This window comes from Thioalkalivibrio sulfidiphilus, from assembly GCF_000377945.1.
Classification (GTDB): Bacteria; Pseudomonadota; Gammaproteobacteria; order Ectothiorhodospirales; family Ectothiorhodospiraceae; genus Thioalkalivibrio_A; species Thioalkalivibrio_A sulfidiphilus_A.
The window spans coordinates 56,242-97,992 of record NZ_KB898931.1; the positions used below are offsets into that span (position 1 = coordinate 56,242).

The 41,751-nt window shown below is 66.5% G+C and carries 35 protein-coding genes, 1 tRNA gene and 1 pseudogene (1 of these 37 only partly in view); 16 read left to right on the plus strand and 21 right to left on the minus strand.

From position 1 onward, the window contains the following. The 4 genes from D580_RS0106115 to D580_RS0106130 form a co-directional block, all read left to right on the plus strand. Positions 1-753, plus strand: partial view of an alpha-E domain-containing protein gene (locus tag D580_RS0106115; RefSeq protein WP_018953543.1) — the 3' portion only. It extends 186 nt beyond the left edge of the window; only the last 753 of its 939 coding nucleotides appear in the window; its start codon lies off the left edge, out of view; the stop codon is at positions 751-753. Positions 754-981: 228 nt separating this feature from the next. Next, the gene (locus D580_RS0106120; protein ID WP_018953544.1) at positions 982-4,368 is read left to right on the plus strand and encodes a DUF2126 domain-containing protein; all 3,387 of its coding nucleotides are present in this window, start codon (positions 982-984) and stop codon (positions 4,366-4,368) included. Between the two features lie 255 nt (positions 4,369-4,623). Then, on the plus strand, positions 4,624-7,179 hold the full coding sequence (locus D580_RS16970) for a circularly permuted type 2 ATP-grasp protein (protein WP_018953545.1): 2,556 nt from the start codon (positions 4,624-4,626) through the stop codon (positions 7,177-7,179). 7 nt (positions 7,180-7,186) lie between these two features. Next, positions 7,187-8,068 (plus strand): transglutaminase family protein, encoded by an 882-nt coding sequence (locus D580_RS0106130; protein WP_018953546.1) that lies wholly within the window; start codon positions 7,187-7,189, stop codon positions 8,066-8,068. 63 nt (positions 8,069-8,131) lie between these two features. Here the strand turns inward: D580_RS0106130 and D580_RS0106135 are convergent, their stop codons facing one another. After that, a complete protein-coding gene (locus D580_RS0106135; protein ID WP_018953547.1) occupies positions 8,132-8,932 on the minus strand; it encodes a proteasome-type protease in 801 nt (266 codons plus the stop codon). A gap of 204 nt (positions 8,933-9,136) precedes the next feature. Between D580_RS0106135 and D580_RS0106140 the strand changes: the two genes are divergently transcribed. Together D580_RS0106140 and D580_RS0106145 are read left to right on the plus strand one after the other, a co-directional pair. Then, entirely contained in the window at positions 9,137-9,520 is a 384-nt protein-coding gene (locus tag D580_RS0106140; protein WP_018953548.1) for a DUF4382 domain-containing protein, read from the plus strand. After that, positions 9,480-9,707: a hypothetical protein gene (locus tag D580_RS0106145; RefSeq protein WP_018953549.1), complete on the plus strand. Its 228-nt coding sequence runs from the start codon at positions 9,480-9,482 to the stop codon at positions 9,705-9,707. The genes D580_RS0106140 and D580_RS0106145 overlap by 41 nt, the downstream gene beginning before the upstream one ends. A gap of 181 nt (positions 9,708-9,888) precedes the next feature. On the opposite strand, the gene acs is transcribed toward D580_RS0106145, so the two are convergent. Next, positions 9,889-11,832: an acetate--CoA ligase gene (gene acs, locus D580_RS0106150; RefSeq protein ID WP_018953550.1), complete on the minus strand. Its 1,944-nt coding sequence runs from the start codon at positions 11,830-11,832 to the stop codon at positions 9,889-9,891. Between the two features lie 255 nt (positions 11,833-12,087). Here acs and D580_RS0106155 point away from each other — a divergent pair, with 255 nt between their 5' ends. Further along, positions 12,088-12,801: a hypothetical protein gene (locus tag D580_RS0106155; RefSeq protein ID WP_018953551.1), complete on the plus strand. Its 714-nt coding sequence runs from the start codon at positions 12,088-12,090 to the stop codon at positions 12,799-12,801. A gap of 92 nt (positions 12,802-12,893) precedes the next feature. Here the strand turns inward: D580_RS0106155 and D580_RS0106160 are convergent, their stop codons facing one another. From D580_RS0106160 to D580_RS0106185, 6 genes are all read right to left on the minus strand, one after another. Continuing rightward, positions 12,894-13,253: a hypothetical protein gene (locus D580_RS0106160; RefSeq protein WP_018953552.1), complete on the minus strand. Its 360-nt coding sequence runs from the start codon at positions 13,251-13,253 to the stop codon at positions 12,894-12,896. 126 nt (positions 13,254-13,379) lie between these two features. Next, positions 13,380-15,224 carry a sodium:solute symporter family protein gene (locus tag D580_RS0106165; RefSeq protein WP_018953553.1) on the minus strand — a complete coding sequence of 615 codons (1,845 nt, stop codon included), beginning with the start codon at positions 15,222-15,224 and terminating at the stop codon, positions 13,380-13,382. A gap of 14 nt (positions 15,225-15,238) precedes the next feature. Next, entirely contained in the window at positions 15,239-15,502 is a 264-nt protein-coding gene (locus D580_RS0106170) for a DUF4212 domain-containing protein (RefSeq protein WP_018953554.1), read from the minus strand. 157 nt (positions 15,503-15,659) lie between these two features. After that, a complete protein-coding gene (locus D580_RS0106175; RefSeq protein ID WP_018953555.1) occupies positions 15,660-16,370 on the minus strand; it encodes a PolC-type DNA polymerase III in 711 nt (236 codons plus the stop codon). Next, positions 16,367-18,304 carry a DUF294 nucleotidyltransferase-like domain-containing protein gene (locus D580_RS0106180; RefSeq protein ID WP_026289757.1) on the minus strand — a complete coding sequence of 646 codons (1,938 nt, stop codon included), beginning with the start codon at positions 18,302-18,304 and terminating at the stop codon, positions 16,367-16,369. Before D580_RS0106180 ends, D580_RS0106175 begins: the two co-directional genes overlap by 4 nt. 227 nt (positions 18,305-18,531) lie before the next feature. Continuing rightward, positions 18,532-18,936 (minus strand): hypothetical protein, encoded by a 405-nt coding sequence (locus D580_RS0106185; protein WP_018953557.1) that lies wholly within the window; start codon positions 18,934-18,936, stop codon positions 18,532-18,534. Between the two features lie 135 nt (positions 18,937-19,071). Between D580_RS0106185 and D580_RS0106190 the strand changes: the two genes are divergently transcribed. Beyond that, on the plus strand, positions 19,072-19,329 hold the full coding sequence (locus tag D580_RS0106190) for a hypothetical protein (protein ID WP_018953558.1): 258 nt from the start codon (positions 19,072-19,074) through the stop codon (positions 19,327-19,329). Positions 19,330-19,355: 26 nt separating this feature from the next. Here D580_RS0106190 and D580_RS0106195 read toward each other — a convergent pair whose 3' ends face one another. From D580_RS0106195 to dksA, 5 genes are all read right to left on the minus strand, one after another. Beyond that, positions 19,356-20,675: a sigma-54-dependent transcriptional regulator gene (locus D580_RS0106195; RefSeq protein WP_018953559.1), complete on the minus strand. Its 1,320-nt coding sequence runs from the start codon at positions 20,673-20,675 to the stop codon at positions 19,356-19,358. A 32-nt stretch (positions 20,676-20,707) separates the two neighbouring features. Beyond that, entirely contained in the window at positions 20,708-23,680 is a 2,973-nt protein-coding gene (locus D580_RS0106200) for a sensor histidine kinase (RefSeq protein WP_018953560.1), read from the minus strand. Continuing rightward, complete coding sequence (locus tag D580_RS16690) at positions 23,670-23,831, minus strand: hypothetical protein (RefSeq protein ID WP_018953561.1); 162 nt, start codon at positions 23,829-23,831, stop codon at positions 23,670-23,672. Before D580_RS16690 ends, D580_RS0106200 begins: the two co-directional genes overlap by 11 nt. Positions 23,832-24,176: 345 nt before the next feature. After that, a complete protein-coding gene (gene gluQRS, locus D580_RS0106210) occupies positions 24,177-25,073 on the minus strand; it encodes a tRNA glutamyl-Q(34) synthetase GluQRS (protein ID WP_231363504.1) in 897 nt (298 codons plus the stop codon). A 103-nt stretch (positions 25,074-25,176) separates the two neighbouring features. Continuing rightward, positions 25,177-25,632 carry an RNA polymerase-binding protein DksA gene (gene dksA, locus D580_RS0106215; RefSeq protein WP_018953563.1) on the minus strand — a complete coding sequence of 152 codons (456 nt, stop codon included), beginning with the start codon at positions 25,630-25,632 and terminating at the stop codon, positions 25,177-25,179. A gap of 247 nt (positions 25,633-25,879) precedes the next feature. On the opposite strand from dksA, the gene D580_RS0106220 reads away from it, so the two are divergent. Beyond that, the gene (locus D580_RS0106220) at positions 25,880-26,635 is read left to right on the plus strand and encodes an HAD family hydrolase (RefSeq protein ID WP_026289759.1); all 756 of its coding nucleotides are present in this window, start codon (positions 25,880-25,882) and stop codon (positions 26,633-26,635) included. Between the two features lie 57 nt (positions 26,636-26,692). Here the strand turns inward: D580_RS0106220 and xseA are convergent, their stop codons facing one another. Further along, a complete protein-coding gene (xseA, locus tag D580_RS0106225) occupies positions 26,693-28,036 on the minus strand; it encodes an exodeoxyribonuclease VII large subunit (protein ID WP_018953565.1) in 1,344 nt (447 codons plus the stop codon). Between the two features lie 173 nt (positions 28,037-28,209). Here xseA and guaB point away from each other — a divergent pair, with 173 nt between their 5' ends. Beyond that, a complete protein-coding gene (gene guaB / locus D580_RS0106230) occupies positions 28,210-29,670 on the plus strand; it encodes an IMP dehydrogenase (protein ID WP_018953566.1) in 1,461 nt (486 codons plus the stop codon). Positions 29,671-29,769: 99 nt separating this feature from the next. Continuing rightward, entirely contained in the window at positions 29,770-31,341 is a 1,572-nt protein-coding gene (guaA, locus tag D580_RS0106235; RefSeq protein WP_018953567.1) for a glutamine-hydrolyzing GMP synthase, read from the plus strand. Positions 31,342-31,441: 100 nt separating this feature from the next. Here guaA and D580_RS0106240 read toward each other — a convergent pair whose 3' ends face one another. Continuing rightward, complete coding sequence (locus tag D580_RS0106240) at positions 31,442-32,263, minus strand: HDOD domain-containing protein (RefSeq protein ID WP_018953568.1); 822 nt, start codon at positions 32,261-32,263, stop codon at positions 31,442-31,444. A gap of 120 nt (positions 32,264-32,383) precedes the next feature. On the opposite strand from D580_RS0106240, the gene tadA reads away from it, so the two are divergent. Further along, complete coding sequence (gene tadA, locus D580_RS0106245; protein ID WP_018953569.1) at positions 32,384-32,872, plus strand: tRNA adenosine(34) deaminase TadA; 489 nt, start codon at positions 32,384-32,386, stop codon at positions 32,870-32,872. A 39-nt stretch (positions 32,873-32,911) separates the two neighbouring features. Here tadA and D580_RS0106250 read toward each other — a convergent pair whose 3' ends face one another. The 4 genes from D580_RS0106250 to D580_RS0106265 form a co-directional block, all read right to left on the minus strand. Continuing rightward, the gene (locus D580_RS0106250) at positions 32,912-34,552 is read right to left on the minus strand and encodes a diguanylate cyclase domain-containing protein (protein WP_018953570.1); all 1,641 of its coding nucleotides are present in this window, start codon (positions 34,550-34,552) and stop codon (positions 32,912-32,914) included. A gap of 290 nt (positions 34,553-34,842) precedes the next feature. Continuing rightward, positions 34,843-35,403 carry an NUDIX hydrolase gene (locus D580_RS0106255; protein ID WP_018953571.1) on the minus strand — a complete coding sequence of 187 codons (561 nt, stop codon included), beginning with the start codon at positions 35,401-35,403 and terminating at the stop codon, positions 34,843-34,845. 3 nt (positions 35,404-35,406) lie between these two features. Next, entirely contained in the window at positions 35,407-36,021 is a 615-nt protein-coding gene (locus D580_RS0106260) for a BMC domain-containing protein (protein WP_012637619.1), read from the minus strand. Between the two features lie 259 nt (positions 36,022-36,280). Further along, positions 36,281-36,370 (minus strand) — tRNA-Ser (locus D580_RS0106265). 305 nt (positions 36,371-36,675) lie between these two features. On the opposite strand from D580_RS0106265, the gene mltF reads away from it, so the two are divergent. Both mltF and D580_RS15245 read left to right on the plus strand, forming a co-directional pair. Further along, the gene (gene mltF, locus D580_RS0106275) at positions 36,676-38,124 is read left to right on the plus strand and encodes a membrane-bound lytic murein transglycosylase MltF (RefSeq protein ID WP_026289763.1); all 1,449 of its coding nucleotides are present in this window, start codon (positions 36,676-36,678) and stop codon (positions 38,122-38,124) included. A 16-nt stretch (positions 38,125-38,140) separates the two neighbouring features. Next, positions 38,141-39,178 carry an alpha/beta hydrolase gene (locus tag D580_RS15245; protein WP_018953574.1) on the plus strand — a complete coding sequence of 346 codons (1,038 nt, stop codon included), beginning with the start codon at positions 38,141-38,143 and terminating at the stop codon, positions 39,176-39,178. A gap of 287 nt (positions 39,179-39,465) precedes the next feature. Here the strand turns inward: D580_RS15245 and D580_RS0106285 are convergent, their stop codons facing one another. Then, positions 39,466-40,068, minus strand: a complete 603-nt coding sequence (locus D580_RS0106285) for a hypothetical protein (protein WP_018953575.1) — start codon at positions 40,066-40,068, stop codon at positions 39,466-39,468. An 81-nt stretch (positions 40,069-40,149) separates the two neighbouring features. Here D580_RS0106285 and D580_RS0106290 point away from each other — a divergent pair, with 81 nt between their 5' ends. After that, the gene (locus D580_RS0106290) at positions 40,150-40,782 is read left to right on the plus strand and encodes an MliC family protein (RefSeq protein ID WP_038043263.1); all 633 of its coding nucleotides are present in this window, start codon (positions 40,150-40,152) and stop codon (positions 40,780-40,782) included. Next, positions 40,779-41,426 (plus strand): DsbA family protein, encoded by a 648-nt coding sequence (locus D580_RS0106295; RefSeq protein WP_018953577.1) that lies wholly within the window; start codon positions 40,779-40,781, stop codon positions 41,424-41,426. Before D580_RS0106290 ends, D580_RS0106295 begins: the two co-directional genes overlap by 4 nt. A gap of 56 nt (positions 41,427-41,482) precedes the next feature. Here D580_RS0106295 and D580_RS0106300 read toward each other — a convergent pair. Next, a pseudogene (locus tag D580_RS0106300) lies at positions 41,483-41,751 on the minus strand (IS4 family transposase); the annotation flags it as partial.

Sequence of the window (41,751 nt, forward strand, 5' to 3'; positions counted from 1 at the left end):
CGGGATGATGAGCGCAATTGCGTCAAGTTCCTGCTCGCTGATCTGGACAATCCCGGCTCCATCATGAGTTCGCTCTCCGGGGCCCGGGAGAACGTGCGCACCACCCGGGACCTGGTGCCCTCCGAGGCCTGGGAATCGGTCAATGAGCTGTACCTGTTCGGCAAGGCCAACGCGGAGGCCGGCGTGGGCAAGCGCGGCCGCTATGCCTTCCTCTCGGAGATCATCAGCCGCTGCCAGCAGATCACCGGCCTGCTGGCAGGCACCATGAGCCATGACCATGCCTATGACTTCATCCGCGCCGGGCGCAACCTGGAGCGGGCCGACATGAGTTCGCGCCTGCTGGACGTGGCCGGCATCGGCCTGCTCAGCAAGGACGAGGACATGCAGCCCTTCGAGAACCTGCTGTGGATCAACATCCTGAAATCCGTGAGCGGTTTCCAGATGTACCGCCAGCACGTGCGCCGACGCGTCAACGGTGCCCTGGTGATCCAGTTCCTGCTCCAGGACAAGCAGTTCCCCCGCGCCATCGCCCACGCCCTGGGCGAGGTGGAGTCGAGCCTCGCCAACCTGCCGCGCAACGAACTGCCGCTGCGCTTCATCGCTCAGGTCAAGCGCCACGTGCTGGATGCCAAGGTGGAGACCCTGCTCAAGCCCGAGGAACTGCACCAGTTCCTGGACCAGATCCAGATGGAGATGGCCGAGACCCACGCCAGCATCGCGGACAACTGGTTCCGTCTGGACCGAGCGGCGTGAGACGGCGGTTTGGTCTTTGCTAAGGAACATCTGCCGCAGAGGCGCGGAGACGCAGAGAAAGAAGGGATCTGACAGGATTTACATGATTCACATGATGAATAAGCACGCTTGCACCGCTTTTCGATTAATCCTGTAAATCATGTCAATCCTGTCAAAATACATTCTCTGCGTCTCCGCGCCTCTGCGGCAGATGTCATCACTTCCGCGCCATAGAAAACCGGAGCACCCATGGCCATTCGAGTCGCGCTGAACCACCGCACGGTGTATCGCTTTGACCGGCGGGTGCGGATCTCGCCCCATGTGATCCGGCTGCGCCCGGCGGTGCACACGCGCACGCCGATCCTCAGCTATTCCCTGGACATCCAGCCGAAGGAACACTTCATCAACTGGCAGCAGGACCCCTTCGGCAACCTGCTGGCCCGGGTGGTGTTCCCGGAGGCCATGCGCGAGCTCTCGGTCACCGTGGACCTGGTGGCGGAGATGACCGTCATCAATCCCTTCGATTTCTTCGTGGAGAAATACGCGGAGACCTTCCCCTTCGAGTACGACGGTATCCTGGCCAAGGAGCTGATTCCCTACCTGGAGATCACCGATCGCGGTCCCTTGCTCATGGGGTGGCTCGAGCAGGTCAAGCGGGACGAGCGCGGCATCGTGGATTTCCTGGTGGATCTCAACCGCCGCCTGCACCAGGACATCGCCTACAGCGTGCGCATGGAACCCGGCGTGCAGAGCTGCGAGGAGACGCTCACGCGGCGCATCGGCTCCTGCCGGGATTCCGCCTGGCTGCTGGTGCAGATCCTGCGCCACCTGGGGCTGGCGGCCCGCTTCGTCTCCGGTTATCTCGTCCAGCTCACCGCCGACGAGAAGTCCCTGGATGGCCCCTCCGGGCCCGAGGCGGACTTCACCGACCTGCACGCCTGGACCGAGGTGTTTGTGCCGGGGGCCGGATGGATCGGGCTCGATCCCACCTCGGGGCTGTTCGCCGGGGAGGGGCACATCCCGCTGGCCTGCACGCCCAGCCCCCTGAGTGCCGCGCCCATCACCGGCTACACCGAGGTGTGCGAGGTTGCCTTCGAGCATGAGAACCGGGTCAGCCGCATCCACGAGGACCCCCGGGTCACCAAACCCTACAGCGATGACCAGTGGGCCGCCATCGACGCCCTGGGCCGCAAGGTGGACCAGGACCTGCTGGATGGGGACGTGCGCCTGACCATGGGCGGCGAGCCCACCTTCGTGTCCATCGACGACATGGAGGCCGCCGAGTGGAACACCCGGGCCGACGGCCCCCACAAGCGCCGGCTGGCCCGGGAACTGGCCGGGCGTCTGCTCAGACGCTTCGGCCCCGGCGGCATGTTCCACCACGGCCAGGGCAAGTGGTATCCCGGCGAGCCTCTGCCGCGCTGGTCCCTGGGCTGTTTCTGGCGCAAGGACGGCGAGCCGGTGTGGCGGGATCCCGCGTGGCTCGCGGACATCAGCCGGGACTACGGCCACGGCCGCGACCAGGCCCTGGCCTTCGCCCGGGAACTGGCGCACCACCTGGGCGTGCCTGAGAACTACCTGGTGCCCGGTTACGAGGACCCCCTCTACTATCTGTGGCGGGAAGGTAACGAGCCCGTTAACCGGGATCCACTCAAGGCGGATCTGAAGAGTCCCGCGGAACGCCGCCGCCTGGCCCGCATCCTCTCCCAGGGCCTGGACGAACCGGTGGGTTATGCCCTGCCGCTCACCTGGGACCACCAGTACGACCACTGGCGCAGCGGCGTCTGGGCGTTTCGCCGCGGCCGGTTGTTCCTGATCCCCGGGGATTCCCCCATGGGCCTGCGCCTGCCCCTGGACAGCCTGCCCTGGGTGGCGCCTGCCCAGCGAGACGAGCCCCAGGCTCCGAGCCTGTTCGAGGCGCGTCCGGAGCTGGGGGATTACTTTGGTGAGGTGACCCGGCGCTACAGCGAGCGGGTGGCCCCCGAGGATCCCCGGGCCGACACGGGCCTGCAGCCCCAGGCCCCGGGCGACGACCCGGACGACACCCGCTGGGCGGAGGTGCCCCACACCAGCCTGTGCGTGGAGGCCCGGGAAGGGCGCCTGCACGTGTTTCTGCCACCGCTCAATTTCCTGGAGCACTACCTGGACCTGGTCTCCGCCGTGGAGGCCACAGCCACGAAGCTCAAGCTGCCCGTGGTGCTGGAGGGCTACGAGCCGCCCCGGGACAACCGCCTGGAACGGCTGCTGGTGACCCCGGACCCGGGGGTGATCGAAGTGAACATCCATCCCGCCGCCAGCTGGGAAAGGCTTCGGGACAACACCCTGGCCCTCTACGAGGAGGCGCGCCAGTCGCGCCTGGGCACGGAGAAGTTCATGCTGGACGGCCGCCACACGGGCACCGGCGGCGGCAACCACGTGACCCTGGGGGCGGCCACCCCCGTGGACAGCCCGCTGCTGCGCCGGCCGGACCTGCTGGGCTCCCTGGTGAGCTTCTGGCAGCACCACCCGGGGCTCTCCTATCTGTTCTCCGGCATGTTCATCGGCCCCACCAGCCAGGCGCCGCGCATCGACGAGGCGCGCAACGAATCCCTCTACGAGCTGGAGATCGCCCTGTCGCAGTTGCCGCAGGGAGAGGAGCCCCGCCCCTGGCTGGTGGACCGGCTGTTTCGCAACCTGCTGGTGGACATCACCGGCAACACCCACCGGGCCGAGTTCTGCATCGACAAGCTCTACTCCCCGGACAGCCCCACGGGGCGCCTGGGCCTGCTGGAGCTGCGCGCCTTCGAGATGCCGCCCCACGCGCGCATGAGCCTGGTGCAGATGCTGCTGCTGCGCGCCCTGGTGGCCTGTTTCTGGCGCGAGCCCTACCGCCACCGGCTGGTGCGCTGGGGCACGGCCCTGCACGACCGCTTCATGCTGCCCCACTTCGTGGAACGGGACATGGCCCAGGTGGTGGAGCACCTGAACCGCGCCGGTTACCCCTTCCAGGCGGACTGGCTGACGCCGTTCTCCGAGTTCCGCTTCCCCCATTACGGCCGGGTCAACATCGGCGACATCCAGATCGAGCTGCGCATGGCGCTCGAGCCCTGGCACGTGCTGGGCGAGGAGGTGACGACGGCGGGCACGGCACGCTACGTGGACTCCTCCGTGGAGCGCCTGCAGGTGCGCGTGACGGGACTCACCGAGGGCCGCTACGTGCTGGCCTGCAACGGCCGGCGTGTGCCCCTGCAGTCCACCGGCACCCACGGCGAGTACGTGGCCGGGGTACGCTACCGGGCCTGGCAGCCGCCCTCGGCCCTGCACCCCAACATCGGCGTGCACGCGCCCCTGGTGTTCGACCTGATCGACACCTGGAACGGTCGCGCCATCGGCGGCTGCACCTACCACGTCTCCCACCCGGGCGGGCGCAACTACGACGTCTTCCCGGTCAACGCCTTCGAGGCCGAGGCCCGGCGCATCACCCGCTTCTGGGACCACGGCCACACCCCCGGCACCCTGCAGCCGCCCCCGGCCCTGCGCTCCCTGGCGCAGTTTCACCCCGAGGGTAGCCTTCCGGGTCCCATGGCCCCGCCCACCGAGCGGCCCGACCCGGAGTATCCCTGCACGCTGGATCTTCGCCGGCCGCCGTTGGCGTGAATCCAGGGCCATGCCGCAGAGGCGCGGAGACGCTGAGACAAGAAAGGATCTGACAGGATTTACATGATGAACATGATTTCAAACACGGGGTTTCCGAGGTCTCTGATTCAATCCTGTTAATCATGTAAATCCTGTCAATATTCTTTTCCCTCTGCGGCTCAGGGCCTCTGCGGCGAATCCTTTGATTTTCAGAGGCAGGATTCAATAGCAGGATGTGGTTTATCCTTGATCCTTGATCCTTCATCCTTGGATGCCATGTCCGCCAGCCCCGACGACAGCCAGTTGCTGCATGAGCGCTACGCGCCCCCCGGGGATGCGTACGACGAGCTGTGCCTGGCGCCGGGCACGCCCCGGCCCCACTGGGCGGGGGTGATGGAGTCCCTGGAGGCCCTGGGGCGCGACGGGCTGCTTGCCCGGGCCGCGGAGGCGCGGCGGCTGCTGCGGGACAACGGGGTCACCTACAACGTTTACTCCGACCCCCAGGGCATGGAACGGCCCTGGCCCCTGGACCCGTTGCCCATGCTCATGGACAGCGGCGAGTGGGCGGGCATCGAGACCGGCCTGATCCAGCGGGCGGAACTGCTCAACCTGGTGCTCCGGGATCTCTACGGTCCCCGCACCCTGATCCGCAAGGGCCTGCTGCCCCCCGAACTGGTGTTCGGCCAGCCGGGCTTCCTGCACGCCTGTGACAGCCTGCCCCTGCCGGAGCGGGCCCTGAGCCTCTATGCCTCGGACCTGGCCCGAGGTCCCGACGGCCAGCTCTGGGTGCTGGGGGACCGCACCCAGGTGCCCTCGGGGGCGGGCTACGCCCTGGAGAACCGGGTGGTGCTGTCCCGGGTGTTCCCGAGCCTGTACCGGGATGCGGGCGTGCACCGGCTCACGGGCTTCTTCCAGGCCCTGCGCGCCCGCCTGGCGGCGCTCTCGCCCCGGCGCGACGTGGAGCCCCGGGTGGTGCTGCTGTCCCCGGGGCCGCTCAACGAGACCTGGTTCGAGCACGTCTACCTGGCCGGCTACCTGGGCTACACCCTGGTGCAGGGCCAGGACCTGGTGGTCTCCGGGGGACGGGTCTGGCTGCGTTCCCTGGGCGGCCTGGAGCCGGTGGACGTGATCCTGCGCCGGGTGGACGATGCCTTCTGCGATCCCCTGGCCCTGAACCAGGACTCCCGGCTCGGGGTGGCCGGCCTGCTGGAGGCGGTGCGCCGGGGCCGGGTGGCGGTGGCCAATCCCCTGGGCTCGGGCCTGCTGGAATCCCCGGCCCTGGCCGCCTTCCTGCCCGCCATCGCGCGCCATTTCCTGGGACAGGAACCCCTGCTTCCCGGCGTGCCCACCTGGTGGTGCGGCGAGCGGCAGGGCAGGGCGCACGTGCTGGCCAACCTGGACCACCTGGTGGTGCGCTCCGTAGACCGCTCCGAGGCGGCTGGCCGGCCGGTGTTCGCGGCCTTGCTGTCCCGGGCCGAACGGGATGCCCTCAGGGCGCGCATCCAGGCCAGGCCTGAGCGTTACGTGGGCCAGGGCCAGGTCAGCCTCTCCACCGTGCCCGTGCTGGCGGAGGACGGCGGCCTGGAGGCCCGTCACGGAGCGGTGCGCGCCTTCCTGTGCGCCCGGGAGGACGATTACGTGGTCATGCCCGGGGGGCTCACCCGGGTGGCGGGCCGGGCCGGGGACATGGTGGTCTCCAACCAGGAAGGGGGGCTCAGCAAGGACACCTGGGTGCTGGCCTCGGAGCCGGAACCCGTGGCCGGCCCGGTGCTCTCCGAGGGCCTGGCCGAGGGCTCGGTGCTGGGCATGCAGGCCTCCCTGCCCAGCCGCGTGGCGGAGAACCTGTTCTGGCTGGGCCGCTATGCGGAGCGCGCCGAGGCCACCCTGCGCCTGCTGCGGGTGGCCCTCAAACGCCGTCGCCTGGCCCAGGAACTGCCCGCGCCCCACGAGGACGCGGCCCTGCACACCCTGCTGAGGGCACTGACCCACCTGACCACCTGCTATCCCGGTTTCGTGGGGCCGGGCGCGCCCGATCGCCTGGCCGCCCCCGAGGCAGAACTCTGCGCCCTGATCACCGATGCCCAGCGTCCAGGCAGCCTGCACTTCACCCTGAACGCCCTGTTCCAGTCCGCCTACGCCCTGCGCGACCGGGTCTCCGGGGACAGCTGGCGGGTGCTTGCGGCCCTGCGCGACCAGACCCGCGGCCTGAATTGCCCGGCCAGCAGGGACCCGGAGCATCTGCGCGAACCCATGGACGAGGTGGTGACCCGGCTGTTGGCCCTGGCGGGTCTGGCCCAGGAGAGCACCCTGCGCCAGACCGGGTGGCTGTTCCTGGATGCCGGCCGGCGCCTGGAACGCGCCCTGCTGCTGTCGAACCTGCTGCGCGCCACCCTGGTGGCCCGCCACGAGTCGGTGGCCGAGGGACTGCTGCTGGAGGCGGTGCTGGCCTGGGGCGAGAGTCTCGCGGCCTATCGTACCGGCCACCGGGCGCCGCCGGAGCCTTCGCGGGTCCTGGACCTGCTCTTGCTGGAGCCTGCCAATCCGCGCTCCCTGCTGTTCCAGCTGGAGCACCTGGAGCAACATGTGCGGGCCCTGCCGGATCAGCCGGGCAGCGGCCGGCTGTCCGCTGCGGCACGCCCCCTGGTGGAGGCGCTCAGCGCCCTGCGCCTGGCCGAGTCTCCCACCCTGGCCCGGGTGCACGGGGACAGCGGCCTGCGCACGGATCTGGACCAGTTGCTGAGCCGTCAGGCCTATCTGCTGAGCCAGGCGTCCGAGGCCCTGGTGGCCCAGTACTTCGCCTTTGCCCACAGCCAGCATCCGCTGCAGTCCTGAGTTGGCGATGAGATACCGCATCCGCCATGTGACCGAATACAACTACCCGGAGACGGTGAGCCTGTGCCACAACGAGGCCCGGCTCAATCCGCGCTCCACCACCCGGCAGCGCTGCGTGCAGGCCTCGGTGAGCTGCGAACCGGGTGCCGCCTATCGCAGCGAGCGGGAGGATTTCTTCGGCAACCGGGTGAGTTTTCTCACCATCGAGCAGCCCCATACCCTGCTGCGGGTGGTGGCGGAGAGCCTGGTCGAGGTGCTGCCCGAGATCGGGCAGCTGGATCTCGGGCGCGACACGCCCTGGGACGAGGCCCGGCAGCGGCTGGACACGGAGCTCAGCGAGGCGATGCTGGAGGCGCGTCCCTACCGGCTGGAATCGCCGCGTATCCCCACCCTGGAGGTCCTGGCGGACTACGCCCGGCCCTCGTTTGGGCCTGGTCGGCCCCTGAGCGAGGCGGTGACGGACCTGATGGCCCGCATCCACGGGGATTTCGAGTACGACCCCGGCTTCACCACGGTCAGCACCCCGCTTGAGACCGTGCTGGAACACCGCAAGGGGGTCTGTCAGGACTTCGCCCACCTGGCCATCGGCTGCCTGCGCGCCATGGGCCTGGCCGCCCGCTACGTGAGCGGCTATCTGGAGACCCGGCCGCCGCCGGGGCAGGAGAAGCTGCAGGGGGCGGACGCCTCCCACGCCTGGTTCTCGGTGTTCGACCCGGAGCGGGGCTGGCTGGATTTCGATCCCACCAACAACCTGGTGCCCATGGATCGCCACATCACCCTGGCCTGGGGTCGGGACTACACCGACGTGGCGCCGCTCAAGGGGGTGCTGTACGGGGGCGGGGAGAGCCACGGCTTGAGCGTGGCGGTGGACGTGACTGCTGAAAGCTGATTGAAGTGGGAAGTGTGAATTGGGAGGTACGAAGTGAAATTCGTACTTCCCAATTCCCACTTCCTACTTTTTCTTTTTCACCGTCTTCTTCTTTTTCGCGCTCACCTGGGTGCCGCGGCGCTTGCGGCCCTGGGCCGCCTCCCAGTCGAAGCGGGGCAGTTCCCGGAAGGCCTTCTTGATGTTCTCGTCCCAGGCCCGCTTGAGGGTCAGCAGGTAGTCGTCGTCGGCTTCCAGGCACAGGTAATGATCGAAGGCCAGCTTGTCCTTCTCGTAGATCAGCACCTCGATGGGCGGACCCACGGTGACGTTGGAGCGCATGGTGGAATCGATGGACACCAGGGCACAGCGGGTGGCGTCGCCGAGGGGGGTGGAGGGCTCGATGATGCGGTCCAGGATGGGCTTGCCGTACTTGCTCTCGCCGATCTGCAGGAAGGGCGTGTGGGACGAGGTGGTGATGAAGTTGCCCTGGGGGTAGATCATGAAGATCTCCGGGGGCTCGCCCTCGATCTGCCCGCCCAGGATGAAGGTCGCATCCGGGGTGAAGCCCGCCTTGGACAGGGCATCGGTGTGCTTTTCCTGTTCCTGGCGGTTGAGCCGGCCCACGTAGGCGGCTGCCTCGGCCATGTGGGTCACGGTGTACAGGCTCTCCTCGGCGCCGTCCTCCATGTCCCGCCGCATCTGGTTGAGCACTGCCTGGGTGGTGGCCAGATTGCCCGCCGCCAGCAGCACGAACACCCGCTCTCCCTCCACGTCGAAGGTGTGCATCTTGCTGTAGGTGCTCACCTGGTCCGCGCCGGCATTGGTGCGTGAGTCGGAGGCAAAGATCAGCCCCTCGTCCAGGGCGATGGCGACGCAGTAGGTCATGTGAGCGGGTCGGGGGAAAGGTGGAATGGTGAGTTGGAAATGGTAGGCGGGACGGGGGCGGCGGGTCAATGAAAGGGAGATACAAGATACAAGATGCAAGAGACAAGAGGGGGGGGCACGAGGAACGTGATGGTGGTCAGGGCTGAGGGCAGGGTTCTCGACTATGTTACGTGATGACAATCCATCTGAACTGCGAGGTGTCGCATGACATCGATCCTACCCAAATCCGCGCTCCTGGCCGCTTCGGCCCTGCTTCTGACCGCCTGCCTGGGCGGCGGTGGGGGGACCTCCGGCGGCATGGGGCAGCTGACCCTGTCGGTGACCGATGCGCCGGTGGCCTCCGCCGAGAAGGTGGTGGTGAGTTTCACCGGGGTTGCCGTGAAGCCCGAGTCCGGTGCTGCGATAGAGTTTCTGTTTGAGGAACCCCGGGAGATCGACCTCCTGGCACTGACCGGCTCCCTGCACGAGGTGTTGCTGGACGGTGAAACCGTGCCGGCCGGGCGCTATGAGTGGATCCGCCTCTACGGGTCCCGAGGACCGGACACCCGTGACCACCACCGTGGTGAGCATCGCGACGGAAGGGGATGAGGCCGGTTATGGCTTCTACGAGGTGGGTTTCCTGCCATCGGGGTATTACCTGCCGGCATTTACCTGCGATGCGGATCAGGATGATCCGGAGGAATATGACAACGAGACGGAGATCCTGGTGCGTCTGCTTGAAGGTGAGGTGGTAGAGGTGATCGCGGGCCAGACCACGGTCTATGACTTCGAATAGATGCTGCCGGCTGAGGTGGTTCGCGGCGGGGTCGCCGCGCCTACGGTTACTGTAGGAGGCCCGAGCCCGGGCCGAACCAGCCGTTCCGCCTCATTATCGATAAAGGACCACAAAAAAGCCCCGGGCTGAACCCGGGGCTTTTCCTTGTCTCTAGCAACTTGCCTCTTGTCTCTGCGCCTTCCTACTTGTTAAGGCGATTCTCGATCAGGTTGTCCACCACGCTGGGATCGGCCAGGGTCGAGGTATCACCCAGGTTGTCCAGTTCGTTGGCGGCGATCTTGCGCAGGATGCGGCGCATGATCTTGCCGGAACGGGTCTTGGGCAGGCCCGGGGCGAACTGCAGCAGGTTGATCTTGGCGATGGGCCCGATCTCCTCGCGCACCAGGTTGACCAGTTCCTTCTTCAGCTCCTCGCTGCCCTGCTCGCCGGCCATCAGCGTCACGTAGGCGTAGATGCCCTGGCCGGTGATCTCGTGGGGATAGCCCACCACGGCGGCCTCGGCCACCTTGGGATGCAGCACCAGGGCGGACTCGATCTCGGCGGTGCCCAGGCGGTGGCCGGAGACATTGAGGACGTCGTCCACGCGGCCGGTGATCCAGTAATAGCCTTCCTCGTCCCGGCGCGCGCCGTCGCCGGAGAAGTAATAGCCGGGATAGAGCTTGAAGTAGGTCTCGATGAAACGAGGGTGATCGCCGTAGACCGTGCGCATCATGCCAGGCCAGGGGTGCTTGATGCACAGGTTGCCGGTGGCGGGATTGCCGGTGACCTCCTTGCCCTGGTCATCCAGCAGCACCGGCTGCACGCCGAAGAAGGGATGGGTGGCGGATCCGGCCTTGAGCTTGGTGGCGCCGGGCAGGGGGGTAATCATGTGGCCGCCGGTCTCGGTCTGCCACCAGGTGTCCACGATGGGGCAGCGCTCGTCGCCCACCACCCGGTAGTACCACTCCCAGGCCTCTGGGTTGATGGGCTCGCCCACCGTGCCCAGAAGGCGCAGAGATTTGCGACTATGCTTCTTGACGAAGTCGTCACCCGCGCCCATGAGCATGCGGATGGCGGTGGGCGCGGTGTAGAAGATGGCGACCTTGTGCTTGTCGCACACCTGCCAGAAACGGCCGGTGTCGGGGTAGGTGGGGATGCCCTCGAACATCAGCGAGCGCGCGCCGTTGGCCAGCGGGCCGTAGACGATATAGGTGTGGCCGGTGACCCAGCCCACGTCGGCGGTGCACCAGTAGACCTCGCCGTCCTTGTAGTCGAAGACCAGCTTGTGGGTCATGGCCGCCTGCAGCAGGTAGCCGCCGGTGGTGTGCAACACGCCCTTGGGTTTGCCGGTGGAGCCGGAGGTGTAGAGGATGAACAACGGGTCCTCGGCGTCCATCTCCTCCGGCGGGCACTCGGGGGCGGCCTCCTTCATGGCCTCGTGGTACCAGACGTCACGTCCGTCGTGCCAGTTCACCTGCTCGCCGCCGCGCTTGACCACGATGCAGGTGTGCACGTTGGGGCACTGGGCAATGGCCTTGTCGGCGTTGGCCTTGAGCGGCACCTTCTTGCCGCCGCGCAGGCTCTGGTCGGAGGTGATCACCACCTGGCAGTCGGAGTCCTGGATGCGGTCGCGCAGGGCATCGGGGGAGAAACCGCCGAACACCACCGAGTGGATGGCGCCGATGCGGGTGCAGGCCAGCATGGCCACGGCGGCCTCGGGGATCATGGGCATGTAGATGGAGACCCGGTCGCCCTTCTTCACGCCGCGCGACTTGAGCACATTGGCGAAGCGGCTGACCTCGGCGTGCAGCTCCCGGTAGGTGAGGGTGCGGTCCTCGTTGGGATCATCACCCTCCCAGATGATGGCGGGCTGATCGCCGCGGGTCTCCAGATGGCGGTCCAGGCAGTTGTAGGAGACGTTGAGCTTGGCGCCCTCGAACCAGCGGATGTGCACATCATCGGTGAAGGACCAGTCCAGCACCTTGTCCCACTTCTTGTACCAGGTGACGTATTTGTCGGCCTGCTCTGACCAGAAACCCTCCGGGTCGGCCACGGAGCGCTGGTACATCTCCTGGTACTGCTGGGCGTTGACGTGGGCCTGTGCGGCGAACGCCTCGGGGATCTCGTGGACTTTGACTTCAGACATGGGCCTCTCTCCTCGTGTTATGCAGGGCTTGCGGGAAAGCTCGGTTCACCGGTCTTGTTATGGGGTGCGTCAGCCCGGGGGCTGGCGCCAAGGATACATACATATGAATTAGTCTAGGATAACACGCCGGCTGCCGACTGCGGACCGGTTTGGCGCGTGTTTCTTGACCTCGGGCAGGGTTTGCCGCTACGGTCGCTGAGTAACGCCGCCCCGGGGCGAGCCCGCCAAATTCAGAGCCGCGAACCAGCATCGATCATGACTACCCGAACCCCCACACAGTCCTCGCTTCTCGGCCGCGTCACCGGTCTCTGGCAGGTCCTGCACGAATACCTCTTCGCCGGGGCCCGGCGCAGCAAGGCGCCCATCGTCGACCCGGCCGGGTTGCGCCATTTCGTGCAGACCCGCTCAAGCTACATCGCCCAGACCTCCCTGTATGGCTATCTGCGCACCCGCGCCGGGATGCGCTATCCGGAGCTGTTCGATGACGATCCCTTCGTGGTGTCCATCAACATCGCCAAGTGGCACATGTTCCTGGCCTGCCTCTCGGACCTGTCGGTGTATACGGGCGGGATGCTGCGCCTGAAGGCACCGGGTTCGTCCGTGGACGTGGGGCGCTTCATGGAGGAACTGGTGCAGTCCATCCTGGACGAGACGGGCGTGCCGGAGGATGCCGGCGAGGAATACCCCGCCCATGCCGAGCGGGTCATGGCACGGGTGCGTGCCAGTGTCTGGCGTGACGTGACCGACGACGAGTCGGTATTCGTGGAGAGCCCCGAGGGACTGGTGAAGTATGCGCCCATCGTCGAGGAACTGAAGGCGCTCGATGATGAGATCGTGCGCAACTCGGTGCGCTTCCACTGGCAGGAGATTCGGCGGGATATGCGAGAGCTGCTGAACGCCCAGGCGGTGCTCGCCCAGGTCGAGAACGCCCCGTCAGGTCCCGGCGCGCCCACCTCCATGCTGCCCTGAAGCCCGTCAACCGGACCCTCAGGTCCGCCAGCCAATCCCTCGTACTTCCCTGATGCCGCAGCCGTGCCCGTCTGCGTGCGTCCTGCGTGTGCTCAGTGCAGGAACTGGCTGAACAGATAGTAGATGCCGCGGGCGATCTCGCCTTCCAGCGGGAAAGACAGCATGCCCATGACCGAATAGCCCAGCAGCCAGGGCATCAGGTAGAAACGGATCATGAAGAAGAACCAGGCCACGTACAGCGGCACCATGATCGGGATCAGAAAGCCGGGTGTGATGGGCCTGAACAGCCGCAGCAGCGGGTCCGTGACCCGGATGAAGAAGCGGCTGAAGAAGAATTTGCTGTCCTCGGGCAGGAACAGACGCATGCCGGAACGGCCGATCAGGGTCCACATGACCATGCCGAGGATGTAGTCGAGGATGACTGCCCAGAGGGGAATTTGATCAATCAACATGAGTAATAGTCGTATCCGGTTTCCCGGCAGGGATGGTACCCCACGGGGTGTTCAGAAAAAAGCCGGGGCGAGTCGCCTCGCCCCGGCCCTCATACACTGACCACGAGGGTCAGTATTCCTGCCGGATTAGTGCTTGGCGGGGATGATGGTCTCACCCCGCGGGATACGCACTTCATCCACCATGGCCTGGGTCTCCTTGTCAGGCGCAGGCGTGAGCAGGGTCACCACGACCATGGCGATCAGGCTCGCGGTGATGCCGACGATGCCGAAGCGCAGGTCGTTGAGACCCAGCCACGGGGCGGAGATGCCGTACCAGGCATCGGGGTTACGCACCGCGATGAGGTACCACCAGCCCACGAACAGACCCACCAGCATACCTGCCAGCGCGCCCTGCCGGTTGGCCCGTTTCCACCACACGCCAAGCACGAGCGGGAAGAACAGGCCCGACATGGCGAAGCAGAATGCCCAGGCCACCGCGCCGAGGATGCCGGTGAGCTGCATACTCGCCACCAGCGCACCACCGGCACCGATCACGATCAGCAGCACACGGGCGGTGAGCAGGCGCTTCCTGGTCTCGGCCTTCGGGTCGATGATCTTGTAGTACAGATCGTGGGACAGGGCGTTGGCCATGGCCAGCAGCAGACCGTCGGCGGTGGACATGGCGGCAGCCATACCACCCGCGGCTACCAGACCCGAGATCACGTAAGGCAGGCCGGCCATTTCAGGCGTGGCCAGCACGATGATGTCGGGGTTCAGGTAGAACTCGTTGATCTGCAGGATGCCGTCGCCGTTACTGTCGACGATGGCCAGCAGGCCGATGGCGCTCCACTTCTGGATCCAGTCCAGGGCCAGCACCTGTTCGATGGGCTGACCGATGATGGCCGTGGGCAGGTTGGGGTCGATCATCTGCAGTTTGCTGAACGTGGCCAGAGCAGGGGCCGAGAAGTACAGCAGGAAGATGAAGAACAGCGACCAGGCCACGGAGTTACGAGCCGCACGCACGGAAGGCGTGGTGAAGTAGCGCATGAGGATGTGCGGCAGGGAAGCCGTACCAATCATCATACAGGCCACCAGGGTCACGAACTGCCAGGCAGCCATGGCACCTTCACGCGGCGTGGCATGCAGCTGGGTCAGCGTCGAGAGGCCACGTATCGACTCCTGGGCGGTCAGGGTACCCACACCGATCACCGGCTCCAGTTCCATGATGCGTTCCACAGCCGGGCCGTACATCAGCTGCGGCAGCGGGCCGAAGCCCTGGGCCATGGACATCCAGAAGATCGGGATCAGGTAGGCGATGATCAGCACGATGTACTGGGCCACCTGGGTCCAGGTCACCGCGCGCATGCCACCCAGCATGGAGCACACCAGGATACCGGCCAGACCGAACCACACACCCACGGCGAACGGGATCTGCAGGGCGCGGGCGGCGATGGTGCCGGTCGCGGTGATCTGCGCGGTCACGTAGGTGAAGGAGGCCACCACCAGCACCAGGATCGCCGCGAAGCGGGTCAGCTTGCCGCCGTAGCGGGTACCGATGAAGTCCGGCACCGTGTAGCAGCCGAACTTGCGCAGGTACGGCGCCATCAGCGTGGCCACCAGGATGTAGCCACCGGTCCAGCCCACCACGAAGGCCATGTAGCCATGGCCACCCATGAAGATGCCGCCGGCCATGGCCACGAAGGACGCACCGGACATCCAGTCCGCCGCAGTGGCCATGCCGTTGAACACCGGGGGCACGCTGCGTCCGGCTACGTAGTAGGCCTCCACTGCCATGGTTCTCGACAGGATGCCGATGAACGCATAGATGCCGATGGTGAACGCCACGAACAGGATGCCGATGGTGTCGGCGCCCATGCCCAGCTGTTCAAAAAAGGCCATCAGGAAAAAGAATGCGAGGAATCCGCCGGTGTACACACCGTAGATCTTCGGCAGGTTCTCGACGAAGGTTTTACCTTCCCATTGCATACCCATGTGAGCGCTCTCCCTTATTCGTCTTCAGCAACGCCGAACTCGAGGTCGATGGCGTGCTGCTGACGGTTGAAGAAAAAGAGCTGGATCACGAAGACTGCCAGCGCCCCCTGTGCTGCCATGTAATAGCCCAACGGCCAGCCGAACAGGCTGAAGTTGTTCAGCGGTGCGGCGAACCAGTGGACCACAAAGGAGAAGATGAACCAGATGACCAGGTGTACGACCATCAGGTTGCGGGTCTTCCGCCAATGCGCCTCTCTTTGTGCCAAGTCGAGTGTCATTGTGTGACTCCTTCCTGTGCGAGTGTTTATGAATCAAACGTCTTGTTATGTGCCAACGTGTTCCGTGTTGTGATGATCAGACGTCCTCCTGAATGTGGGTGTGCTTGTTGTGGCTGTTTCCTCCCTTTTTGTTTGAATTTCAATAAAGCCTTGAATCCTAGTGGCGCATCAGGTGCAGCTTTGCCTGGGTCTGTGCCAGGTCGTCCAGGGCCCTGAGTTCGGTGTGGTTCTGGCGCCGTGCCTCGGCCAGTGCCAAGAGCAGCAGTTCTGCCGTCACCAGGGCGTCTGCCGAGGCCCGGTGGCGCACCGGGCAGGGGATGGCGAAATGGCCGAGCCAGTCGTCCAGGCCCTTGAGGCCTGCGGTGCCGTCGCTGTAGAGGGCGGGCAGCAGCATGGCCAGATCCAGGAACGGGTTGCGCAGTTTCACGCCCAGCTGTTTGCGCAGGGTACGGCCCAGGATGATGCGGTCGAAGTCCGCATGAAAGGCTACCAGCCAGGACTTGCCGATGTGTTCCAGCACGCTGGCGAGGGCCTCGTGGACATCCACGCCGGCGGCGGATTCCGTGGGCGAGATGCCGTGCACCACCAGGTTGTCCTTGTCGATGCGGGTCACCTCGCGGCGCAGGACGATCTCGTCCAGGCCGCCCAGTTCAATCCCATGGGGCCCCACCGGCACCAGACCCACGGACAGCAGTTCGCTGCGGCTGAGGTCAAGGCCGGTGGTCTCCACGTCGATGACCACGAAGCGGGCCTCGTCCAGGCTGGTGCGGGCCGAGGGTTCCGGCAGGGCGCGCCAGCGGGCGAGGCGGTCCTCGATGCCCGGGTCGAGGCGGGGTCGGCTGCCGAACAGTGTGCTCAGGAAACTCATAGCTGGTAGTCCAGGGTGATGCGCGATTGCAGCTTGCGCGCCTGGCGGAAGGCCTCCTTGAGGATGCGCCGGTCCAGTTCGCTCAGGGTGTCCGGGTTGACCCGGTTGCTGGGCGTTTCACCCGCGGCCTGCTGGCGCCGGTGCTGGCGCATGCGCAGCAACTGGATGTAGCTGAAGGCCTGAATCCAGGACTGGGCCTCGCCCTGGGTGATGTGCTGGCTGCGGGCCAGAGCATTGAGGCGCTCCAGGGTGGAGGTCTCCTCGATGCGATGGGCCAGCGCCAGGATACGCGCGCCGTCCACGAAGGGGGTCAGGCCCTGGAGCTTGAGATCGAGGGTGTTGGGGTGCTTGGCGTCGTCGGAGACCACGAAATCGCGCACCAGGCCCAGGGGCGGGCGGTTGAGCAGGGCATTGCGCGCCATGAGGTGCAGGAAGCGGGAATTGCCCGCCATCTTGCTGGTCAGCCAGTGGCGCAGGGCCTCCACCGGGCGGCTGTCGCCCTCGATGGTGCGGAAGTCGAAGAAGATGCTCGCCTTGAGCAGGTGCTCCGGGTTGCCGCCCTCCACCCAGCGGGAGAAGCGTTCGCGCCACTCCGTCGTGCTCAGGCAGCATTCCGGATTGCTGGCCATGATGTTGCCGGGGCACAGGGGATAGCCGCACTGGTCCAGGGCCTCGTTGATGCGCCGGGCGATGGGCAGCAGGGCCTGGCGGATGTCCTCGGCGGACTTGCCCTCGGGGACCTCGAAGATGATGCCGTTGTCCTGATCGGTCTTGAGGGTCTGTTCCTGGCGCCCCTCGCTGCCGAAGGCCATCCAGGTGAAGGGCACCGGCGGGGGCGGGAACTCCCGGGTGCAGATGTCGATGATGCGGCGGGTGATGTGGTCGTTGAGCAGGGTGATGATCTGGGTGATCTGCGCCACCTGGGCGCCCTGGGCGATCATCTGGGTGATCAGCTGCTGGATGTCGCCCCCCAGGGCGGCCAGAGCTGGGATGTCGTCGGCGTGGGCAATGGCGCGGCTCAGATTCACCAGGCCCACCCGCTGCAGGGAGAACAGGTCACGCTCCGAGATCACCCCCTTGAGGCGGCCGCGCTCCACCACGCACACGTGGTGGAAGCCGTGGTTGGCCATGAGCATGGCGGCCTCGAAGGCGAAGGCCGAGGGTGGCAGGGTGATGGGCTCCGGGCTCATCACCTCACCCATGGGTTCGTCCATGCCGCGGCCCGGCAGGGCCACCCGGGACAACAGGTCGTGCAGGGTGAACACGCCCAGCGGGTGCATGTGCTCGTCCACGATCACGATGCTGCCCACGTTCTCCCGCTCCATGGTCTCCAGGGCCTCGCGGATGGGCGTGGTGGGCAGGCAGGACACCGGTTCACGGCGCAGGCGCTCGCCGAGGGTGATGTTCAGGGAGGTGTCACCGCCGGGGCCGGTGGTGGCGGCGCTGGCCTGCACCTGGCGATGTACCTGGTCCAGCAGGCTCGCCAGGCGGCGGGTGCAGAAGTCGTTGAATTCCGGGGAGAGCTTGTTGAGCTGCAGGAAGTCTTCGCGCTCCAGCTCGAAACAGAAGGTGTCCTCGGCGGCCCGGTGCACGGTGCGCACCGGGCGGCGGGAGAGCAGGGCGCCGATGGGGAAGCATTCCCCGGGCACCAGTTCCCAGGCGTTGCCGGAGATCTGTTCGTCCTCGCTGGGGGTCTCCCCCCGCACCCGGCCCTGCTTGATGATGTAGAAGCGAGAGGCGGGACCGCCCTTGGGGTCGGTGATCTTCTCGCCCCGGGCGTAAAAGGTGAGCTTGAGCCGCTTGGCCAGGAATTCCAGGTGCTCCGACTCCATCTGGTCGAAGGGCGCATGGCGACGCAGGAACTCGAGCACCGGCAGCAGGACGCCCGCCTGGCGATCGTGTGCTTCTGCGTGGTTGTGGCTCGGCTCGCTCATGGCAGGACCTGGGTGGAATTCCATAGCAAAATGCAGGTTCCATGCCGGGCGAGTGTTTCCCTGTAAATCAGCAGCTTGGCCCTCCGTGATGGGCTGCAGGTGTTACCTGGGGTAACAAATTGTTACTGAAGGTAACGGGCGGGACGCAATTCAAAATTCAAGATTCAAAACTGTCACGGCGGGCATTCCCTTTGAATTTTGAATCTGCCCCTTTGAATCGCCTTGAATCAGTGCCTCGGCACCGGCTGGATGATGGCCTCGTCCAGGTGCCAGTGGCGCGCGATGTCCCGGGCGCGGGTCTTGTCTTCCTCGTGGACAAAGACCTGCAGCCGGGCATGGTGTTTCTCCGCCCAGGCGGCCAGCCCCTGCCAGCGGCGACCGCAGGCCTCCTCGCCCAGATCCGTCTCCGGTTCCACCACGCCGAGCAGGGTGCCCTGTTCGGGATGAAAGGCGCGCAGATCGGGGGTGATATGGATGTTGAGCACCGGCACGGTCACCGGCTCCGGTTGTGGATGTCCGGGCAATTCGTGGGCCTCGAACTGCTCGAAGCCCTGCCGGCGCAGCAGGTTCAGGGAGGCCTCCAGCAGGGTTTCCCGTTCTCGTTCGATGGCGTCAGGCAGCATCGTGGTCATGGCGACATTTCCTCATGACAGGATCTGGACTGAGTGTAGTTGACGGCGGGTGGGTCGGTGGCGACATCCGGCTGTCATGAACGGGGTTTAGCTTACCCAGTGGGTCATTCCATCAAGCTGCCCCGGGGGATTGCAATGCACGTCAAGGCCCATCTCATCAGCCGTGGTCCGGTCAACGAACAGCAGCAACTGCAATTGCGCGGTGTCGTGGAGGGTTTGAGCAGCCAGCCGGATCATGTGCTCGTTTACGAGCATGAAGGCAAGGAAGGCGGTTTGATCGCCGAGTTCGGTGTGGTGGACGAACCCCAGGCGCTCCTCCTGGAGCGCCTCAGTCGTGCCCTGTTCACGGCCATTTCCGGTGTGGAAGACGTGGTGATTGCGTTCCACGAGTGACCAGTGCTTTTCTTGCCACTAGCCACTTACCCCGCCTTGCGGGGTATCCCCATGCGCGTCCTGCGCTCCCACAGGGCCTTGCGGCTGATGCCCAGGCGCTTGGCCAGCTCGGTCTCGGTCATGTGGCCCTGGTTGTCCAGCACGAACTGGCGGAAGTAGTCGTCGAGGCTCAACTCGGCGCCAGCGCCGGCCTGCTCCTGGCCGGACAGGGCCAGGTGCTGGGCCGTGATGTCCTGGCCGTCGGCCAGGATCACGGCCCGTTCGATGGCATTTTCCAGTTCGCGCACGTTGCCGGGCCAGTGGTGGCGTGTCAGCGCCGAGAGGGCCTCGTCGGTAATCTCCGGCGGGCTGCGACGCAGGCGCTGGCAGGCCTTGTCGAGCAGGAAGCGGGCCAGGACGGGGATGTCCTCGCGCCGGTCCCGCAGCGGCGGCAGGGTGATCTCCATGACCTTGAGCCGGTAGTAGAGGTCATCCCGGAAGCGCCCGTCGCGCACCATCTGCTCCAGGTCCCGGTGGGTGGCGGCCACCAGGCGCACGTCCACCCGGCGGTTGTCGGTGGCGCCCACCCGGCGGATCTCGCCGTCCTGCAGCACGCGCAGCAGCCGGGACTGGGCGGCGGGGGTCAGTTCGCCGATCTCGTCCAGGAACAGGGTGCCGCCGTCGGCGGCCTCCACCAGGCCCCGGTGGGTGCGGGCGGCGCCGGTGAAGGCGCCTTTTTCGTGGCCGAACAGTTCCGACTCCACCAGGCCCTCGGGGATGGTGGCGCAGTTGACCGCGATGATCGGTGCCCGGGCCCGGGGGCTCTTGTCGTGCAGGGCCCGGGCCACCAGCTCCTTGCCGGTGCCGGACTCGCCGCGGATCAGCACCGTGGTGTCCGTGGGGGCCACCTTTTCCACGGTGGCGCACACGGCGCGCATGGCCGGGGAGTGGCCCACCATGCCCTTGACCGGGTAGACCGCCTCCAGGTCCTCGCGCAGCCGGGCGTTTTCCTGTTCCAGGCGGCGCTGCTTGAGGATGCGGTCCACGCACAGCAGCATCTCGTCGTGGTCGAAGGGCTTGGCGATGTAGTCCACCGCGCCCTGCTTCATGGCTTCCACGGCGGAGCGCACGCTGGCGTAGCTGGTCATGATCAGCACCGGGGTGTCCGGGCAGGCCTCCACCATGGCGGTGCCCTCGCCGTCGGGCAGGCGCAGATCGCTGATCACCAGGTCGACCCCGTCCTGGCAGGCGGCGCGAGCCTCGCCCAGGGTGGCGCTGGCGCTGACCTGGTAGCCCTCCCGCTCCAGGAGCCGGTGCAGGGCGCGGCGGATGACCTCTTCATCCTCGACGATGTGTATGCGTTTCATGGCCTTTCAATGGGTTCGTGTATGGGTATGTGTCAGCCGCTGGCGCGCAGCCTGGGCGTCGTGCCCGGTGCAGTGCTCAGGGGCAGGCGAAGGGTGAAGCAGGCGCCGCCCTGGGGCAGGTTGTCCACGTACACGGCGCCGCCGTGGTCCTGGATGATGCTGTAGACCACGGACAGGCCGAGCCCGGTGCCCTCGCCCGGCGGCTTGGTGGTGAAGAAGGGTTCGAAGACCCGGTCGAGCAGGGACTCGGGGATGCCGGTCCCTTCGTCCTCCACCAGGATCTCGGCGAAGCCTGCCGCGGTCTCGCCCTGGATGCGGATGCGGTCGCCGGGGCCCGAGGCCTGCATGGCGTTGTTGATCAGGTTGACGAACACCTGCAGCAGCTTCTGGTGGCTGCCGCGCACGGTGATGCCCGGGGGCAGGCGGTTTTCGAACAGGTGCTTCCGGGCGGTGTCGCTCAGCTGCACCAGCTGCATGGCCTCGTCCACGCAGATCTTGATGTCCACCGCGCCCATGGCGGTGCTGGGCACCTCGCCGGTGTGGCTGAAGGTGATCAGGCTCTGCACGATGTTGTTGATGCGCCGGGTCTGCTCGAGGATCTGCTGGGCGCTCAGTTCGCGTTCCGACTCGTCGGGCTCGTAGTGCAGGTTCTGGGCGAGGGAGGCAATGCCGGTGAGCGGATTGCCGATCTCGTGGGCCACCCCGGCGGCCAGCCGGCCGATGGAGGCCAGGCGGTTGTTGTGGGCCACCTCGCTCTCCAGGGTGTGCAGTTCGGTGAGGTCCTCCACCAGGATCACGGTGCCGCCCACCACGGCGCCGGGGTTCAGGGCCCCCGGGGCCTCGATCTCCGACTTGTGCAGGTTGATCCAGCGGCTGCGGCCCTGGAGGTTGATCTGCAGCTTGTAGAGGTGCTTGTCGTCGCCCTGCAGGAAGCCGCGCAGGATGCCGTGCCAGGGGTCGCCCAGCAGGCGCAGTTCCTGGCCCACGGCGTCGCGGCTGGGGATGCCCGAGATCAGTCCCATGGCGCTGTTCCAGATGATGATCTCACCGCCCGGGGTCAGGGAGCAGACCCCCAGGGGCAATTCGTGCAGCACCTGGCGGTGGTAGCGGCGCAGGGTGTCCAGCTCCGCCGCCAGGCCCTGCAGGCGCACGTTGGAGTGCTCCAGCTGCTCCTCCACGTAACGCAGGCTCTCGGCCAGGGCCATCTGGGTGTGGGGGTCCACCCGCAGGCGGTGGTCCACGATCATGCGCGACAGCAGCGGGCCCATGAGGCCGGAGAGGTTGCGCTCCAGGCGTTCACGCAGGCGGCGCAGTTCACCGGGGTGGGTCTCGTCGGATTTCAGCCCCAGGTCCGCCAGGGCGCGGCTCACCTCCAGGGCGGCGGTCTGCGGACCCACGGTCTGGGCCAGCTGTTCCTCGAAATGCTGCACGCTGCGCACCTCCAGCTGTCCCCGGGGCGGTTCCATCTGCTCGCGGCGGCAGGCGAGCGCCGCCTCGGTCTCCTCGGGGCTGGGCCGGGTGAGCAGGGAGCCGGCCACGAACAGCACCGCATTCACCGCCAGGGACCAGAAGGTGGCGAAGGCCCAGTGGTTCTGTTCCGTGGCGCGGAACCAGGCCTGCAGTTCCAGCTGGCCGGGCATGAGTCCCGACTGCTGCAGCAGGGGCACGATCAGGGCCAGCGCCCAGACGGTGATGCCGCCGGCGAGCCCGGCGATGAAGCCCCAGCGGGTGGCCCGGGGCCAGAACAGCAGGCCCATGAGGCCGGGCAGGAACTGGGCCACGGCGACGAAGGAAATGAGGCCGATCTGGGCCAGGCTCTGGTGAAATTCCATCAGCCGGTAAAACACGTAGCCCAGGGCGATGATCAGCACGATCAGGATGCGACGACCCCACAGCAGCCAGGTGTAGAGGTTGCGGCGGGGCAGGGCCTGGTTCTGGTAGCGGGCCGGCAGGATCAGGTGATTCAGGCACATGGCCGCCAGGGCCAGCGTCGTGACGATCATCATGGCGCTGGCGGCGGAGACGCCGCCGATGAAGGTGAACACCGCCCAGCCGTAGCCGTGCTCCACCGACAGGCCCAGCACGTAGTAGTCGGGCACCGTGGCCACCTGGGCCTGTTGCCCTGCCCAGAGGATCAGGGGGATGGGCAGGTTGAGCAGCAGCAGGAACAAGGGGAAGGCCCAGGCCGCCACGCGCAGGGCCCTCGGCTCCATGTTCTCCACGAAGATCATGTGGAACTGGCGCGGCAGCAGGAAGGCGGCGGCGAAGGCCAGCAGCATGAAGGTCATCCACGGCCCCTCGCGCACCGGGGCGTACAGGGCCTCGATGGCCTCCGGGTGTTCCAGGAGCCATTCCCCCAGGGCCGCGGGGCCGCCGAAGATGCCGAACAGGGCGAACACGCCCACCATGAGCAGGGCGATGAGCTTGACCGCCGACTCGAAGGCGATGGCCATTACCAGGCCTTCGTGCTTCTCCCGGGGGGTGATGTGCCGTGCCCCGAACAGGATGGCGAACAGGCTCAGCGTGGCGCAGAAGCCCAGCGCCAGCAGGTGGGGCGGGGCCTCCTGGGTGAGCACCGCCACGGATTCGGTCACCGCCTTGATCTGCAGGGCGATGTAGGGCAACACGCCGGCGAGCATGAACAGGGTCACCAGCACGCCGGTGAACTGGTGCCGGTAGCGGAAGGCGAACAGGTCCGCGAGCGAAGTGAGCTGGTAGTCCCGCACCAGGCGCAGGATCGGCGCCAGCAGCACCGGGGCCAGGGCGAAGGCCAGGGTCACCCCCAGGTAGATGGTGAGGAAGTTGTAGCCCTGTTCGCCGGCGAAGCCGACGCTGCCGTAGAAGCTCCAGGAGGTGGCGTAAACCCCCAGGGACAGGGCGTAGACCAGGGGATGGCGCACCAGGGCGTCGGGGAACCAGCCCTTCTCGGTGGCGTGGGCGATGAAGAACAGCAGGGCCAGGTAGGCCACGCCCACGGCATAGAGGATGCCCAGTTCAGCGTTCATGCCGATGGGTCACCAGGGCGATGAGCCCGATCAGCAGGGCCCAGAGGCCATAGGGCAGCAGCCAGTGGCTCCCCGGGGAGGCCCACCAGGCCACTAGGGGCGAGGCGAACAGCAGCAGGCCGAACAGGAACAGCAGCAGGGTCTTGTCCATGGCGGGCCTGGGGAGGGGGGGGGGGTTACGGAATGAAAAAAACGGGGGTGAGAAGTGAGAAGTGAGAAGTGAGAAGTGAGAAGTGAGAAGTGAGAAGTGAGAAGTGAGAGGTGAGAGGTGAGAGGTGAGAGGTGAGAGGTGAGAGGTGAGAGGTGAGAGGTGAGAGGAACGAACAACTGCAGTTCACCCCCTCTCCATCAGGGAGAGGGCCAGGGTGAGGGTGGTTTCCTTCCCACTTCCCAATTCTCCCTTCTTAGTGTGGGAGCGCCCAGTCCGTAGGCCGGATAAGCACAGCGAGCAGATCGGCGGCCGCAGTAGAAGGGTGGTGAGATATGCGGGCTAGAACTACGGGCTGATTTTGTTGAGCGCGTGGTCCAGGATCTCTTCCGGCGAGCGGATGTCGGCCGGCCGGGGTGCCGGCTCGCCCAGGAATTCCAGGGCGCGGATCAGGGTCGGGACGGGATTCGTGTCATCCACCGCCGGGGCGTGGGTCTGCTTGGAGAGCTTCTCGCCCTCGGGGGTGAGCACCAGCCTGTGATGCAGGTAGTCGGGCGTGGGTAGGCCGAGCAGGCGCTGCAGCAGGATCTGGCGGGGGGTGGAGTCCAGCAGGTCGGCGCCGCGCACCACGTGGGTGATGCCTTGGAAGGCGTCGTCCACCACCACCGCCAGCTGGTAGGCGAAGTAGCCGTCGGCCCGGCGGATGACGAAGTCGCCCACTTCCCGGGCCACGTCCTGGCGGATCGGCCCCTGCATCCGGTCTGAGAATGAAATCTCGCCGGCCTCGGTGCGCAGGCGCACTGCGCGGGCGGCCTTGCCCGGGGGCAGGCCCGCGCGGCAGGTGCCGGGATAGACCGGGCCGTCCAGTCCGGGCGGCCCCGCCTCGGCGATCTCCCGGCGGGAGCAGCCGCAGTCGTAGGCATGCCCCGCGGCGCGCAGCTCATCCAGGGCGGCCCAATAGGCCTCCAGCCGGCTGCTCTGGTAGAGCACTGGCCCGTCCCAGTTCAGGCCGAAGGCCTCCAGGGTGCGCAGGATGGCATCCGCCGCCCCCGGCACCTCCCGTGGCGGGTCCAGATCCTCGATGCGCAGCATCCACCGTCCGCCCTGGCGCCGGGCATCCAGCCACGAGGCCAGCGCGGCCACCAGGGAGCCGAAGTGCAGGGGGCCGGTGGGGGAGGGGGCGAAGCGCCCCACGTACTGCGGTGCCTGGTTTTGGGGGTTCAGTGGTGATGGGGCGAGTGGCAAGTGGCTAGTCTCAAGTGGCAAGGAACCCCAAAAAACGAAAGGCGCCGCAGGCGCCTTTCGTTTTTAACCCTTGAGACTAGCCACTTGCAACTAGCCACTGCCTTCAAGCCATCTGCTTCTCCTTGATCTCCTGCAGGGTCTTGCAATCGATGCACAGGGTGGCGGTGGGGCGGGCCTCCAGGCGGCGGATGCCGATCTCGATGCCGCAGGCCTCGCAGTAGCCGTAGTCGCCGGACTCGATGTCGTTCAGGGCCTCGTCGATCTTCTTGATCAGCTTGCGCTCGCGGTCGCGGGTGCGCAGTTCCAGGCTGAATTCCTCTTCCTGGGTGGCCCGGTCGGCGGGATCGGCGAAGTTGGCGGCGTCCTCCTTCATGTGGCCCACGGTGCGGTCCACTTCTTCCATGAGTTCCTGTTTCCATGCCAGCAGGATCTTGCGGAAGTGCTCCTTCTGATCCTTGTTCATGTACTCCTCGCCCTTCTTTTCCTTGTAGGGGGCGATGCCGCTGACGGGCAGCGACATGGTGGCGGGCTTGGCGGCCGTGGTCTTCTTGGAGGCCATGGGCACTATCTCCTGAGTCCTGAAAAGCGTGCTTTATTAACAGAGAACCATGACAGGCGCAAGCACGATGAAGCCCCCGAAATCCGCGATCGAGGTGTCGATCGCGGATTTCGGAGTTAGAATCCTCTCGATGTTCTATCGTTTTCTAGGAATAATGCTGCTTGCTTGTCCTTTGCCCCTACCCCTTACTCCTCGCCCCTTGTCCCTTGCCACTTGCCACTGAACAAACCCTGCCCCGGAGCCCATCGTGAGTGAATTGCGCGCACTGATTTTCGACGTGGACGGTACCCTCGCCGACACCGAGCGGGACGGCCACCGGGTGGCCTTCAATGCGGCCTTCAGGGAGGCCGGCCTGGACTGGGACTGGGACGAGGCCCTGTACGGCAAGCTGCTGGCGGTCACCGGGGGCAAGGAGCGCATCCGCCACTACCTGGATCATTACAACACCGCCTTCGAGCGCCCCGCGGCGCTGGACGAGTTCATCGCCGAGCTGCACAAGGCCAAGACCCGCCACTATCTGGACATGCTCAAGGACGGCGCCATCCCCCTGCGCCCCGGCGTGGCCCGGCTGCTGGCCGAGGCCCGGGCGGCGGGGCTGCAGCTTGCCATCGCCACCACCACCACGCCGGCCAACGTGGTCTACCTGCTGGAATCCACCCTGGGGCGGGAGTCGGTGGAGTGGTTCTCGGTGATCGCCGCCGGTGACGTGGTGCCCGCCAAGAAGCCCGCCGCGGACATCTTCGAGTACGCCCTGCGTCACCTGGGCCTGCCCGCCGAGGCCTGCCTGGCCTTCGAGGACTCCGCCAACGGTGTCCGCTCCTCCGTGGGTGCCGGTCTGCGCACCATCGTGACCGTCAACGGCTACACCCGGGACGAGGACTTCACCGGCGCCCTGCTGGTGCTGGACCAGTTCGGCGAGCCGGGCAGCCCGTGCACGGTGCTGGCGGGACCGGCGGTGGAGGGGGGGTATCTCACTGTGGAGCAGATGAAACAGTGGGGTTGAAGTGCGAAGTGGGAATTTGGAAGTGGGAATGAAAGGCTTTACTTCGCACTTCCCAATTCACCCTTCGTACCTGGTAACGACCGTGCAACTCAGTCTTCCCTTCCCCAGTCTTGCCTCCACCCGGTCGTTCACCTGCACCTGGAACGCGTCCCGGATCACCTGACCCTCGGCCGTGGTGAGGATGCTGTAGCCCCGGCCCAGGGTGGCCAGGGGGCTCACGGAATGCAGTGCCCGGCCGGCAGCGGCGAGGCGTGCCTCGAAGCGGTCCAGGCGCCGGCGCAGGGCGCTGTCCAGGCGCAGACGCAGCTGGGTCCCGCGGGCCTCCAGGCGCTCCAGGGCCCGGGCGGGGGAGCGGTGCTGCAGCCGGTCCTGGAGCCTGGCCAGACGGGATTCCCGGTGGCGCAGGCGGTGCTGCATGGCGAGTGCCAGACGGCGTTCCAGTTCGTCCACCCGCTGGGCCTGGTTCTGCAGGCGCCGCTCGGGGTGCTGCTGACGCAGACGCCGTTCCAGATTGTCCAGTTTCAGGGCCTGGTGCTGCAGTCCCCGCTGTATGCGTTCCACCAGCAGGCGCCGCTGGCGCTCCACGTGCAGCAGCCATTCATCGCGCAGGGGGCTGACCAGTTCCGCGGCCGCCGAGGGTGTGGCGGCGCGCAGGTCGGCGGCCAGGTCCGCGATCGTGACGTCCACCTCGTGGCCCACGCCGCTGACCACCGGGATCTCGCAGTCGTGGATCGCCCGGGCCACGATCTCCTCGTTGAAGGCCCAGAGGTCCTCCAGGGAGCCGCCGCCCCGGGCCAGGATCAGCACGTCACAGTCCTTGCGCGCCGAGGCCGTGCGCAGGGCCTCGGCGATGGCCGGGGCGGCCGCAGCACCCTGCACCGGCACCGGGTAGATGAGCACCGGCAGGCCCGGGAAGCGCCGGCGCAGTACGGACAGGATGTCCCGGATGGCCGCACCCGTGGGCGAGGTGATCACCCCCAGGCGTCGCGGGAAGCGGGGCAGGGGCTGCTTGTGCCCGGCATCGAACAGACCCTCCCGTTCCAGGCGCTGCTTGAGTTCCTCGAAGGCCCGGCGCAGGGCGCCGTCGCCGGCTTCTTCCATGTGCTCCACGATGAGCTGGTAGTCCCCCCGGGGGGCGTAGAGTCCCACCCGGGCGCGCACCAGCACCTGCATGCCGTCGGCGGGCCGAAAGCGCAGCAGCTGGGCCCGGTTGCGGAACAGGGCGCAGCGCACCTGGGCGCCGCTGTCCTTGAGGGTGAAATACAGGTGCCCCGAGGCCGGGCGGGACACGCTGGAGAGCTCACCTTCCACCCAGATGAGCGGGAAGGTCCCCTCCAGCAGGCTCTGCACGGCCTGGTTGAGGCGGGTGACGGTGAAGATGTCGCGATCGGTGACTGTCATTCGGTGCTCCGGGTAACGGGCGCAAAGACTCGTAGGTTTCAGGATACTTGGAAGGCGTATTCATCCTTCACCTTTCATCCTTCCGATGCCCGTGGGCATCGGGAGCGGTTTACCCAAGTGGGCTCGATCTTTATAATTGACCGATTAACCTCCACTTCCTCACGAGATCGGTTATGCGCATCGTACAGGAAGCCCTCACCTTCGACGACGTCCTGCTGCTGCCCGCCCATTCCACGGTGCTGCCCAAGGATGTGGACCTCACCACGCGTCTGACACGGGGCATCACCCTCAACATCCCGCTGTTGTCCGCCGCCATGGACACCGTGACCGAGGGCCGCCTGGCCATCGCCATGGCCCAGGAAGGCGGCATCGGCATCATTCACAAGAACATGAGCATCGAGGCCCAGGCTCAGCAGGTGCGCTTGGTCAAGAAGTACGAAAGCGGGGTGATCAGCGATCCCGTGACCGTGACCCCCGACACCAGCATCCGCGAGGTGCTGGCCATCACCCGTGCCCACAACATCTCCGGCGTGCCGGTGGTGGACGGCGTCGACCTGGTGGGCATCGTCACCAGCCGCGACCTGCGCTTCGAGACCCGCATGGACGCCCCGGTGTCCGAGATCATGACGCCGAAGGAGCGCCTGGTGACGGTGCGCGAGGGGGCCGAGAAGGAAGAGGTGCAGCACCTGCTGCACAAGCACCGCATCGAGAAGGTGCTGGTGATCAACGACCAGTTCCACCTGCGCGGCATGATCACCGTCAAAGACATCCAGAAGTCCACCGACTTCCCCCTGGCCTGCAAGGACGAGCGAGGCCGCCTGCGGGTGGGCGCCGCCGTGGGCGTGGGCGCCGGCACCGACGAGCGCATCGCCGCCCTGGTGGAGGCCGGTGTGGACGTGGTGGTGGTGGACACCGCCCACGGTCATTCCCAGGGCGTGCTGGACCGGGTGTCCTGGGTTAAGAAACACTATCCCGACCTGCAGGTGATCGGCGGCAACATCGCCACTGCCGAGGCCGCCCAGGCCCTGGTGGCCGCGGGCGCCGACGGCGTGAAGGTGGGCATCGGCCCCGGCTCCATCTGCACCACTCGCATCGTGGCCGGCGTGGGCGTGCCCCAGATCACGGCAATTGCCAATGTGCGCGAGGCCCTGCGCAACACCGACGTGCCCCTGGTGGCCGATGGCGGCATCCGCTTCTCCGGCGACCTGGCCAAGGCCATGGCCGCCGGCGCCCATTCCGTCATGATGGGCGGCCTGTTCGCCGGCACCGAGGAGGCGCCCGGCGAGGTGGAGCTCTACCAGGGTCGTTCCTACAAGTCATACCGGGGCATGGGCTCCCTGGGTGCCATGCAGCAGGGCTCCTCGGACCGCTACTTTCAGGACAGCGAAAGCGTAGTGGAGAAGTTCGTGCCCGAGGGCATCGAGGGTCGCGTGCCCTACAAGGGCACCATCGTGGCCATCATCCACCAGCTGCTGGGTGGCCTGCGTTCCTCCATGGGCTACGTGGGCTGCGCCACCATCGAAGAGATGCGCAGCAAGCCCGGCTTCGTGCGCGTGACCAGCGCCGGCATGCGCGAGAGCCACGTGCATGATGTGACCATCACCAAGGAAGCACCCAATTACCGGATGGACTGACGTCCATCCGGCAGTGGCAAGTGGCTAGTGGCTAGTGGCAAGGAAACCTTGCTCTTGTCCTTCCCTTGCCACTAGCCACTTGAGACTAGCCACTTGTCCATGAACATCCATTCCCACCGCATCCTGATCCTCGACTTCGGTTCCCAGTACACCCAGCTGATCGCGCGCCGGGTGCGTGAGTGCGGGGTCTATTCCGAGATCCATCCCTGGGACATGAACCCGGAGGCCCTGCGCGCGTTCGCGCCCAGCGGCATCATCCTCTCCGGCGGTCCTGAGTCGGTGAACATGGACAACCCGCCCCGGGCCCACGAGCTGGTGTTCGAACTGGGTGTGCCGGTGCTGGGCATCTGCTACGGCATGCAGACCATGGCGGCCCAGCTGGGCGGCCGGGTGGAAAGCTCTGATCACCGGGAATTCGGCTACGCCCAGGTACGCGCCCGTGGCCACACCCGCCTGCTCAAGGACATCGAGGATCACACCACGCCGGAGGGCTACGGCCTGCTGGACGTGTGGATGTCCCACGGCGACCGGGTCACCGAGATGCCGGAAGGCTTCAAGCTCATGGCCTCCACGGACTCCGCGCCCATCGCCGGCATGGCCGACGAGGCGCGGCGCTTTTATGGCGTGCAGTTCCATCCCGAGGTCACCCACACCCGCCAGGGTATGCGCATCCTGTCGCGCTTCGTGCACGAGATCTGCGGTTGCGAAAGTCTGTGGACCGCCGAGAACATCATCGACGACATGATCACCCGGGTGCGTGAGCAGGTGGGGGAGGACCAGGTGATCCTGGGCCTCTCGGGTGGCGTGGACTCCTCGGTGGTGGGCGCGCTGCTGCACAAGGCCATCGGCGATCAGCTCACCTGCGTGTTCGTGGACACCGGCCTGCTGCGCCTGCACGAGGGTGACCAGGTGATGGCCACCTTCGCCAGGCACATGGGCGTGAAGGTCATTCGTGTGGACGCCGAGGCGCGTTTCCTGAAAGCACTGGCCGGTATCACCGACCCGGAGGCCAAGCGCAAGATCATCGGCGGCCTGTTCGTGGAGGTGTTCGACGAGGAGGCCGGCAAGCTCAGCAATGCCAAGTGGCTGGCCCAGGGCACCATCTACCCGGACGTGATCGAGTCCGCCGGTTCCAAGACCGGCAAGGCCCACGTGATCAAGTCCCACCACAACGTGGGCGGCCTGCCCGAGCACATGAAGATGGGCCTGGTAGAGCCGCTGCGGGAACTGTTCAAGGACGAGGTGCGCAAGATCGGCGTGGAGCTGGGTCTGCCCAGCGAGATGGTCTACCGCCACCCGTTCCCGGGCCCGGGCCTCGGCGTGCGCATCCTCGGCGAGGTGAAGAAGGAATACGCCGACCTGCTGCGCAAGGCCGACCACATCTTCATCGAGGAGCTGCGCAAGGCGGATCTCTACGACCAGGTCTCCCAGGCCTTCGTGGTGTTCCTGCCGGTCAAGTCCGTGGGCGTGATGGGCGACGGGCGGAAATACGACTACGTGGTGTCCCTGCGCGCCGTGGAGACCATCGACTTCATGACCGCCCGCTGGGCACACCTGCCCTACGAGTTCCTGGACACCGTGTCCCGGCGCATCATCAACGAGGTGAACGGGATCTCCCGGGTCACCTACGACATCTCAGGCAAGCCGCCGGCGACGATCGAGTGGGAATAAGGGCGCTAGAGACAAGAGGCAAGATACAAGAGACAAGTGAACGGCTTTTTCCTGTCTCCTGTATCTTGCCTCTTGTCTCTGCCCTGTGAGCGCTTCGCGCTCACAGGAATATTCTGCTCACCAGTTCCATCCCCTTCATGCTCTGGTCCCAATGCAGGTCGGGGTCCTCGGCGGTGTAGCCGAGGCGGCGGTAGGCGGGGATGTGCAGGCGGTTGATGCGGCCCAGGCGGTGGCGGGTGGCCTGGTAGCTCTCGACGTTGGCGGCCTGAACCACGTCCACGTAGTCCACCGGCACGTCGTCGCCCGGGTCGCGCTTGAGGTTTTCGTGTTCCGCGACCACCGCGATCAGGTCCGGTTCGAAGTTCCAGGCCTTGAGCACCGCCTTGCCCACCGCGCCGTGCAGTGAGGCGATAATCATGCCGAGCTGCTCGTCGTTCTGAACGATCTCGTCCACATCCTTGGCCTTGTTGAGGATGGGGATCACGCCGATGTCGTGCACCAGGCCCGCCAGCAGGGCTACCTCGCCGTCCAGGTGCCGGTGGCGCAGGGAGATGAGCATGCTGAGCGCCGCCACCTCCATGCTGTGTTCCCAGAGCCGTTCCATGCGCTCCTTGATGCTGCGGTGACCGGTCTTGAACACCTCCTTCATGGACATGGTCAGGAGGATGTTCTTGGTCTTCTGCAGGCCCAGGCGAGTGATGGCGGACTTGATGGTGGCACAGCGGGTCAGCCCCCGGTAGGCGGGGCTGTTGGCATAGCGCACCAGGCGGGTGGCCATGGCCGTGTCGCGGGCCACCACGGCGGTGACATCATCGATGGAGCTGTCGTCCCGGTTGATGGTGAACAGGGCCTGGAGGGAGAGGTCGGGCAGGGTCGGGATCTGAATGCCGTTGTTCTGCAGGTCGGCCTTGAGCTTCCCCACGAAGTCATCAACGATTTCTTTGCTATCTTTCCCGTTGCTCACGCCCGAACAAGCCCGTTATATGTGGAATGGGGCGTAGTATGACACAAGCCTTTGCCGACCCGGAGCGGGGAGCGCGCCTTGACCGACAAACTGTCCAAACCCAGTGACGAAGACCAGCACTGGATGCGCCATGCCCTGGAACTGGCGGCCCGGGCCGAGGCGGCCGGCGAGGTGCCCGTGGGTGCCGTACTGGTGCGCGACGGCGAATTGCTGGGGGAGGGCTGCAACGGCCCCATCGCCGCCCACGATCCCACCGCCCATGCGGAGATCGCGGCGCTGCGCGCGGCGGCGGCCCGGGTGGGCAACTACCGTCTGCCCGGGACCACGCTCTATGTGACCCTGGAGCCTTGTCCCATGTGCGTGGGGGCCATGATCCATGCCCGGGTGGCGCGCCTGGTGTACGGTGCCGCCGATCCCAAGACCGGCGCCGTCGGCGGCGCCCTGGACCTGCTCGGGCATCCCAGTCACAACCATCGCATCGAGGTCACGGGGGGCGTGCTGGCCGAGGACTGCGCCGAGCAGTTGCGGGCCTTCTTCCGGGCCCGGCGGCAGAGCCGTACTCAGTAGCTCTGCACGGTCAGGGCCGGGTCGCGTCGCGTCTAGGCCTCAGTCTCCCGCCAAACGGATGCTGCCCTTGCCGGCGGCCTTGGCGGCGTACATGGCTGCATCCGCGCCGGCCATCAGTGTCTCGCTGGTCTCGCCATGATCGGGGTACACGGCGATGCCGATGCTGACACCCACGGCCACTTCTCCGCTGGCGAGGGCGATGGGCTGGCTGATCGCCTCAACGAGTTTCCCGGCGACCTGTTGCGCTTCGTCAGGCTCGCCAAGATCTTCCAGCAGCACCACGAATTCGTCCCCCGCCAGGCGGGCGGCCACGTCGCTGCGCCGAATGGATTCTTTCAGGCGTCGGGCGGTATGGATGATCACCTGGTCTCCGGCCGCATGGCCGTAACGGTCGTTGATGGCCTTGAAGCCGTCCAGGTCACAGAGCATCACCGCCGCTTTCTTACCCGAGCGGCTGGCCCGCTCCAGGGCCTTATCCAGGTGTGCCCGGAACAGGTTGCGGTTGGGCAGGGCGGACAGCGGGTCGTGGTGGGCCAGGTGCCAGAGTTGCTGCTGCACGGCCTGGTCCGCGGTGATGTCCCGCACGGTGCCCAACATGCGCACGGGCCGTCCTTGCTCGTCCCGGGTGACCTCAGCCTCTTCGCGCACGTGGCGGACCTCCCCGTCGGGGCGCACGATGCGGTGGTCGACCCGGTACGGTGCATCGTCCGCAAGGGCGCGTTTGACCGCCTGCTGCAAGGCCTCCCGGTCGTCGGGGTGCACGTGCTCCAGGAACAGTTCGTAGGAGGCCGGGTGGCCGCTGCGTTCGATCCCGAACAACTGGTAGATGCTGTCCGACCAGTGCAGCCGGCCGTGTTCGATATCCCAGTCCCAGTGCCCAAGCCCCGCGATGCGTTGGGCATCCTCCAGGCGGGCGGTGGTCTCCAGGAGTGCTGCCGTGCGTTCGGCAACGGTGCGTTCCAGGCCCTCCTGGGTCTCGCGCAGCAGGGCCTCGGCCCGGCGGCGTACTTCGACTTGGGAGAGCAGATCCTCCTGCTGGCGCTGGATGCGGCCCGTGACGTTCAGGGCAATGATGAAGATGAGCAGCGTGGCCACCATGGCCGTGAGCAGGAAGGTGCGCCGGGTCTGCTCCCGGGCCTGCGCCAGTTCATCCAGCGCCTGTTGGTAGGCCTGCTGGAAGGTGTCAAGGATCAGGTCTATGTGCGCCATGACCCGTTCCTGTTTGGGTAGTGATTGATCGAGCAGCACGGACAGGGCGAGTTCCTGCTGATCCTCCAGCCCTGCCTCCACGACGCTGACCATGATGGGTGTGCCCAGGGCGTTGAGCCGACGTAGTTCCTCCAGCAGGGCGACCTCCGTGGGCTCCGTGGTCAGGCGTTCCACGTCCGCCCGGGCGGCCATGAACTCCCGCGCCAGGGCGCCGAACTCCTGGGCGTATTCATCGCGCAGGAACGGGTCATCGGTGCTCACGATCAGGCTCATGCGAATGAAGCGTTCCCGCACGATGCTGCGCATCCGGTGCATGCGGTCCAGCTTTTCTGCATGACGCTGGGTGAGGTGATCCATCTGGCTATGCAGCGCCTCCACCCGGATCCAGCCCAGGACGGCCACCACCAGCATCAGGATGATGACCAGGGTGAACGCGGCGGCGAGATAGGGTGTGGCGCGTGTGTGTGGCAAGGCTTCTGACCGTCCGTGCGATGGGTGCACTGCGGTCATCTTACCCTAGCCCGCATATCTCACCACCCTTCTACTGCGGCCGCCGATCTGCTCGCTGTGACGGGGCGTGCTCACTTCAGCCGGCTTGACGTAGTGTCGGCTACGCCGGCGCCGTCTTCCGTTCCGCGCGCCCCGTCACAGCGGCATCTCGACGCCCTCGCTACGAACGGTGGTGAGATATGCGGGCTAGTCGTCGGGGCTCAAGTACCGGGCCCCGGCAGGGGATCGTTGCGCTGGTTCGCCGGCCGGGTTCACCGGGGCAGGGCGGCGCGCATGCGCCGGGTCTTCTCCACCATGCGCCAGGTGGAGCGGCTGTTGTTGTAGCGGGAGACGGCGGTCAGGGGGACCCAGATGACCTGGTGGGACTCCTCGTTGCCGGGCACGGGCAGGCGATCGTCGATCTCCACCAGGAAGCGGATGTCGATGTGCTCGTGGCTGGCATCCTCGGTGGTGGGTTCGGTGATGTGGATATCCACGTCGAACACGTCATCGGCCATCAGGCGCAGATGTTCGTAGCCCAGGCCGGTCTCTTCGTGGGCCTCCTTGAGGGCCACCTGCAGGATGTCGTGATCGCCGTCCGCATGTCCGCCGGGCTGGAACCACTGGTTGAGCTTGCGGTGGTGCATGAGCAGCACCCGGTCGCGGCCCGGGTTGACCACCCATGTGGAACCGGTGACGTGGGTCGGGATGTCGCGCTGGAAGCAGTCCGGGTGACGGGAGACGAAGTCGTAGGCACGCCGGACGAAGGCCGCCTCCTCGATGAAGGGGGTGCGGTGCAACGCCAACAGGCTGAGCAGTTGCTGGCGATGCATGGTTCAGGTGCCCGCGGGTCTTTCCAGGGCAGCCAGGGCCGCGGCGGCCGCTTCGTCCACGTCGGCCTCCCGGCCCGCCAGGGTCAGGCGGCCGAAGGCGCCCACCGCCTTCACGTCGATGATGGTGATGTTGGCGGCCTTCTCTGCCTGGTTGGCGGCGTAGATGATGTAGCCGGCGGGCTCCACCTCCAGGATGAACATGCTCTGGTCCGGCAGGATCATGGAGCCGCGACGGTTCTGCCGGTTGATGAGCACCGTGTGATCCGGCGTCATGCCGCGGATGATCTCCTGCCAGGTGATGCGCGGCGCCTGGCGCTCGTGCCAGTCGGCGCCCATGCGCGAGAGCAGCACCCGGCCGGCCTCCTGCACGTCGCTCTGGTCCCGGTAATGGATCACCATGGAGCCGTATTCGCGCTCGATCACCTGCTGGGCCAGGTGCACCCGGGTGGCCTTGAGGGCGATGTCGGTGAGCCGATGAACCGCCATACCCGGGGAGACCTCTACCCACAGGCAGGCATCCCCGGGGACCGGCAGGAATCCCTGGGACACGGTGGCCATGTATTCCGCCAGCTGGGGCTGGAGGGAATCCATGTAGACGTAGGTTCGAAGTTTGATCATCAGCCTGCCGGTATCACCTGCGCGACAGTCTCGCTGTCACGCCCACTATTGAACACGCGGAGCACCGCGCCGGGAACAGGGTATCCGGCGGATCGGGCTCAAGCTCACGCGGTGGTTGTTTCAGATGGGGCCCCGGATCATGACCACCGATCCGGTGGTGTCCCTCTGGTTGTAGTTATGTACGGGGCGGGGTTCGAATCCCGATCCGCGTTCTCCCGGAGACTGGCTGTTGGCCAACCACGGGTTCTGTTTCTTAAATTGGCGGAGAGGGTGGGATTCGAACCCACGGTACTCTTGCGAGTACAACGGTTTTCGAGACCGCCCCGTTCGACCACTCCGGCACCTCTCCAGGTCGATTGCTTCTTCTAGCCGCGGCCCGCGACGCGCCGTTGAGGCGCGCCACGGACCGTGTACAACGGTTTGTACTCGCGCCTTCCCTGGCGCTCGCCCTTCGGGCGGCCTGCGGCCGTACGGATCGGCTGTCCTGCCGACCCGTCGAGACCGCCCAGCTCGGCCGCGCCGGAGTCTTCCAGGGGCATCAGCCCGGCCAGGAAACTCTCAAGCGGGATGCCGGTCCAAAAACAACCGGCCACGGCAGGCAATTGCGTATTATAAGTTCAAACGCCGGCCCACTTATAGCCCCGCAGACCCCAGTTGAAACTCTACCGCCGACAATTGACGGACATGCAGCGCCTGGAACTGCTGGGATTCCTGATCCTGGTGGCCATCACGCTGCTGTTTGCCTTCAACAACCCCCGCAGCGCCCTGGACCGGGTGCTGGACCGGGGTGAGCTGGTGGTGGCCATGCGGGTGGGGCCGACCACCTATTTTTCCGGTCCGGATGGGGTGACGGGCTTTGAGTACGAGCTTGCCCAGGCCTTTGCCGAGCGTCTGGGCGTGCGCCTGAGGGTGGTGGTGCCGGATCGCTTCGAGGAGATCCTGCCCATGGTGGAACGGGGGCGGGTGGACCTGGCGGCGGCGGGGATCACGGTGACCGAAGAGCGTCGCCAGCAGGTCCGCTTCGGCCCGGCCTACAAGGAGGTCACCGAGCAGCTGGTGTATCGCATGGGCAGGGAGTCACGCCCCCGGTCCCTGGCGGACCTCAACGGCCAGACCTTGGGAGTGCTCCCGGGCACCACCCATGCGAGCCGACTGAGCGAGCTTAAGTCCGAATTCCCGGAACTCGACTGGCAGGAGACCGGCCACGGTGACATCAAGGGCCTGCTGCGGGAGGTCTGGCGCGGGGGGCTCGAGCTGGCGGTGGCGGACTCGGTGGAACTGGCCTCCCTGCAGCGCTTCTATCCCGAACTGCGCGCGGCCTTCGATATCTCCGAACCCCGGGCCCTGGCCTGGGCCCTGCCCCGGGTGCGGGATGACAGCCTCTACGAGCAGGTGCTGGCCTTCTTCGAGGAGATCCGGGAGAACGGCTGGCTGGAGCAGCTGCTGGAAAGGCATTTCGGTCATGTGGATGTGCTGGACTATGTGGGCACGGTCACCTTCGTTCAGCAGGTGGACGAGCGGCTCTCCGAGTACCTGGACCTGTTCAAGGAGGCTGCAGAACTCCATGGCATGGACTGGCGCCTGCTGGCGGCCATCAGTTACCAGGAGTCGCACTGGAATCCCCGGGCGGTCTCACCCACCGGGGTGCGCGGCATGATGATGCTGACCCAGAACACCGCCGCGCAGCTCGGCGTGAGCAACCGCATGGATCCCCGGGAGAGCGTGATGGGAGGCGCGGAGTACTTCAGGCACATGCATTCCCGCATCCCTGACCGAATTCCCGAGCCGGATCGCACCTGGCTGGCCCTGGCGGCCTACAACGTGGGTCTGGGACACCTGGAGGACGCCCGGCGCATCACCGTGGGGCAGGGACGCAACCCGGACCGCTGGATGGACGTGATGGCGCACCTGCCCCTGCTGGCCCAGGAAAACTGGTACCGGCGCACCCGTTTCGGTTACGCCCGGGGCTGGGAGCCGGTGATCTACGTGCAGAACATCCGCAGCTATTACGACATGCTGGTCTGGTTGACCGATGAGTCCGGCGGCCGTCCCCCGCCCCTGCCCAAGATCGAGCCGCTGAACATCCTGCCCCCGGGCCTCTGAGGCTGGACCAGTCGCCATGAAGCGCGCCGCCGTCCTGTCCCTCTGGGTCCTGCTGCTTGCCGCCGGCTGTGGCGGCCGGGTCGCGCCGGCCCCACCGTCCGCCGAGCATCCCGGCCTGTACCCCTCGTACGTCATCACCCCGGACGGCTATCGTCTGCCCCTGCATCACTGGGCCCCGGAGGGCGAACCCCGAGGCGTGGTGCTGGCGCTGCATGGCTTCGGCGATCACGGTGCCTCGTTCGAGGCCCTGAGCGCGCCGCTCACGGAGGCGGGCTTCACGATCTACGCGCCGGACCAGCGGGGCTTCGGGGCCACCTCCAGGCCCGGGATCTGGGCCGGGCAGGCGGCCATGATCGCGGACGTGCGCACCCTGACGGGCTGGCTGCGCGAGCGTCATCCGGGGCTGCCCGTCTTCCTGGTGGGCAAGAGCATGGGTGGCGCCGTGGTACTGGCCACCCTGGGGGCGGATGAACCGCCCCAGGTGGACGGGGCGGTGCTGATCGCACCGGCGGTCTGGGCGCGGGAGACCATGCCCTGGTACCAGCGTCTCGGCCTGTGGGTGATGCTGCGCATCGCCCCCGGCATGCACCTGTCCGGGGACACGGTCCATGACCTGGGCATCCGCCCCACCGACGACATCGAGGTGGCCCGGGCCCTGAGCCGGGACCCGCTGGTGCTCAAGCGGGCACGGGTGGACACCGTTCACGGTCTCACCGAACTCATGGGCCAGGCCCTGGAGGCCAGCGCCCATCTGCCGGGGCCGGCCCTGATTCTCTACGGGGGCAATGACCAGGTGATCCCGGCGCGGCCGGTGTGCGCCATGCTGGAACGCCTGCCCGAGCAGGATTCAGTCCCCTGGCGCATGGCCTTCTATCCCGAGGGCTATCACATGCTGACCCGCTACACGGGCGCGGCCCAGACCCACGCGGACCTGGCCGCCTGGCTCACGGATGTATCCGGCAGCCTGCCCTCGGGCCGGGAAGCGAGCCGTTCCGAGGTTTTCCAGGTCCTGTGCGCGGGCCGTGCGCGTTCGCACGACGACCCGCAGGGCTAGCCCGCATATCTCACCGGGATCGCGGGAGCAGGCGAAGGATTCGTGTCTGTAGGCGCCGCTCTGGAGCGAAACCCATAGCCGTAGCTATGGGTTGAGTGAAGAGCAAGCCTACGGGCGCGAAGACGAGCCTGAACCGCGATAGGACTCCGGCGGGAACAGTCTGTCATGCCGAGGTCGGCAACCATTTCGACATATTTGACCGATGTGTCAACCTGTTGCACGCCAGCTGTTGCACGCCAGCCGGTGTCCGACCGGTGAGATATGCGGGCTAGCTGCTCCAACGATGCCTATTGGGCTTCCCTGCGACGCAGGATCCCGCCGACACCGAGCACGTCCAGGACCTCGCCGGTGGACTCCAGTACCCGGATCACCTGGTCCTCGGTCTCCATCAGGATGGTGCCTTCGGGTTGCTCGGGCAGGCGGCTCAGGAGATCGTCCGAGGGACGGCGGCCATGGCGAACCTGTTCCTGGCTGAGTACCTGCCCGGCCTCCACCTTGCGCTGCCAGCCCGGGGGCAGGTCACCGCGACGTTCCATCCTGCGCTGAAGGCCCGGGGGCAATTCCCGCTGTCCCTCGGCCACGCCGGGCCGGGGGCGGGGATGGTTCTGATACCACGTGCGCACGGCCTCGCTTTCCTCGGGCCTGAAGCGGTAGCGATCGTAGTCCCGCCCCCGTTCCTGTTCGGTCCGCTGTCGGGGATCACGGGCGTCGATGCGGTCATCGCGCTGCGGGGTGGATTCACGCTGTCGCCCCGGCGCCTGCTCCACCGGCTTGCCCCGGGGGCCGTCGGCGCCGTTGCCCAGCTGTACCGGCGGCGGTTGGGCATGGCCGGTATGAAAGGCCAGCAGCAGGGTGCTCGCGAGCATCAGGGTCAGGGCATATCGTGGCATCGCGGATTCCTCCTGGTGGTGAGCTTTATGGCAAAGTCTGAGTCTACCTGACATGGTCAACAACTGCGTGAGGGTGCGTCGATGAATCGGGTCCCGTCTGTTGTGCTGATCCTGGTGCTGCTCGCCGGGCTCTCCGCCTGTCAGCGGTCGCCACACCAGGACACTCGCTACCAGTGTGCCGAGCAGCGGGTGGAGACCCGCCTGGGCGAGCATCGCATGCAGTTGCGCCTGCCCGAGCGGGACCTGGTGCTCGATGCGGTGGTGTCCGCCTCCGGCGCCCGCTACGAGGATGCCGACGGCAACGGTTTCTGGAGCAAGGGTCCGACCGAGGCCCTGCTGCGCCTTCAGGGCGGCGCCTGGGTGAACTGCGAATCCACCGAGGCCCGCTCCCCCTGGGTGGCGGCCCGGGACCGGGGCGTGGTCTACCGCGCCGTGGGGCAGGAGCCCGGCTGGGTAGTGGAAGTGGGGCTCGGCGAGGCGCCGGCCATGACCCTGGTGATGGATTACGGACAGCGGCGCCTGGAGATCCCCCGCGCCCGTCGCCTGGAGGGTGACGCGGGCTATGTGGGAGAAGCCGGCGATGTGGCGGTGAGCCTGCACATCCTGCGCGAGGCCTGCACGGACGTGATGAGCGGCGAGGCCTTTCCCACCCGGGCCGAGCTGCGGCTGGACGAAGCCATCTACCGGGGCTGCGGACATGAGCTGTCCCCATGAGCACCGGCGTCACGCTCTACTATGTCCACGATCCCATGTGCAGCTGGTGCTGGGGCTTTGCCCCGGTGCTGGCGGAGCTGGAGTCGCGCCTGCCCGCTGATCTGCCCGTGCGGCGCCTGCTGGGTGGCTTGGCGCCGGACACCCACGAGCCCATGCCCGAGGCCATGCGCGGCTACATTCAGGATGCCTGGCGGCAGATCCAGCGTCGCATACCCGGCACCGAGTTCAACTTCGACTTCTGGACCCGTTGCCGGCCCCGGCGCGCCACCTATCCCGCCTGCCGGGCCGTGATCGCCGCCCGGCGCCAGGGTGCCCAGTACGACCGGGCCATGACCCGCGCCATCCAGGTCGCCTATTACACCCGCGCGCTCAACCCCTCCGATGACGAGACCCTGATCGGGCTCGCCGCTGAGCTGGGCCTGGATGCGGCGCGCTTCGCCCGGGATCTCAAGGCGCCGGACGTGCAGGAGGCACTGGAGGCCGAGATCGCCCTCGCGCGTTCCCTGGACGTGGAAAGCTTTCCGAGCCTGGTGCTCGAGACCCGCACGGGGCCGCATCCCATTGCGGTGGATTATCGCGACAGCGGCCCCATGCTGGAGCGCATCCTGAAGCTCTGGGAGATGGAGCGGCAGAGGGATGCGTGATTCAGAATTCAAGATTCAAGATTCAAAATTCAAAGGGGACACTCACTAGTGTCCGGTTAAGAATCGAACAGATTCAATCGGTTACGAGACTCAGGGTCATCGCAGCTGTAGTTTGCATCCAAGAATGCCGCATTTAACGGCATTTTCTCGAACAGCGTGATCGAGAAAATCTGTAGCAAAGTGTAGAGAGAAACCTGCGGGTCCAATCGTTTCTTGACAATGGCCACCAACACATAGACCGACACGGCGCTCCAGATTTGTGTCTTGACCGCATTCTCTGAGGTCCCCAGGAACTTCTTGATGCGCAGGTGTTGCTTGATCCACT

Excerpts from the sequence above, each read along its gene's own strand:
- D580_RS0106160 (WP_018953552.1), bottom strand. The coding sequence starts at position 13,253 with ATGTTGATTGATCAAATTCCCCTCTGGGCAGTCATCCTCGACTACATC.
- D580_RS0106140 (WP_018953548.1), top strand. The coding sequence starts at position 9,137 with ATGACATCGATCCTACCCAAATCCGCGCTCCTGGCCGCTTCGGCCCTG.
- D580_RS0106130 (WP_018953546.1), top strand. The coding sequence starts at position 7,187 with ATGAGATACCGCATCCGCCATGTGACCGAATACAACTACCCGGAGACG.
- guaA (WP_018953567.1), top strand. The coding sequence starts at position 29,770 with ATGAACATCCATTCCCACCGCATCCTGATCCTCGACTTCGGTTCCCAG.
- D580_RS0106190 (WP_018953558.1), top strand. The coding sequence starts at position 19,072 with ATGCACGTCAAGGCCCATCTCATCAGCCGTGGTCCGGTCAACGAACAG.
- D580_RS0106120 (WP_018953544.1), top strand. The coding sequence starts at position 982 with ATGGCCATTCGAGTCGCGCTGAACCACCGCACGGTGTATCGCTTTGAC.
- D580_RS0106195 (WP_018953559.1), bottom strand. The coding sequence starts at position 20,675 with ATGAAACGCATACACATCGTCGAGGATGAAGAGGTCATCCGCCGCGCC.
- D580_RS0106295 (WP_018953577.1), top strand. The coding sequence starts at position 40,779 with ATGAGCACCGGCGTCACGCTCTACTATGTCCACGATCCCATGTGCAGC.
- D580_RS0106170 (WP_018953554.1), bottom strand. The coding sequence starts at position 15,502 with ATGACACTCGACTTGGCACAAAGAGAGGCGCATTGGCGGAAGACCCGC.
- D580_RS0106260 (WP_012637619.1), bottom strand. The coding sequence starts at position 36,021 with ATGATCAAACTTCGAACCTACGTCTACATGGATTCCCTCCAGCCCCAG.
- guaB (WP_018953566.1), top strand. The coding sequence starts at position 28,210 with ATGCGCATCGTACAGGAAGCCCTCACCTTCGACGACGTCCTGCTGCTG.
- D580_RS0106285 (WP_018953575.1), bottom strand. The coding sequence starts at position 40,068 with ATGCCACGATATGCCCTGACCCTGATGCTCGCGAGCACCCTGCTGCTG.
- D580_RS0106200 (WP_018953560.1), bottom strand. The coding sequence starts at position 23,680 with ATGAACGCTGAACTGGGCATCCTCTATGCCGTGGGCGTGGCCTACCTG.
- xseA (WP_018953565.1), bottom strand. The coding sequence starts at position 28,036 with ATGACAGTCACCGATCGCGACATCTTCACCGTCACCCGCCTCAACCAG.
- D580_RS0106155 (WP_018953551.1), top strand. The coding sequence starts at position 12,088 with ATGACTACCCGAACCCCCACACAGTCCTCGCTTCTCGGCCGCGTCACC.
- D580_RS0106180 (WP_026289757.1), bottom strand. The coding sequence starts at position 18,304 with ATGAGCGAGCCGAGCCACAACCACGCAGAAGCACACGATCGCCAGGCG.
- dksA (WP_018953563.1), bottom strand. The coding sequence starts at position 25,632 with ATGGCCTCCAAGAAGACCACGGCCGCCAAGCCCGCCACCATGTCGCTG.
- D580_RS16690 (WP_018953561.1), bottom strand. The coding sequence starts at position 23,831 with ATGGACAAGACCCTGCTGCTGTTCCTGTTCGGCCTGCTGCTGTTCGCC.
- D580_RS0106175 (WP_018953555.1), bottom strand. The coding sequence starts at position 16,370 with ATGAGTTTCCTGAGCACACTGTTCGGCAGCCGACCCCGCCTCGACCCG.
- D580_RS0106290 (WP_038043263.1), top strand. The coding sequence starts at position 40,150 with ATGAATCGGGTCCCGTCTGTTGTGCTGATCCTGGTGCTGCTCGCCGGG.
- D580_RS15245 (WP_018953574.1), top strand. The coding sequence starts at position 38,141 with ATGAAGCGCGCCGCCGTCCTGTCCCTCTGGGTCCTGCTGCTTGCCGCC.
- D580_RS0106135 (WP_018953547.1), bottom strand. The coding sequence starts at position 8,932 with ATGACCTACTGCGTCGCCATCGCCCTGGACGAGGGGCTGATCTTTGCC.
- D580_RS0106185 (WP_018953557.1), bottom strand. The coding sequence starts at position 18,936 with ATGACCACGATGCTGCCTGACGCCATCGAACGAGAACGGGAAACCCTG.
- D580_RS0106255 (WP_018953571.1), bottom strand. The coding sequence starts at position 35,403 with ATGCATCGCCAGCAACTGCTCAGCCTGTTGGCGTTGCACCGCACCCCC.
- D580_RS0106165 (WP_018953553.1), bottom strand. The coding sequence starts at position 15,224 with ATGGGTATGCAATGGGAAGGTAAAACCTTCGTCGAGAACCTGCCGAAG.
- acs (WP_018953550.1), bottom strand. The coding sequence starts at position 11,832 with ATGTCTGAAGTCAAAGTCCACGAGATCCCCGAGGCGTTCGCCGCACAG.
- D580_RS16970 (WP_018953545.1), top strand. The coding sequence starts at position 4,624 with ATGTCCGCCAGCCCCGACGACAGCCAGTTGCTGCATGAGCGCTACGCG.